The organism is Streptomyces sp. NPDC031100 (assembly GCF_055570785.1).
In genome coordinates this window covers 439,878-482,882 of record NZ_JBVIGN010000006.1, presented here as the reverse complement: position 1 = coordinate 482,882, position 43,005 = coordinate 439,878, and the positions used below count along the sequence as shown (strand labels likewise).

27 protein-coding genes (1 of these 27 cut by a window edge) are annotated in these 43,005 nt (G+C 72.4%); 20 read left to right on the top strand and 7 right to left on the bottom strand.

Annotation, left to right across the window (positions count from 1 at the left end; translation table 11 throughout):
- Nucleotides 1-151: 151 nt before the first annotated feature.
- The 6 genes from ACZ5DS_RS20280 to ACZ5DS_RS20255 all read left to right on the top strand — a co-directional run bounded on the left by ACZ5DS_RS20280 (nt 152) and on the right by ACZ5DS_RS20255 (nt 8,783).
- Nucleotides 152-1,720, top strand: coding sequence for a phytoene desaturase family protein (locus ACZ5DS_RS20280; protein WP_468240316.1), 1,569 nt, complete (start codon nt 152-154; stop codon nt 1,718-1,720).
- A gap of 246 nt (nt 1,721-1,966) precedes the next feature.
- On the top strand, nt 1,967-3,079 hold the full coding sequence (locus ACZ5DS_RS20275; protein WP_468240314.1) for an NAD(P)H-dependent flavin oxidoreductase: 1,113 nt from the start codon (nt 1,967-1,969) through the stop codon (nt 3,077-3,079).
- Nucleotides 3,076-4,626, top strand: a complete 1,551-nt coding sequence (locus tag ACZ5DS_RS20270) for an acyl-CoA synthetase (protein ID WP_468240311.1) — start codon at nt 3,076-3,078, stop codon at nt 4,624-4,626. The genes ACZ5DS_RS20275 and ACZ5DS_RS20270 overlap by 4 nt, the downstream gene beginning before the upstream one ends.
- Nucleotides 4,627-4,725: 99 nt before the next feature.
- Nucleotides 4,726-5,613 carry a C1 family peptidase gene (locus ACZ5DS_RS20265; RefSeq protein WP_468240308.1) on the top strand — a complete coding sequence of 296 codons (888 nt, stop codon included), beginning with the start codon at nt 4,726-4,728 and terminating at the stop codon, nt 5,611-5,613.
- A 64-nt stretch (nt 5,614-5,677) separates the two neighbouring features.
- Nucleotides 5,678-7,180: an acyl-CoA synthetase gene (locus ACZ5DS_RS20260; protein WP_468240306.1), complete on the top strand. Its 1,503-nt coding sequence runs from the start codon at nt 5,678-5,680 to the stop codon at nt 7,178-7,180.
- 82 nt (nt 7,181-7,262) lie between these two features.
- A complete protein-coding gene (locus ACZ5DS_RS20255) occupies nt 7,263-8,783 on the top strand; it encodes a purple acid phosphatase family protein (RefSeq protein ID WP_468240304.1) in 1,521 nt (506 codons plus the stop codon).
- Between the two features lie 693 nt (nt 8,784-9,476).
- On the opposite strand, the gene paaK is transcribed toward ACZ5DS_RS20255, so the two are convergent.
- Nucleotides 9,477-10,775 carry a phenylacetate--CoA ligase PaaK gene (gene paaK, locus ACZ5DS_RS20250; RefSeq protein WP_468240301.1) on the bottom strand — a complete coding sequence of 433 codons (1,299 nt, stop codon included), beginning with the start codon at nt 10,773-10,775 and terminating at the stop codon, nt 9,477-9,479.
- A gap of 232 nt (nt 10,776-11,007) precedes the next feature.
- On the opposite strand from paaK, the gene ACZ5DS_RS20245 reads away from it, so the two are divergent.
- Complete coding sequence (locus ACZ5DS_RS20245) at nt 11,008-11,856, top strand: alpha/beta fold hydrolase (protein WP_468240299.1); 849 nt, start codon at nt 11,008-11,010, stop codon at nt 11,854-11,856.
- 40 nt (nt 11,857-11,896) lie between these two features.
- Here ACZ5DS_RS20245 and ACZ5DS_RS20240 read toward each other — a convergent pair whose 3' ends face one another.
- Complete coding sequence (locus ACZ5DS_RS20240) at nt 11,897-13,510, bottom strand: acyl-CoA synthetase (protein WP_468240297.1); 1,614 nt, start codon at nt 13,508-13,510, stop codon at nt 11,897-11,899.
- A gap of 191 nt (nt 13,511-13,701) precedes the next feature.
- Here ACZ5DS_RS20240 and ACZ5DS_RS20235 point away from each other — a divergent pair, with 191 nt between their 5' ends.
- The 7 genes from ACZ5DS_RS20235 to ACZ5DS_RS20205 all read left to right on the top strand — a co-directional run bounded on the left by ACZ5DS_RS20235 (nt 13,702) and on the right by ACZ5DS_RS20205 (nt 19,675).
- On the top strand, nt 13,702-14,502 hold the full coding sequence (locus tag ACZ5DS_RS20235; protein ID WP_468240294.1) for a crotonase/enoyl-CoA hydratase family protein: 801 nt from the start codon (nt 13,702-13,704) through the stop codon (nt 14,500-14,502).
- A 15-nt stretch (nt 14,503-14,517) separates the two neighbouring features.
- Entirely contained in the window at nt 14,518-15,459 is a 942-nt protein-coding gene (locus tag ACZ5DS_RS20230) for a Zn-ribbon domain-containing OB-fold protein (protein ID WP_468240292.1), read from the top strand.
- The gene (locus ACZ5DS_RS20225; RefSeq protein WP_468240290.1) at nt 15,456-16,505 is read left to right on the top strand and encodes a thiolase domain-containing protein; all 1,050 of its coding nucleotides are present in this window, start codon (nt 15,456-15,458) and stop codon (nt 16,503-16,505) included. Before ACZ5DS_RS20230 ends, ACZ5DS_RS20225 begins: the two co-directional genes overlap by 4 nt.
- Complete coding sequence (locus ACZ5DS_RS20220; protein ID WP_468240288.1) at nt 16,502-17,668, top strand: thiolase domain-containing protein; 1,167 nt, start codon at nt 16,502-16,504, stop codon at nt 17,666-17,668. Before ACZ5DS_RS20225 ends, ACZ5DS_RS20220 begins: the two co-directional genes overlap by 4 nt.
- Nucleotides 17,669-17,750: 82 nt before the next feature.
- Complete coding sequence (locus tag ACZ5DS_RS20215; protein WP_468240285.1) at nt 17,751-17,993, top strand: DUF397 domain-containing protein; 243 nt, start codon at nt 17,751-17,753, stop codon at nt 17,991-17,993.
- A gap of 169 nt (nt 17,994-18,162) precedes the next feature.
- Nucleotides 18,163-19,065, top strand: a complete 903-nt coding sequence (locus ACZ5DS_RS20210) for a universal stress protein (protein WP_468240283.1) — start codon at nt 18,163-18,165, stop codon at nt 19,063-19,065.
- Between the two features lie 112 nt (nt 19,066-19,177).
- A complete protein-coding gene (locus tag ACZ5DS_RS20205; RefSeq protein ID WP_468240281.1) occupies nt 19,178-19,675 on the top strand; it encodes a hypothetical protein in 498 nt (165 codons plus the stop codon).
- A gap of 10 nt (nt 19,676-19,685) precedes the next feature.
- Here the strand turns inward: ACZ5DS_RS20205 and ACZ5DS_RS20200 are convergent, their stop codons facing one another.
- Nucleotides 19,686-21,656: an N-acetylmuramoyl-L-alanine amidase gene (locus ACZ5DS_RS20200; RefSeq protein ID WP_468240278.1), complete on the bottom strand. Its 1,971-nt coding sequence runs from the start codon at nt 21,654-21,656 to the stop codon at nt 19,686-19,688.
- 289 nt (nt 21,657-21,945) lie between these two features.
- Nucleotides 21,946-23,091: an aminoglycoside phosphotransferase family protein gene (locus ACZ5DS_RS20195; protein ID WP_468240276.1), complete on the bottom strand. Its 1,146-nt coding sequence runs from the start codon at nt 23,089-23,091 to the stop codon at nt 21,946-21,948.
- Between the two features lie 308 nt (nt 23,092-23,399).
- Between ACZ5DS_RS20195 and ACZ5DS_RS20190 the strand changes: the two genes are divergently transcribed.
- Nucleotides 23,400-24,890 (top strand): DNA-binding protein NsdB, encoded by a 1,491-nt coding sequence (locus ACZ5DS_RS20190; RefSeq protein WP_468240273.1) that lies wholly within the window; start codon nt 23,400-23,402, stop codon nt 24,888-24,890.
- 35 nt (nt 24,891-24,925) lie between these two features.
- On the opposite strand, the gene ACZ5DS_RS20185 is transcribed toward ACZ5DS_RS20190, so the two are convergent.
- Nucleotides 24,926-26,365, bottom strand: coding sequence for a PP2C family protein-serine/threonine phosphatase (locus tag ACZ5DS_RS20185; RefSeq protein WP_468240271.1), 1,440 nt, complete (start codon nt 26,363-26,365; stop codon nt 24,926-24,928).
- 347 nt (nt 26,366-26,712) lie between these two features.
- Between ACZ5DS_RS20185 and ACZ5DS_RS20180 the strand changes: the two genes are divergently transcribed.
- Together ACZ5DS_RS20180 and ACZ5DS_RS20175 are read left to right on the top strand one after the other, a co-directional pair.
- Nucleotides 26,713-27,126 carry an SsgA family sporulation/cell division regulator gene (locus tag ACZ5DS_RS20180; protein WP_468240268.1) on the top strand — a complete coding sequence of 138 codons (414 nt, stop codon included), beginning with the start codon at nt 26,713-26,715 and terminating at the stop codon, nt 27,124-27,126.
- Between the two features lie 139 nt (nt 27,127-27,265).
- Nucleotides 27,266-29,290, top strand: a complete 2,025-nt coding sequence (locus ACZ5DS_RS20175) for a phosphocholine-specific phospholipase C (protein ID WP_468240266.1) — start codon at nt 27,266-27,268, stop codon at nt 29,288-29,290.
- Here the strand turns inward: ACZ5DS_RS20175 and ACZ5DS_RS20170 are convergent.
- Together ACZ5DS_RS20170 and ACZ5DS_RS20165 are read right to left on the bottom strand one after the other, a co-directional pair.
- Nucleotides 29,280-30,305, bottom strand: coding sequence for a Gfo/Idh/MocA family protein (locus ACZ5DS_RS20170; protein WP_468240263.1), 1,026 nt, complete (start codon nt 30,303-30,305; stop codon nt 29,280-29,282). The two genes, ACZ5DS_RS20175 and ACZ5DS_RS20170, sit on opposite strands and share 11 nt — an antisense overlap.
- 71 nt (nt 30,306-30,376) lie before the next feature.
- Nucleotides 30,377-31,471, bottom strand: coding sequence for a baeRF3 domain-containing protein (locus ACZ5DS_RS20165; protein ID WP_468240261.1), 1,095 nt, complete (start codon nt 31,469-31,471; stop codon nt 30,377-30,379).
- Nucleotides 31,472-31,642: 171 nt separating this feature from the next.
- On the opposite strand from ACZ5DS_RS20165, the gene ACZ5DS_RS20160 reads away from it, so the two are divergent.
- The 3 genes from ACZ5DS_RS20160 to ACZ5DS_RS20150 all read left to right on the top strand — a co-directional run.
- Nucleotides 31,643-31,828, top strand: coding sequence for a hypothetical protein (locus ACZ5DS_RS20160; protein ID WP_468240259.1), 186 nt, complete (start codon nt 31,643-31,645; stop codon nt 31,826-31,828).
- A gap of 356 nt (nt 31,829-32,184) precedes the next feature.
- Complete coding sequence (locus ACZ5DS_RS20155) at nt 32,185-33,909, top strand: fatty acyl-AMP ligase (RefSeq protein WP_468240257.1); 1,725 nt, start codon at nt 32,185-32,187, stop codon at nt 33,907-33,909.
- A 152-nt stretch (nt 33,910-34,061) separates the two neighbouring features.
- Nucleotides 34,062-43,005: the 5' portion of an SDR family NAD(P)-dependent oxidoreductase gene (locus tag ACZ5DS_RS20150; protein ID WP_468240254.1), read on the top strand. The gene runs 4,691 nt beyond the window's last position; only the first 8,944 of its 13,635 coding nucleotides appear in the window; its start codon is at nt 34,062-34,064; the stop codon falls past the right edge of the window.

Sequence of the window (43,005 nt, the reverse complement as noted above, 5' to 3'; positions counted from 1 at the left end):
GGGCACCCCCATCGAGGGCGCTCCGGCGCCTTGCGATCGCACGCACCAGACGCCGCGCGCTGATCCGACCGGGGATATGACACAGGCTCTGAGCCCCGACCGAACCGGCACGCCTCTGGCCGCCGTAGATCATCACGTGTTACGAAGAGCCATGACTGCCAACGAGGGAACCCGGACCTACGACGCCGTCATCGTCGGCGGTGGCCACAACGGCCTGGTCGCCGCCGCCTACCTGGCCCGCGCCGGCCGCTCCGTGCTGGTGCTGGAACGGCTCGGCCACACCGGCGGCGCCGCCGTCTCCACCCGCCCGTTCGCCGGGGTGGACGCCCGGCTGTCGCGCTACTCCTACCTGGTCAGCCTGCTGCCCTCGAAGATCGTGCGCGACCTCGGTCTCGACTTCCGCGTCCGCGGGCGCACCATCTCCTCGTACACCCCCGTGGAGCGCGGCGGACGGCCCACCGGACTGCTCGTCGGTGGCGGGGAGCAGCGCACCCGGGAGGCCTTCGCCCGGCTGACCGGCGGCGAGCGCGAGTACGAGGCCTGGCAGCGCTTCTACGGCATGACCGGGCAGGTCGCCCAGCGTGTCTTCCCGACCCTCACCGAGCCCCTGCCCACCCGTGACGAACTGCGCCGCCGCGTGGATGACGACACCGCCTGGCGAGCGCTGTTCGAGGAGCCGATCGGCGTCGCCGTCGAGGCGAACTTCACCGACGACCTGGTCCGCGGCGTGGTCCTCACGGACGCGCTGATCGGCACCTTCGCCGACGCCCACGACGCGTCCCTCGCCCAGAACCGCTGCTTCCTCTACCACGTCATCGGCGGCGGCACCGGCGCCTGGGACGTTCCCGTCGGCGGCATGGGCGCGCTGACCGACGCCCTGGCCGCGGCCGCGCGCCACGCGGGCGCCGTCGTCGCCACCGGCCACGAAGCCGTACGCATCGACACGGACGGCCGCACCGCCGAGGTCACGTACCGCACCCCCGACGGCGAGGGCGTCGCCGCCGCCTGCCACGTCCTGGTGAACGCCTCCCCGCAGGCCCTCGCGGAACTCACCGGCGACGCACCGCCCACCCCCGCCGAGGGCGCCCAGCTCAAGGTGAACATGCTGCTCAAGCGGCTGCCGAAGCTGCGCGACCAGTCCGTCGACCCGCGCGAGGCATTCTCCGGCACCTTCCACATCGCCGAGGGATACGCCGACCTCGCCACCGCCTACGCCGAGGCCGCGGCCGGCGAACTGCCCGGCGCCCCGCCCTCCGAGATCTACTGCCACTCGCTCACCGACCCGACGATCCTCGGCCCCGACCTCGTCGAGCAGGGCTACCAGACCCTCACCCTCTTCGGACTGCACACGCCGGCCCGGCTCTTCGAACGGGACAACGACGCCGTATGCGAGGAACTGCTGAAGTCCACGCTCGCCCAACTCGACGCCCATCTCGCCGAGCCGCTCGCCGACTGCCTGGCCACCGACGCCGACGGCCGCCCCTGCATCGAGGCGAAGACCCCGCTCGACCTGGAGCGCGACCTGCGCCTGCCCGGCGGAAACATCTTCCACCGAGCTCTGTCCTGGCCGTACGCCCAGGAGGGCACCGGCCGCTGGGGCGTGGAGACCCGGCACGCCAACATCCTGCTGTGCGGGGCGGGCGCGGTGCGCGGGGGAGGGGTGAGCGGGGTGCCCGGGCACAACGCGGCGATGGCGGTGCTGGAGTCCGCCGACGACTGAGAGCCTGTGTCATACCCCGGCCGGGCGCGCGACGCCTGGCACGCACTCCCCCACTGCCTTAAGGGCGTGGGGGGACCCCCAGCCGCGTTGCCGAACCACCCACGTGGCTCCTCCCCCACGCTCGGCTTCGCTCGCGCGGGGGCACCCCAGCGGATGGACGTGCCCGGCTGACACGAGGGGCAAGAAATCTGACGGAGCATCAGAAAAGGCCTTCCGTCGTCCGGAGGACTGCGGCATTCTGCGCCCATGCAGACGGAGCTGAGCAGGAAACTGGGAGTCGAGCACGCCGTCTTCGGCTTCACGCCGTTCCCCGCCGTCGCCGCGGCCATCAGCCGGGCCGGCGGCTTCGGAGTGCTCGGCGCGGTCCGCTACACCGCCCCCGACGACCTCAAACGGGACCTCGACTGGATCGAGGCGCACACCCACGGCAGGCCCTACGGGCTGGACGTGGTGATGCCCGCGAAGAAGGTCGAGGGCGTCTCCGAGGCGGATGTCGAGGCGATGATCCCCGAGGGGCACCGGCAGTTCGTGCGGGACACCCTGGCCAAGCACGGGGTACCGGAGCTGGCCGAGGGCGAGGCGTCCGGGTGGCGGATCACCGGGTGGATGGAACAGGTCGCCCGCACCCAGCTCGACGTCGCCTTCGACTATCCGATCAGGCTGCTGGCCAACGCCCTCGGCTCCCCGCCCGCCGACGTCATCGCCCGCGCCCACGACCGAGGTGTCCTGGTCGCCGCGCTCGCGGGCAGCGCCCGGCACGCCCGCAAGCACCAGGAGGCGGGCATCGACATCGTCGTGGCCCAGGGCTACGAAGCCGGCGGCCACACCGGTGAGATCGCCTCCATGGTGCTGACCCCCGAAGTCGTCGAGGCCGTCGATCCGCTGCCCGTGCTGGCCGCCGGAGGCATCGGCAGCGGACAGCAGGTGGCGGCAGCCCTCACCCTCGGGGCCCAAGGTGTGTGGCTGGGCTCCATATGGCTGACCACCACAGAAGCGGACCTCCACTCGCCCGCCCTGACCCGCAAGCTCCTGGCCGCCGGGTCCGGCGACACCGTCCGCTCCCGCGCCCTCACCGGGAAGCCCGCACGCCAGCTGCGGACCGAGTGGACCGACGCCTGGGACGACCCGGCCGGGCCCGGCACCCTGCCCATGCCGCTGCAGGGCCTGCTGGTCGCCGAGGCGGTCTCCCGCATCCAGAAGTACGAGGTCGAACCGCTGCTCGGCACGCCCGTCGGCCAGATCGTCGGCCGCATGACCAGCGAGCGCAGCGTCCAGGCCGTCTTCGACGACCTCACCCGCGGCTTCGAGCAGGCCGTCGACCGCATCAACCGCATCGCCGGAAGGAGCGGCCCGCAGTGAGCACACCCCCCGCCGGCTTCTGGGCCCAGGCCGCCCAGGATCCCGACCGCACGGTCCTGATCGCCCCCGACGGCGAGCAGTGGACCGCCGGACGCCTGCACGCCGCCGCCAACCGGCTCGTCCACGGGCTGCGTGCCGCGGGCCTCGCGCGCGGCGACGCCTTCGCCGTCGTCCTGCCCAACGGCGTCGAGTTCTTCACCGCCCACCTGGCCGCGACCCAGGCCGGGTTCTACCTGGTGCCGGTCAACCACCACCTGGTCGGCCCCGAGATCGCCTGGATCGTCGCCGACTCCGGCGCCAAGGTGCTCATCGCCCACGAGCGCTTCGCCGCACCGGCCCGGCAGGCGGCCGACGAGGCAGGGCTGCCGGCCACCCACCGCTTCGCGGTCGGCTCGGTCGAGGGCTTCCGGCCGTACCCCGAACTCCTCGACGGACAGCCCGAGTCCGCACCCGCCGACCGCACGCTCGGCTGGGTCATGAACTACACCTCCGGTACGACCGGGCGCCCGCGCGGCATCCGCCGCCCGCTGCCCGGCAAGCCCCCCGAGGAGGCCTACCTGGGTGGCTTCCTCGGCATGTTCGGCATCAGGCCCTTCGACGACAACGTCCACCTCGTCTGCTCACCGCTCTACCACACGGCCGTCCTCCAGTTCGCCGGCGCGGCCCTGCACATCGGCCACCGCCTGGTGCTCATGGACAAGTGGACCCCCAAGGAGATGCTCCGCCTCATCGACACCCACAAGTGCACCCACACCCATATGGTCCCCACCCAGTTCCACCGCCTGCTGGCCCTCCCGGACGAGGTGAAGCAGCGGTACGACGTCTCGTCCATGCGGCACGCCATCCACGGCGCCGCCCCCTGCCCGGATCATGTGAAGCGGGCCATGATCGACTGGTGGGGCACCTGCGTGGAGGAGTACTACGCGGCCAGCGAGGGCGGCGGAGCCTTCGCCACCGCCGAGGACTGGCTGAAGAAGCCCGGCACGGTCGGCAAGGCCTGGCCCATCAGCGAACTAGCGGTCTTCGACGACGACGGCAACCCGCTTCCGCCCGGCCAACTGGGCACCGTCTACATGAAGATGAGCACCGGCGGGTTCTCGTACCACAAGGACGAGAACAAGACCCGCAAGAACCGCATCGGCGACTTCTTCACCGTGGGCGACCTCGGCTACCTGGACGAGGACGGCTACCTCTTCCTCCGGGACCGGAAGATCGACATGATCATCTCCGGCGGGGTCAACATCTACCCGGCCGAGATCGAGTCCGCGCTGCTCGCTCACCCCGCCGTGGCCGACGCCGCCGCCTTCGGCATCCCGCACGACGACTGGGGCGAGGAGGTCAAGGCCGTGGTCGAACCGGCCCCCGGGTACGAACCGGGGCCGGAGCTGACCGCCGCGCTGCTCGCGCACTGCTCCGGTCGGCTGGCCGGTTACAAACAACCGAAGAGCATCGACTTCATCGCCGAGATGCCCCGCGATCCCAACGGCAAGCTGTACAAACGGCGGCTTCGAGAGCCGTACTGGGAGGGGCGCACGCGATCGGTGTGACCGGCACCCAACGTGGCAGGTGAGTGATGATGTGATCGCACCTCGGACATGAGTGGGAGGCATATGCCACAGCAACCCGCTCGAGAACCGAGGTGAACCATGATCGACACAGCGCGCATCGCGGCCATGCAGGGCAAGGGCATGGGCTGGCTGCCGGACCCGCCCGACATCCGTGACTTCACGAAGAACACCAACGGTGTCCCGCAGCTCGTCGAGAGGACCGGTGTCCTCAAGGCGGCCGGCGGGCCGGTGCCACCCCAGGTGGACCTGCGGCAGAGGTGTTCTCCGATCGTGGACCAGGGCGCTCTCGGGTCCTGCACGGCCAACGCGGCCGCCGGGGTTCTGGAGTACTTCGAACTCCAGGCCAACGGCAAGTACTCACCCGCGTCGCGGCTGTTCATCTACAAGGCGACCCGCGACTACCTCCAGTGGGTCGGTGACACCGGCGCGTATCTGCGCTCGGCCATGGGCGCGCTGAGCCTGTTCGGAGCCCCGCCGGAGCGCTACTGGCCCTATGACATCGAGCAGTTCGACATGGAGCCCTCACCGTTCTGCTACTCGTTCGCCAGTAACTACCAGGCCCTCACGTACTACCGCCTGGACCCGCCGGACATCTCCCGGACGGATCTGCTCGCGGACATCAAGGCCCATGTCGCCTCCGGACTGCCCGCGATGTTCGGCTTCTCCGTCTACAACAGCATCTTCAGTGCGAGCGGCGGCGACATCCCCTTCCCCACCCCGAGCGAGGCGGTGATCGGAGGGCATGCCATCGTGGTGGTCGGCTACGACGACGACCGCATCGTCACCAACCCGTTCGACGGCAGCACCACCCAGGGAGCCATGATCATCCGAAACTCCTGGGGCGAGGGCTGGGGCGAGGGCGGATACGGCTACATGCCCTACCGCTACGTCCACGAGGGCTTGGCCGAGGACTTCTGGGTTCTCGTCAAGGCCGAGTTCCTGGAGACGGGCAACTTCGACGCCTGACCGTCTCCGGCCCGGCGCCCGGGGTGCTTGACCGGCAGGTGCCGCGAGCCGAGGATCATGTGTCATGACGCAGGGACACGGCAGCACGGTCGACGGGGTGCTGCGGCGCAGCGCCCGGCGCACCCCGGCGCGCGTGGCGCTGGAGTACGGCGAACGCACCTGGACGTACGAGGAACTCGACACCGCCGTCTCCCGCGCGGCGAGCCTCCTCCTGGCCGAGGGGCTCGCCCCCGGGGACCGGGTGGGCGCCTACGGCCACAACTCCGACGCCTACCTGATCGCTTTCCTCGCCTGCGCCCGGGCGGGCCTGGTCCATGTTCCGGTCAACCAGAACCTGGCGGGCGACGACCTGGCGTACATCGTCGGCCAGTCGGGCAGCAAGGTCGTGCTCTGCGACCCGAGTCTCTCCACGCAACTGCCTGACGGGGTAAGGGTGTTGCCCTTGCGCGACACCGACGGCTCCTTCCTCGCCCGGCTGGCTCACGCGCCGGCGTACGACGGGCCCGAACCGCGCACCGAGGACCTGGCGCAGCTGCTGTACACCTCCGGCACCACCGCCCTGCCCAAGGGGGCGATGATGAGCCACCGGGCGCTGGTGCACGAGTACCTGAGCGCGATCACCGCCCTCGACCTGAGCGCCGGCGATCGGCCCGTGCACGCGCTGCCGCTCTACCACTCGGCGCAGATGCACGTGTTCCTGCTGCCCTACCTCGCGGTCGGCGCCACCAACATCATCCTGGACGCGCCCGACGGAGACCGCCTCTTCGAGCTGATCGAAGCGGGCCGGGTGGACAGCGTGTTCGCGCCGCCCACCGTGTGGATCGGGCTCGCGGGCCGGCCCGACTTCGACGCCCGGGACCTCAGCAGCCTGCGGAAGGCCTACTACGGCGCGTCGATCATGCCCGTGCCGGTGCTCCAGCGGCTGCGCGCACGCCTGCCCGGCCTCGCCTTCTACAACTGCTTCGGGCAGAGCGAGATCGGCCCCCTGGCCACGGTGCTGGGGCCCGACGAGCACGAGGGCCGGCTGGACTCCTGCGGCCGCACCGTCCTGTTCGTGGACGCGCGCCTGGTGGACGACCAGGGCGAGGACGTGCCCGACGGCACGCCCGGCGAAATCGTCTACCGCTCACCGCAGTTGTGCGACGGCTACTGGGACAAGCCCGAGGAGACCGCCGAGGCCTTCCGCGACGGCTGGTTCCACTCCGGCGACCTGGCGGTGCGCGACGCGGACGGGTACTTCACGATCGTGGACCGGGTGAAGGACGTCATCAACTCCGGCGGTGTGCTGGTGGCATCCCGCCAGGTCGAGGACGCCCTCTACACCCACGAGTCCGTCGCCGAGGCCGCCGTGATCGGTCTGCCCGACGAGCGCTGGATCGAGGCCGTCACCGCGGTCGTCGTGCCACGCAGCGAAGTGACGGAGGAGCAACTCATCGCACATGTACGGGAGAAGCTCGCCTCCTTCAAGGCGCCCAAGCGGGTGGTGTTCGTGGACGCACTGCCGCGCAACGCCAGCGGGAAGATCCTCAAACGGGAGCTGCGGGACCGTTTCGGTCACGCCACGTGACGCCACAAAAAGTCTCGTTCCATACCTGGCCCGGCCGCCGGTACCACGGCCGCCGTTCACGGCCAGCGCGCACATACCAGGCATGCGTTGCTGCTTCTCCGCTCCGCTCGCCGCCCTCATGGCCCTGCCCCCTCCCTGCGAAGTGCTCCGCTCCGGCCGCCTGCTCGCCCCAGCCCTGCTACGGTCCGCCGCCGCACACACGACACGACCTAGTCACCCCTGCACCGTCGCGGCCGTCCACCTGGAACTGGTCACCCTGACCGAGGACCGCGCCGTCATCACCTGGCACACCGCCCTGCCCGGCACCGACGACGGCCTGGGCCGTATGCTGCCCGCCGTCACGGAGGGCGAGGTCGCCTACGGCACCCACCCCGCCCGCCTCCACCGCACCGCGGGCGAGGACCGGCCCACCGCACACCACCACGTGGAGCTCACCGGCCTGGAGCCGGGGCAGACGTACTACTACCAGGCCCGCTCCCGCGGCGTGGCCGCCACGCCCACGCCGCTGCACCTGGTGCGCGGCAACGCGGCGGGCACCTCCCGCCACGGCCTCGGCTCGCACGGCGGCCCGTACTCCTTCACCACGCCGCAGCCCCCGCCCGGCCGCCACGTGATGTCCCTCGCGCTCTGCAACGACCTGCACCTCGGCGAGACCACCGCCGGCCTCATGGCCGGCATCCCCCTCCTGCGCGGGGTGGCGCAGCAGCCGGGGCTCGCACCGTATCCGGAGATCATGAGCCGCGCCCTGGTCGAGGAGGCCCGCCGCCGCGGGGCGGACCTGCTGCTGGCCGCGGGCGACATCTCGGCCGGCGGCGCGCCGCGCGACCTGGCAGAGGCCAGGCGGATCCTGGACGGCTTCGGCGCCCACGGCCGGGACTACTTCGTCGTCCGGGGCAACCACGACCGGCCCCCATCCGAGCGGAGCGACCGCTCCGGGAAGGGCGGTGACGCGTTCCGCCGCGGATTCGGCGGGGAGGACGGGCGCGGGTACTTCGCCCAGGACGTGGGCGGTCTGCGGATCATCGGGCTGGACACGTACGAGAAGAAGGGCAACGGCGGTGACGCGGGCGGACTCGGCGCCGAGCAACTGTCGTGGTTCCGCAGCCGGTTGAGAGAGCAGCGGGAACAGCCCACCGTGGTCTTCGGCCACCATCCGCTGACCGTACGGGACGCCCTCTTCCCCGTGGGTGCCGGGCAGCGCCTGGGCCGCCGCCAGGCCCGCGCGATCCTCGACGCCTACGCCGCCGCCCCGGGCGTCTTCCTCCACCACGCCGGCCACACCCACCGCAACAAGCGCACCGTCGTAACCGTCGCCCCGCACGTGACCCTGCAGGAGGTCGGCGCCGCCAAGGAATATCCCGGCGGCTTCTGCCTGCTGCGGATCCACTCCGGCGGCTACGCCCTGAACTTCTACAAGGCGCGCGGCACCGAGGCCCTGGAGTGGGGCGAGCGCAGCCGGCGGCTGGCCGGGGGACTGTGGCCGCACCACGCGCTCGGCCGTTCGGTCGCCGACCGCAACAGCGTGGCCGCCCACGACCTGTCCGGAACCACCCGGCCGGTGCCGCCACCCGTGGTGCCCTGCCCGGCAGAGCACCGTGCCTGAGACGGGGGCCATGCCCCCGCCGGCTGCGCTCGGTGACATCCCTGCGTCGCACACCGGCCCGGCCACGGTCTGGAACCCGGCCAGGTGTACGCGGCCGTGCGTTCCGCCGACCGGCGCCGCCGCCCGGGGCCGAGGTGCGCTGGTCGTTGGTGCCCTGCGGGCAGGGCCGGGCAGTCCGTCCCGGGGGGACATCGACCGGCGTGACGTCCTGATCAAGGCCGAACTGCCCGGCCGGCTGGTCGCCGAGGTACAGATCCGCGACCGCGGGCGGGCGTTCTCGGCCTCCCGTCGGCTGCGGATCGGTCCGGCCGAACTCGCGGCGGGCAGCTCGATCACGGCGTCCGGCCGGTTCGGCCCGCCCTCCCCGGGCCGACTGCGCGCCGACGAGCGCCTCCACCCCGTGTACCTGGTCGACGCGCCGGGCCGGCACGGCCGCCCGGCAGGCAGCGGGCCGCAGACGCGCCGCGTGCAACCGGCCCTGGCCGCGCCGCCGGCAGCACTCGCCGTGCTGCTGCCGCCCGGCGGCGGCTGTTGGCCTTCCTCGCCCTCAACGGCGGCGCCACGCGCAGCGCCGCCGCCACCACGCCTACCGGCGTATGGCACAGGCCGAACTCGGCGTGGAGCCCTCGCCGATATTCACCACCATGCCTCCGAGGGAGCTCGACCTGCGGTGACGCGGCGGCACACCTGCCGTCACCCGCGCGGCCGCAGATCCACGATCCGGCGGATCTTGCCCACGGACCGCTCCAGGGACTCCGGCTCGACGATCTCCACGTCCACGGACACGCCGATGCCGTCCTTCACCGCCGAGGCGATGGAGAGGGCCGCCGCCTCGCGTGTCCCGGGCGTGGCGCCGGGGCGCGCCTCGGCGCGCACGGTGAGTGAGTCGAGCCGGCCCTCCCGGGTCAGCCGCAGCTGGAAGTGCGGCGCCACACCGGGGGTGCGCAGCACGATCTCCTCGATCTGGGTCGGGAACAGGTTCACCCCGCGCAGGATCACCATGTCGTCGCTGCGGCCGGTGATCTTCTCCATCCGCCGGAACACGCGGGCCGTGCCGGGCAGCAGCCGCGTCAGGTCCCGGGTCCGGTACCGGACGATCGGCATGGCCTCCTTGGTGAGCGAGGTGAACACCAGCTCGCCCCGCTCGCCCTCCGGCAGCACTTCACCCGTGATCGGGTCGACGATCTCCGGAAAGAAGTGGTCCTCCCACACATGGAGACCGTCCTTGGTCTCGACACACTCCTGGGCGACCCCGGGACCGATCACTTCCGAGAGACCGTAGATGTCGACCGCGTCGATCGCACACCGCTCCTCGATCTCCCGCCGCATCTGCTCGGTCCAGGGCTCGGCGCCGAAGATACCCACCCGCAGCGAGGTGCCTCGCGGATCCACGCCCTGCCGCTCGAACTCGTCCAGCAGCGTGAGCATGTACGACGGGGTGACCATGATGACGCCGGGTTCGAGGTCCCGGATCAGCTGGACCTGGCGGGCCGTCATACCGCCGGAGGCGGGGACGACCGTACAGCCCAGGCGTTCGGCACCATAGTGGGCGCCCAGACCCCCGGTGAACAGCCCATAGCCGTAGGCCACATGGATCGTGTCACCGGGCCGCCCGCCAGCCGCCCGGATCGAACGCGCCACCATGTCAGCCCACATCGAAAGGTCGTTTTCCGTGTAGCCGACCACCGTGGGCACCCCCGTGGTGCCGCTGGAGGCATGGAGCCGGCGAATACGTTCGCGGGGCACGGCGAACATGCCGTACGGGTAGTGCTCCCGCAGGTCGGCCTTGGTGGTGAAGGGGAAGTGCGCGAGGTCGGCGAGCGAACGGCAGTCCTCCGGGCGGACGCCGGCCTTGTCGAAGGACGCCCGGTAGAAGGGGACGTGCTCGTAGGCGTGCCGCAGCGAGCCACGCAGCCGCTCCAGCTGGAGCGCCCGCAACTCCTCGGGCCCGAGCCGCTCGCCCGCGTCCAGCAGGTCCGTCGCATCCGCCATCGGGACATCTCCCTCGTCAGCCGCATATTCCGGACGACCGATCATTCGGTCGAGCCTCCCGAGGTCAGTAATTCAGGCCAACCGGTTCCCGGCAAGGGGTCTGCGCGGATTTTCCCGGCGCCGGCTGCTGCGAGCCGGCCGGCCGGCGTGGCCGCGGGCCGCGGACCAGCCATCGCCCTCTGGGCGCGCAAAGGCGTTGCGGCCCGGCAGCCGGACTTGGATGATCACCCGCATGCCGACCTTCACCGCAGCCGACGGGACCCGGCTCGCCTACCATCTCCGGGGCGCGGGTGAACCCCTCGCTGTCCTGCCCGGTGGGCCCATGCGTGCCTCCGCCTACCTCGAAGACCTGGGCGGGCTCACCGCCCACCGCCGCCTGGCCCTGCTCGACCTGCGCGGCACCGGGGACTCCGCGGTACCGGTCGACCCGGCGACGTACCGCTGTGACCGGTTGGTGGACGACGTGGAGGTGTGGCGCGCCCACATGGGGCTGGACCACATGGATCTGCTCGCCCACTCGGCGGCCGGCTGCCTGGCGATGCTCTACGCGGCCCGCTACCCCCACCGGATACGGCGACTCGTGCTGATCACACCCAACCTCTCGGCCCTCGGTCTGCGGGCGACGCCCGAGGAGAGGCTGGCCGTGGCCGGGCTGCGGGCGGGCGAGCCGTGGTTCGCGGAGGCGTACCCCGCCTTCGAGGCATGGCTCACGGGCGACGGCGACTTCGACGAGGTCTTCATGCCGTTCTTCTACGGCCGCTGGGACGATGTCGCCCGAGCCCATGACGGCGCCACCGAGGAGCAGACCAACGACGAGGCGGGCGACCGGTACTTCGCCGAGGACGCCTTCACCCCGGACGCCACCCGGGCCGCGCTCGCCTCCCTGACCGCCCCGGTCCTGATGTATGCGGGCGGATCCGACGGCAACCCCCACCCCGATCTCGTCCGCCGCGCCGCCGAGGCCTTCCCGCACGCCGAGGTCACCGTCCAGCCCGGCGCCGGCCACTACCCGTGGCTGGACGACCCGGAGCACTTCGTCCGCCGCACCCTCGCCTTTCTCGACGGGGCAACGGGCGGGTGAGGAGAGTGACGGGTGCGCCCCTGCAGGTGCCGCCCGCGGCCTACCGGTCCGCCGCCACCGCCACCTCCCGCGCCCACCGGTAGTCCGCCTTGCCGCTCGGGGACCGCTGGATGGCGTCCGTGATCACCAGCTGGCGCGGGATCTTGTAGCCGGCCAGCCGGGCGCGGCAGTGGTCCTGGATGTCGGTCAGCGAGGGGCGCCGGGCTCCCTCGCGCAGCTGCACCACGGCCGCCACATGGTTGCCCCACGTGGCGTCCGGCACCCCGGCGACCAGCGCGTCGTAGACGTCCGGATGGGCCTTGAGCGCCTGCTCGACCTCCTCCGGATACACCTTCTCGCCGCCGGTGTTGATGCACTGCGAGCCCCGGCCGAGGACGGTGACCACGCCCTCCTCGTCCACGGTCGCCATGTCCCCGAGCAGCACCCAGCGCCGACCGTCCTTCTCGAAGAACGTCTCGGCCGTTTTCCGCGGATCGTTGTAGTAGCCGAGCGGCACATGGCCGCACTGCGCGACCCGGCCGATCTCGCCCACGGTCACCGGCTCGTAGGTCGCGGGATCCACCACCTGCGTACGCGAGTTGACCCGGATGCGGAAGCCGCGCTCGGGTCCCGAGTCCTCTGTCGCCGTACCGTTGAAGCCGGACTCGGAGGAGCCGAAGTTGTTCAGCAGCATGGCGTTCGGGACCAGCTCCCGGAACTGCCGGCGCACGGTCTCCGACATGATCGCGCCCGAGGAGGAGACACTGAACAGGGCCGAACAGTCCGTCCCCTTCATCGGCCCGGCGAGCGCGTCGATCAGCGGCCGCAGCATCGCGTCGCCGACCAGCGACACGCTGGTGACCTTCTCCTTCTCGATGGTCCGCAGTACTTCCTCCGGCACGAACTTGCGGTGCAGCACGACCCGTTGGCCGAAGTTGAAGCCGATGAACGCGGTGAGGGTGGACGTGCCGTGCATCAGCGGGGGAGTGGGGAAGAAGGTGATCCCGTCCCCGCCCGCCGTGACCCGCTCGGCCAGCTCCTCGGGCGTCTTCACCGGCTCCCCGGTCGGCGCCCCGCCGCCCAGGCCGGCGAAGAACAGGTCCTCCTGGCGCCACATCACCCCCTTGGGCATGCCGGTCGTGCCACCGGTGTAGATGATGAACTGCTCCTCGCCCGACCTGGCCGGAAAGCCCCGCTCGGGCGACCCGGACGCCTCCGCGTCGGCGAACGGGGCGGCGCCGGGCACCGGCGACGACGGATCGCCCACCCGCAGCAGATGCCGCAGCTTCGGCGCGCGCGGCAGGGCTGCCGCCACCCGGTCGCCGAACTCCCCGTCGAAGACCAGCGCGACCAGATCGGCGTCGCGGTAGAGGTAGACCAACTCCTCCTCTACGTAGCGGTAGTTGACATTGACCGGGACGATCCGCGCCTTGAGGCAGGCCAGGACCGTCTGCAGGTACTCCACCCCGTTGTACAGGTGGAGGCCCAGATGCTCCCCCGGCCGTATCCCGCTGTCGATCAGATGGTGGGCGATGCGGTTGGCGGCCGCGTCCAGCTCCCCGTACGTCAGGCGGCGCTCCGCGCCGGTGCCGGGATGGTCGAGGTACACGAGCGCCTCGCGGTCGGGGACCACGTCGACGACCGACTCGAACAGATCGGCAAGGTTGTACTCCACCGCTCCTCCTGACCCCGGGCAGTCCTACCTGGCATCTGTCGGTTCGCCGGTCATCAGAGCAAAGGGCGCGGCAACTGTGAAGGGTCCGCGCGAAGAAATCTGACTGCCTGTCAGAAAACCCTTGAAGTTCCCTTGAAGTGCCTCCCCGCCTACTGCAACCTGTTCTCGTTCTTACCGAGGGGAGATGGGCAATGGGTGGGACGGAACACCTCACCGTGCAGCGCGAAGGCGCCACACTGGTGCTCACGCTCAACAGGCCCGAAGCGAAGAACGCGCTCTCGCTTCCCATGCTCGTCGGCCTGTACGACGGCTGGATCGAGGCCGACGAGGACGACGCGATCCGCTCGATCGTGCTCACCGGGGCCCAGGGCGCCTTCTGCGCCGGCATGGACCTCAAGGCGCTGGCCGGGGGCGGCATGGCAGGGCAGCACTACCGCGACCGGCTCAAGGCCGATCCCGACCTGCACTGGAAGGCCATGCTGCGCCACCACCGCCCCCGCAAACCGGTGATCGCCGCCGTCGAGGGGTACTGCGTGGCCGGCGGCACCGAGATCCTCCAGGGCACCGACATCCGGGTCGCGGGCCGGTCCGCGACCTTCGGCCTGTTCGAGGTCAGGCGCGGTCTGTTCCCGATCGGGGGCTCGACCGTCCGGCTCCAGCGCCAGATCCCGCGCACCCACGCCCTGGAGATGCTGCTCACCGGGCGGCCGTACACCGCCTCCGAGGCCGCCGCCATCGGGCTGATCGGGCATGTCGTCCCCGACGGCACCGCGCTCGCCACAGCACTGGAGATCGCCGAGCAGATCAACGCCTGCGGACCGCTCGCCGTGGAGGCCGTCAAGGCGTCGGTGTACGAGACCGCCGAGCTGACCGAGACCGACGGACTGGCCGCCGAACTCGCCCGTGGCTGGCCGGTCTTCGACACCGCCGACGCCAAGGAGGGCGCCCGCGCCTTCGCGGAGAAGCGGCCCCCCGTCTACAAGCGCGCCTGACCCGAGGAGCCCCCGATGCCCGACGTCCTCAAAGCCCCTCTGGTGGTCGAGTTCCCCTTCACCCGGTCCCTCGGCCCCGTCCAGAGCGCCTTCCTCACCGGACTGCGCGAACGTGTGGTCCTCGGGGTGAAGACCGCCGACGGCCGCACCCTCGTCCCGCCCGTGGAGTACGACCCCGTCACCGCCGAGGAGATCCGCGACCTCGTCGAGGTCGCCCCCACGGGCACGGTCACCACCTGGGCCTGGAACCACGAGCCCCGGCGCGGCCAGCCCCTGACCACCCCCTTCGCCTGGGCCCTGGTCAGGCTCGACGGCGCCGACACCGCCCTGCTGCACGCCCTCGACGCACCCGGCCCCGACGCCGTCCGCACCGGCATGCGGGTGCGGATCCGGTGGGCCGGGGAGCGCACCGGCGCCATCACCGACATCGCGTGCTTCGAGCCGTACGACGGAGAACGCGGACAACCGGGCGGCCACACCGACGAGTTCGAGAACCCTCTCACCGGCATCGTCGCCCCCGCCCGGCTCGACTACACCTACTCGCCCGGCCGCGCCCAGTCCGCCTACATCAACGCCCTCTCCGCACAGCGAACCGTCGGCGAGCGCTGCCCCTCCTGCCGCAAGGTGTACGTCCCGCCGAGGGGTGCGTGCCCCACATGTGGCGTGGCCACATCGGAACAGGTCGAGGTGGGTCCCCGCGGCACAGTGACCACCTTCTGCATCGTCAACATCAAGGCGAAGAACCTCGACATCGAGGTGCCGTACGTCTACGCACATATCGCCCTCGACGGTGCCGACCTCGCCCTGCACGCCCGGATCGGCGGCATCCCCTACGACGAGGTGCGCATGGGCCTGAGGGTCGAGCCGGTGTGGACGCAAGGCGCGCGCTACCCCGATCACTACCGGCCCACCGGCGAGCCCGAGGCCGACTACGACACCTACAAGGAGCTGCTGTGACACGGGAGATCGCCGTCGTCGCCTTCGCCCAGACCGACCACCGGCGCTCCACCGAGGAGTCCTCCGAGGTCGAGATGCTCATGCCGGTCCTGCACGAGGTCCTCGACCAGACCGGGCTGAAGGCCTCCGACATCGGCTTCACCTGCTCCGGTTCCAGCGACTACCTCGCGGGCCGCGCCTTCTCCTTCACGCTCGCCCTCGACGGTGTGGGCGCCTGGCCGCCGATCTCCGAGTCCCACGTCGAGATGGACGGCGCCTGGGCGCTGTACGAGGCATGGACCAAGCTGCTGACCGGCGATGCCGACACCGCTTTGGTGTACTCCTACGGCAAGTCCTCTCCCGGCTCCGTACGAGACGTCCTCACCCGCCAGTTGGACCCGTACTACGTGGCCCCCCTCTGGCCCGACTCCGTGGCCCTGGCCGCCCTGCAGGCGCAGGCACTGATCGACGCCGGGGACACCGACGAGCCCGCGCTCGCCGCCGTCGGCGCCCGCAGCAGGGCCGACGCCGCCGCCAACCCCCGTGCGCAGCTGAAGGGCTCGGTGCCGCACGGCGACTACGTCGTACGCCCCCTGCGCACCGGCGACTGCCCGCCCGTCGGCGACGGCGCCGCCGCCGTGATCCTCGCGGCGGGGGAGCGGGCCCGTCAGCTGTGCGCGCGGCCCGCCTGGATCCGGGGCATCGACCACCGCATCGAGGCGCACTCCCTGGGCGTGCGCGACCTCACCGACTCGCCCTCCGCGCGGCTGGCCGCCGAAAAGGCCGGCGCCTTCGAACGACCCGTCGACACCGCCGAGTTGCACGCGCCGTTCACCGCACAGGAAGTCGTGCTCCGCAAGGCGCTCCGGCTCGGCGACGACGTCCGGGTCAACCCCTCCGGGGGCGCCCTCGCCGCCAACCCGGTCATGGCCGCCGGACTCATCCGCATCGGCGAGGCCGCCGCCCGCATCCACCGCGGCGCGTCCGACCGCGCCCTCGCCCACGCCACCTCCGGCCCCTGCCTGCAGCAGAACCTGGTCGCCGTCCTCGAAGGGGATCCACGATGAGCAAGGAGCCCGTGGCCGTCGTAGGAGTCGGCCAGACCAAGCACGTGGCGGCCCGCCGGGACGTGTCGATCGCCGGGCTGGTCCGGGAGGCCGCTCAACGCGCTCTCCAGGACGCCGAGTTGACCTGGGCGGACATCGACGCCGTCGTCATCGGCAAGGCGCCCGACTTCTTCGAGGGCGTGATGATGCCCGAGCTGTACCTCGCTGACGCCCTCGGCGCGGTCGGCAAACCCATGCTGCGGGTGCACACCGCCGGCTCGGTCGGCGGATCCACCGCCCTCGTCGCCGCGGGCCTGGTCGCGGCCCGCGTCCACGGCACGGTGCTCACCCTCGCCTTCGAAAAACAGTCCGAGTCCAACGCCATGTGGGGCCTGTCCCTGCCCATCCCCTTCCAGCAGCCCCTGCTCGCGGGCGCGGGCGGCTTCTTCGCCCCGCACGTACGCGCCTACATGCGGCGCAGCGGCGCCCCCGACACCGTCGGCTCCCTCGTCGCCTACAAGGACCGGCGCAACGCCCTGAAGAATCCCTACGCCCACCTCCACGAGCACGACATCACCCTGGAGAAGGTCCAGGCCTCGCCCATGCTGTGGGACCCGATCCGCTACTCGGAGACCTGCCCGTCCTCCGACGGCGCCTGCGCCATGGTGCTCACCGACCGCGCCGGAGCCGCCCGCGCGCCCCGCCCGCCCGCCTGGATGCTCGGCGGCGCCATGCGCAGCGAGCCGACCCTCTTCGCCGGGAAGGACTTCGTCTCCCCGCAGGCCGGCAAGGACTGCGCCGCCGACGTCTACCGGCAGGCCGGCATCGCCGACCCGCGCCGGGACATCGACGCCGTCGAGATGTACGTGCCGTTCTCCTGGTACGAGCCCATGTGGCTGGAGAACCTCGGCTTCGCCGAGGAGGGCGGGGGCTGGAAGCTCACCGAGTCCGGGGTGACCGAGCTGGACGGGGACCTGCCGGTCAACATGTCGGGCGGTGTGCTCTCCACCAATCCCATCGGCGCCTCCGGCATGATCCGCTTCGCCGAGGCCGCTCTCCAGGTGCGCGGCCAGGCCGGAGAACACCAGGTGGACGGTGCCCGGAAGGTGCTCGGGCACGCCTACGGCGGCGGTTCGCAGTTCTTCTCCATGTGGCTCGTGGGCGCCGAGCCCCCCGACTCCTGAAAGGTCCGCCCCACACGGCCTGTCCGCCGTCGCAACCGCTCGCTAGGCTGACCGCGGACGACGAACCGGGAGGAGCACGGACGTGGCCGAGAGCATCACCCAGCAGCCGCCGCTGGCGGGCTGGGACAAGCCGGAGCTGGATCTCAGCGGGGCCGATTGGCAGTCCAGCAGCCGAGGGCTGGGCGATGTCCAGATCGCCTTCGTCGAGGGATTCATCGCGATGCGCAACAGCGGCCGTCCGGAAAGCCCTTCCCTGATCTTCACCCCCGCCGAGTGGGGCGCCTTCGTCTCCGGAGCACGGGAGGGCGAGTTCGACCTGACCTGAGCGCCCGCTCCTCGGGACCGCCCGGCATTCCGATCCGGCATCGGGAGCCGATCCGGGGGTGTTCCGGGCGGATTTCCGGACACGCGACCGACAGCGCCCTGTCGGGGCCGACGCCTGAGCGAGGCTGGCCCCGGCAAGGGGAAGGTCGTGTTCCGGAGGTGAGGTAGGGATGAGCAACGCGCCGGTCATCGCCGCGGTCGACGGTTCCGAGGACAGCCTGCGCGCCCTGGAGTGGGCCCTGGACGCCGCCCGCCGCCGCGCGGCACCGCTGCGGGTGGTGCACGTACGGCAGTACGCCGCCTGGGGACAGGCCGACATCCTGGTCGCCGGTCCGCCCGACGCGGAGGGCGACCCGGTGCTCGACGAGGTGCGCGCGCAGCTGCGGGGCCGCGCCGACGCGTCCGCCGTGGAGTACGTCGCCCTGGAGGGCGTACCGGGCGCGGTGCTGCCCGAACTCGGCGCGGACGCCCAGCTGTTGGTCCTCGGCTCGCGGGGCCGTGGCGGCTTCGCCAGCCTGCTGCTCGGCTCCAACGGTCTGGCCGCCGCACGCGACGCCGACTGCCCGGTGGTCGTCGTACCCCGGCCCGGCCGTACGGTGCACGGGGACGGCCCGGCCGAGCCCGGGCCCCGCGTGGTCGTCGGCCTGCACGTCGACACCCCCGACGAGGCCACCCTCGACTTCGCCTTCGCCGAGGCGGCCCTGCGCGAGGCCCGCGTCGAGGTGATCGCCGCGTACCCGTGGCCGGTACAGACGTGGACCGCGCCCGGCCAGCTGGTGCCGCCCCCGATGGATCAGACCGCTGTCGAGGACGAGACCCGGGCCCTCGCCGAGGGCTTCCTCGCCCCGCACGGCAAGCGGCACCCCGAGATCCGCGCCGAGGTGCAGGCCCTGCCGGGCGACGCGGCCGGCCACCTCGTCGCCGCCTCCCGGGACGCGGACCTGGTCGTCGTGGGCCGCCACCGGCGCCGCCTGCTCGCCCCCGCCCGCATGATGGGCTCGGTCACCCAGGCGGTGCTGCTGCACGCGGCGAGCCCGGTCGCGGTCGTGCCACCGGCACCGCCCGAGGAGTGACGCCACCCGGGCCCCGGGGCCGGCACACCCTGTAGCCGGGCCGGGGACACCGGCATCCGCCGACCGGACGCCCGCACGTCGTCGATCCCGTGCGTGCACGTACCATGGCCGCATGTCGTTCCTCCGCCGCCGCAGCGCCACCCCCGCCGGACCCGATTTCGACGTGCTGGCCATGGACCCGGGCGACTGGCCGGGCAACCTCGGCGCGGGCCTGCTGCCCGCCCCCGACGGCACCTGCCAGGGCGTCTTCCTGCGCTACGACCTGTTCGGCGGCCGCGGCCCCGCCATGATCATCGGCAATCTCCCCGAGGGCTCCCCGGCCCGGGAGGTCGCCGAGGGCGAGATCCCCTTCGAGGTGGGCCAGCTGCTGCTGGCGCTGGAGAACGACGAGGAGGTCACCGTCGTCGGCACCGAGGACACCCCCGTCCTCCAGGGCGACAACCTCCTGATCGTGCGCCGTCTGAAGCTCTCCGAGAGCCGGATCTCCTGCGTCCAGTTCGACCGCAGCGACGGCATCCTCGTGACCATCGCCGCCTGGGACCGCCCCATCACCGACGACCTGTACGCCCTGCTGAAGCCGCTCCCGGCGGAGCTTTTCCAGCAGGGCTGACCAGGCCGAGCTACCGGTCGGCCCCCTCGAGGCGGACGTCCGAGGCGCGCACGAACGCCACCCGGTGGCCGTACTGGATCTCGTAGTACAGGTCCTTGCCGACCACGACCCGGTGCGAGTCGGTGGTGAAGGTGACCGCGTAGTAGTACTCGCCCGGCACCTCGTCACCGACCACGTACTTCTGTCCGGCCGGGATGGTGTACGGCAGCGGCACCACCGACTGCGCAGGCACCCCCGCCGGATAGGCCTCCTTCTCCGGGTAGGCCCGGCCGTACACCGGGACACTCGCCAGACCGTCCTTCGGGGTGACGACCAGACCGGATGCCCCGACCGCCGTGGGCTCCTCGTGCGGGTTCTCGAACCAGGCCTTCTGCCCCAGGTACCAGATCGCCGTCCAGTCGCCCCAGCGGTCGGCGACCGCGTACTGCTGGCCGGTGGACACCCGCGAGGACAGGTCGTTCACCCCGGTGGTCGGATCGGTCTTCAGGCCGATGTCCTTGATCAGCGGCGCGCTCACGTCGTGGTCGGAGTACAGCCGCACCTCGCCCGAGCCGTGCGCCGTGCAGGGCTCGCCCTTGGTGGTGCAGCCCGTGTACACCGGTTGGTTGGCGGCGTAGTCCGGCAGGATCGTCACCAGGTCGGAGTGCTTGCCGCCCGTGCGCCGGAGGGGGTGGCCCAGCAGCTGGAAGTAGTGCCGCCAGTCCCAGTACGGGCCCGGGTCCGTGTGCATGCCGGGGATGGTGGAGGTGGTCGGGCCGGGCACGGTGTCATGGCCCAGGATGTGCTGCCGGTCCAGCGGGATGCCGTACGTGCGGGCCAGATACCTCACCAGACGCGCCGAGGACCGGTACATCGCCTCCGTGTACCAGGCGTCCGGCGCCGCGAGGAAGCCCTCGTGCTCGATGCCGACGGACTTCGCGTTGACGTACCAGTTGCCCGCGTGCCAGGCCACATCCTTCGCCTTGACGTGCTGGGCGATCAGACCGTCCGTGGAGCGGATGGTGTAGTTCCAGGACACATAGGTCGGGTCCTGGATCAGGTTCAGCACCCCGTCCCAGGCGCCCTCCGTGTCGTGGATCACGATGTACTTGATGCTCTGGGACAGCGGACGGTCGCCGAGGTCGTGGTTGCCGTAGTCGTTGTCCCCGAACTCGGAGTACGGCGCCGGGATCCACTCGCAGGACACCGACTTGGGGCACTCCGTGTCGTCCGCCGCGACCGTGCGCAGACCCGTCCGGCTCAGCTGCGCGGTGTCGGCGACGAGGTGCGGCTGGGCGGCGAGGGCGACCAGCTGCCCGTCGTCCGTGGTGCGCTCCTCGCCGGTGCGCAGCACGTCGTACACATCGTTGGCATACGCTGCCGCGGTCGCCGTGTCGTCCGCCCCGGAGAAGCGGGCCACCGCGCCGTACCAGTCGGCCGGGTCGGCGCTCGCCGGCTCGCCCAGCTCCTTCTGGGCGGCGGCGAGCAGGGCGGCGCCCCCGGCGATGTTGGCGGCCGGGTCGGTGCGCAGCTCGTCCGCCGGGATCCCCGTCAGCTCGGCCGCCCTGGGCAGCGTCTTGAGGCGGGCCGGAAGCGCCGGCATCTCGGGCAGCTTGATCTCGGGGTGCAGGGCCGCGCGGGCACCGTCCCCGCGGGCGTCCTCGCTGCCTTCGGCGAGGTGCTCGGTGGTGGCGAGCGCGGTCCGGGCGTCGGTGAGATGCATCGGGCCGTAGCCACCGGTCACGCTGGGCGCCCCGGCGTGCGAGTCCCAGCGGGACTGGAGATAGGAGACGGCCAGCAGGACGCTCAGCGGCACGTGGTACTCGGCGGACGCGGAGGCGAAGGCGCGCTGCAGGCCGTCGGCGGAGGAGTCCGTGCCGCTGTCGGCCGGGGCCGCGCCCAGCAGCGGCAGCAGCAGGACCGCGGAGGCGAGTGTGCCGGCGGTCCGCCTCAGGTGTCTGTGACCGGGAGGGGATGTGGGGTCGGTGACGGATCCTCGCAAGGTGCGGCCTCCTGTGACGGGTGGGCGGCGGGCGTGCGGCTCCGAGCTGGACCAGTGGTACCGGCTTGCCGACGATCCGTCAATGATGCCCTCAGAGTGGTGATTTCCCACGTCATGAAGGGGTTCGGCGAGTTTCGCAGCGATGGGGAGCGGGCCTGCGGGGCGTCAGTGGCGTACACCAGTGGCCGCCCGCGCGACGGCCTGGAACGACGGGTCCCGCACGGGGCCGAACACACGAAGGTCCGCGATGCGCCGCCGCTCTGGGCGCACCGCGGAGCCGTCGTCCCCGTCAGCGAGTGCCGACCGCTGCGCGCACGGCCCGGCGGGCCAGCTGGCAGTCGTCGTGCAGCCGCCTGAGCAGCAGGCGCTGTTCCTCGCCGGACGGCGCAGCACCCGGGTGGGCCGTACCCGGTGCCGCCGGGGTCGCTTCGTGCATCGAACGCTGCACGGCCGTCTCGTACGTCCGGATCTCCCGGGTCAGCAGGAGCATCAGGTTCACCAGGAAGGCGTCCCGGGAGGCCGGGCCCGCCGACTGGGCGATCTGGCTGATCTGGCGCCGGGCCACCGGTGCGTCCCCGAGCACCAGCCACAGCGTCGCCAGGTCGTACCCCGGCAGATACCAGCCCGCGTGCTCCCAGTCCACCAGCACTGGACCGGCCGGTGAGAGCAGGATGTTCGAGAGCAGGGCGTCGCCGTGGCAGAACTGGCCCATCCCCTGGCGGCCCGCCGCGTGTGCGATGCCGTGCAGCAGCTTCTGCAGGTCGCCCATGTCCCGGTCGGTGAGCAGGCCCAGCTCGTGATACCGGGAGATACGAGCCGCGTAGTCCAGCGGGGCGTCGAAGGTGCCCGCCGGGGGCCGCCAGGCGTTCAGCCGGCAGATCGCGCCGAGCGCGGCCCGGATGTCCGGCCGGGGCGGGGCCTCCGTCGGATGCCGCTGGAGCGCCGCCACCCGGCCCGGCAAGCGCTCGATCACCAGTGTGCAGTTGTCCGGGTCCGCCGCGATCAGTCTCGGCACCCGCACGGGCGGGCGGTGCCGGACGAACGAGCGGTATGCGGCTATTTCGTGGCGGATCCGCTCCGCCCAGGCGGGCGACTGATCGAGGAGACACTTGGCCACGGCCGTGCTGCGTCCCGTCGTCCCGACCAGCAGGACGGAGCGTCCGCTGCGGCGCAGCACCTGCACCGGAGTGAACTCCGGACAGATCCGGTGCACCGAGGCGATCGCGGTGCGCAGCTGCGCACCCTGGGGGCCGGACAAGTCGAGTCTCCCGCTGAGCGGTTGGGAGCCGGGCTGTCCCGGAACGCGCCGCGGGCGGCCCACGCCCAGCACGGGTGCTCCCGGCCGCGCCGCCGGGTCCAGATACGGCGCGCCGCCCGCCGGGCGGGGACGCAGCGGCCGGGGCGGAGCGGACACGGAGGACGATGCTGCGTACATGGGAGATACAGATCCCTTCGTGTGCCTGCGGTGCCTGCCTGTACATCCATCCTCAAAACCCCTGTGCGAAGTGGATACGCAATGCGGGTGCTTTGAGTTCATACGCCCACCTGACCCGGACGCCCGGGTACACCCTGGGGAATGCACCCGTCACATCAAGGGCGACCGGGTCGGGGTGGCGCGTTCCTACCTGACACCCGATGCCCAGTGGCACACCATCTGGCGCACCCTGGCGAACCGTGGCGAATAGTCGCCCGGCAACCTCCACGGGGCTACTGTCAACTCAGCCGAGAACCTGGGGGCTTGACGTGAGCGGACAACCCAACACCCGCCTTTCGGACCTGTTCGGCCTGGCCGGCTGGTCCAAGGGCGAACTCGCGAGGCTGGTCAACAAACAGGCGGCGGCCATGGGCCACCCCCAGCTGTCGACCGACACCTCGCGGGTGCGGCGCTGGATCGACATGGGAGAGATCCCGCGCGATCCCGTGCCGCGGGTGCTGGCGGCCCTGTTCACCGAGCGTCTCGGCCGTGTCGTGACCATCGAGGACCTCGGTCTGGTACGGCACGGGCGTGCGGGGAAACGGCAGGGCGACGGGAATGCGGAACATCCCGACGGAGTGCCGTGGGCGCCCGAACGGACCGCCGCGGTCCTCACCGAATTCACGGGAATGGACCTCATGCTCAACCGACGCGGCTTGGTGGGCGCGGGTGCCGCGCTCGCCGCGGGATCCACACTCAGCAGCGCCATGAACGACTGGTTGCACACCGACCCCACCCTGAAGGCCGACGCCCCTGTCCTCGACGACCCCCTGCACGCCGACCCCGCTGGGTTCGACCGCTATGAGGCCGCCCCCATCGGGTCGCAGGAGATCGAGGAACTGGAGCGCTCGGTCGAGGTGTTCCGCGCCTGGGACGCCGCCCGTGGCGGCGGGCTGCAGCGCAAGGCGGTCGTGGGCCAGCTCAACGAGGTGGGCGGCATGCTCGCCTACCACCACCCACCCCATCTCCAGCGGCGCCTTTGGGGTGTCGCCGCCAACCTCGCCGTCCTCGCGGGCTGGATGTCGCACGACGTCGGCCTGGAGCCCACGGCCCAGAAGTACTTCGTCATCGCCGCCCACGCCGCCCGTGAGGGCGGTGACCGGCCGCGGGCCGGGGAGGCCCTGTCCCGGGCGGCCCGTCAGATGGTGCACCTCGGCCGGCCCGACGACGCGCTGGACCTGATGAAGCTCGCCCAGTCCGGCTCGGGGGAGCGCCTGCAGCCGCGTACGAAGGCCATGTTCCACACCATCGAGGCCTGGGCGCAGGCGTCGATGGGCAAGGGCCAGGCGATGCGCCGCACACTCGGACAGGCGGAGGACCTCTTCGTCTCCGACCGCCAGGACGTGGAAACGCCGGACTGGATGCAGACCTTCAAGGACGAGGATCTGTACGGCATGCAGGCCCTGGCCTATCGCACGCTCGCGGAGTTCGACCCGGGTGCGGCCGCGCACGCCCAGTACTACGCGGAGAAGGCCCTGGCCCTGCGCATCGACGGGCGCGAGCGGTCGAAGATCTTCGACCATCTGTCCATGGCCTCGGCCTGCTTCATCGCCGACGACCCGGAACAGGCCAACCGCTATGCACGGCTGGCTCTGATGTCGATGGGCTCGAACTCCTCCCGCCGCACCTGGGACCGGCTGCGCCAGATGTACCGGCTCACCGCCGAGTACGCCGGCTACCCGAAGATCCACGAGCTGCGGGAGGAGATCATGCTCGCGCTGCCGAAGCCGAAGGGCACGCGCAACAGCGCACAAGCGTAGGGAGCCTGTGCGCTGCGCTTTCCCAACAGGTCAGCTCATGCGGTGACCTTGGCGACGAGTACGCATGCTTCGTCCTCGCGCTGGGCTCCGCCGAACTCCTCCACGACCGTCCGCACACACTCCTGCGCGGTGCGCGCCGCGCCGAAGCGTGGGGCGAGGTCGAGCAACCGGTCCACTGCGGTAGTTCCGCTGTGCCCGGACACCAGCCCGTCGGTGTGCAGCAGGAGGAGGTCGCCGGGCTGAAGGATCTCGACGGCCTGCCCGTAGGCGGCGCCCGTGGTGGCGCCGAGCAGGACACCGTTCGGTGCGTTCAGCAGGCGCCCCGTTCCGCCGCGGTACAGCAGCGGGGCGGGGTGTCCTGCCTGTGCCCACACCAGCGTGCGGGTCTCGGGCCGGTAGTGGCAGCAGACGGCGCTGCCGAGGGCGGGTTGCACGGTGGCGTCGAGTAACTGGTTGAGCATGGCCAGGAGGTGCCCGGGCCGGGTGCCGGCCATCGCCATGCCGCGCACCGCGCCGAGCAGCATCGCCATGCCGGAGGTGACGGCGACCCCGTGCCCGGTGAGGTCGCCGACGCTGAGCAGGGTCGTGCCGTCCGACAGCTCCAGCGCGTCGTACCAGTTCCCGCCGATCAGGGCGCTCGTCGCGGCCGGCAGATAGTGGGCGGCGAGGTCGAGGGTCCCCGGCCCCTGGTGCGGGAGCCGCAGGGAGCCGCGCCATGGCGGCAGCACGGCTTCCTGCAGCTCGACCGCCAGCCGGTGCTCGGTCTGGGCCTGCCGCCGGTGGTGCTGGAGCGAGTCACGGGTCTCGCTCACGGTCCGCTGGCTTCGGCGCAGTTCGCTGACGTCGCGCAGCACGGCCCACATCGAGGTGGTGCTGCCGTCGGCCCCGAGCACGGGCTCGCCCATCATGTGCACGGTCCGCAGGGTGCCGTCGGGCCGCAGGATGCGGAACTCGCCGTCGATCGGCTTGGCGTCGACCAGGCAGTCCGTCACCATCGAGGTCAGTTTCGGCCGGTCCTCCTCGTGGACCAGGGAGGGCAGTTCGTCCAGAGTGAGGGCTGGGGCGTCCGGGTCGAGGCCCAGGATCTGGTACAGCTCCCCGGACCAGCTCGCCTCGTCCGTGAGCAGGTTCCACTCCGCGCTGCCGACCCGGCTGAGCAGCGAGCCCTGCGGGGCCCCGGCGGCCGGGGCCGGCCGGACGACCGGGACGTCGGCGGGCTCCGCGGCCGGGGCGGGCTCCGGGCCGTCCCGCAGCTGCGCCAAGTGGGCGTCCAGATCCTCGAGTTGGTGCAGTGCGAGGTCGTACAGAGCCCGCTGCCAGCGCTCCTCCGGGTCCTGTGAGCCGTCGCCCTGTGCGTCCCGGCGTACGGCGTCCACGTCACCCTTGAGCCGCCGCGCCTGCGTTATCAACGCCTCGACCGAGCCGCGCCCGGGCGGCTGGGCGGCTGAGCGGTCCGCGGAGACTGGGGACGGCATGACGCACTCCGAAGGGGGACGGTACGGCCAAGGGGGACGGAGGGACCGTTACGACTGTTGCACAGCCCGCGACGCCCCGTAAGGGATTTGGCAACACACGATACGGTGGTGCTTTCGGCATATGCCAGAGTCTTCCCGGCCTGTTCCGCGGGTACGAATGGCGTACGCGCGCGGGTTTTCAAGACGTAGGCCCGCTACGGGACTTGACCCACGCCAGGCGCTTTCGTGTCGCCTTCAGTCGTCTGTTCGACGCTCTGGTGTTCCATGATGACGCAGTCCGCTCGATGCGCACCAACTCTGTCCGGATTTGGCGTCCTGTGAAGGGCTCCGGATGACTCCTTAAAAGCATGGACACCACCATCGTGCAGCCCGCCCATGCCCGTCTGATCACCGCCGAGGACCGGGAGGTCCCGGTGTCGGCCGTCCTGCGCTACACGGCGGACGACCCGCTGGCCGTCTTCCTGGACTTCCCGCCCGAGGCCACCCTGGCGGGCGACGAGGTCACCTGGACCTTCGCGCGCTCCCTGCTGGACCAGGGTCTGCGCGCCCCCGCCGGGCACGGGGACGTCCAGATTTGGCCGCACGGCCGCACCCGGACCGTCCTCGAACTCCATTCGCCGTGCGGCCTCGCGCTGCTGCAGTTCCCCAGCTCGTCGCTGCGCCGTTTCCTGCTGAACACCTACAGCGTGGTGGCGGCCGGGCAGGAGGACGTCGCGGCGGTCGTGGAACGGGGCCTGAGCAGTCTGTTCGGCGGGGTGTGAGCGGATGCCGGGGCCGGGTTCCGGACTTTGACTTTTATTCATTCGCGCCTCACCGCGCTGCTATGGACCTCGACGATCACCGCGGGCACCCTGGCGCGCGGTGTGCCGCAGGGGCACTCCGGTGACGAGGACGGGGCCAATGACACCGATCAGCCGAAGAGGCTTCGTGGGGCTCGGCGCATCCGTGGCCGCGGGAGTGGCGCTGGGCGCCGGCACCCGCAGTGCCGCCGCTGCCGACGCCGCGGCGACCGGCACGATCAAGGACGTCCAGCACGTGGTCATCCTCATGCAGGAGAACCGCAGCTTCGACCACTACTTCGGGCGCCTGAAGGGCGTCCGCGGCTTCGACGACCGCAGCGGCATCACCCTGAGCGGCGGCCACCCGGTCTTCAACCAGCCGAACGGAACGGGCCGCCAGTACCCGTGGAAGCTCAGCGCGACCCCGGACGCGGGCGGCAAGGACGGCGAGACCCTGGCCCAGTGCAACGGCGACCTGCCGCACTCCTGGTCCTCCCAGCACTCCGCCTGGAACAAGGGCCGGATGGACAACTGGGTCGCGGGCGTCGGCAACGTCCGCTCGCTCGGCTACCTGGACCGCTCCGACATCCCCTTCCACTACGCGCTCGCCGACACCTACACGATCTGCGACGCCTACTTCTGCTCCACCCTCAGCGCGACCGGCCCCAACCGCACCTACCTGTGGAGCGGCAAGGTCGACTCCGCCAGCTACGACGGCGGCGACGAGTCCGGCCTGACCTGGCAGAACTACGCCGAGGCCCTGCAGGCCGCCGGAGTGACCTGGAAGGTCTACCAGAACGCGGCCGACAACTACGGCGACAACGGCTGCGCCTACTTCAGGAACTTCGCGAACGCCAAGGCGGGCGACCCGCTCCACGACCGGGGCATGTCCTCCGTCCCGAAGGTCACCGGCTCCACCCCGGACGACATCGCCGCCGCCATCAAGGCCGACGTCCTCGCGGGCACCCTGCCGCAGGTCTCCTGGGTGGTCCCCAACCAGGCCTTCTCCGAGCATCCGTACGCACCGCCCGGCGACGGCGCCCACTTCGTCAGCCTCGTCTACCAGGCCCTCGCCGCCGACCAGGACGTCTTCAACTCGACCGTCCTGTTCCTCAACTACGACGAGAACGACGGCTTCTTCGACCACGTCCCGCCCCCCACCCCGCCGTCCGGAACCGCCGGCGAGTTCCTGAACGGGGTGCCGTACGGCTTCGGGTTCCGCGTCCCGATGCTCGTCGTCTCGCCCTGGACGCGCGGCGGCTGGGTCTCCTCGGAGGTCTTCGAGCACACCTCGGTGCTGCGCTTCCTGGAGACTTGGACATCGGCCATCGGCAAGCCCGCCAAGTGCCCCAACATCAGCGACTGGCGGCGCAAGGTCAGCGGCGACCTGACCGGTGTCTTCGACTTCGCCAACCCGGTCTACGGCTCCGTCGCGCTGCCCGCGACGAGCGTCATCGGCATCGACACCTGCGGCCCGCTGCCCAACCCGGTGCCGACGAACAACGCCCTGCCCGCCCAGGAGCCCGGCACCCGCCCGGCCCGCGCGCTGCCGTACCAGCCGAACGGATTCCTGGACCACCTGGAGTTCGGGTCCGCCGGCCAGATCCTCGCCTGGTTCACCATGACCAACCAGGGCGGCCCGGCGGCCCGGGCGGCGCACTTCTCGATCCACCCCAACGCCTACCGCGACACCACGCCCTGGCCGTACACGGTCGACGCGGGCGGCACGGCCTCCGACTACTTCAACATCGGACTGGGGTTCGGCTCCGGCAAGTACGACCTGACCATGGTCGGCCCCAACCGGTTCCTGCGCCGCTTCCAGGGTGATGCCACCAAGGCGGGCAAGTCGGCCGAGGTGAGCACCCGTTACGCCGTGGAGCCCGGCACCGGCAAGCTGGCCGTCTACTTCAAGATGACCAACTCGGGCTCGTCGTCGGTGAAGTTCACCATCACCTCCAACCACTACCGCACCGACGGTCCCTGGACCTACACCGTCGCCGCGGGCGCCTCCACGGAGGACTTCTTCAACGCCGTCGCGTACCAGAACGGCTGGTACGACTTCACGGTGACCGTCGACTCCGACGCGACCTGGTCGCGCCGGTTCACCGGGCACCTGGAGACGGGCGCCGCGAGCGTCAGCGGCTGACGCCTGCGTACAGGTCCGGGCGCGGAGCGAGCTCGACGGCCACCCGGCCGCCGGTCTCCAGCGCCCGGACCCCCGCCTCGGCGACGACCGAGGCCGCGTAGCCGTCCCAGACGCTCGCGCCGGTGACCTCACCGCGCCGGGTGGCGTCGACCCACGCCTGCACCTCGCGGTCGTAGGCGTCGGCGAAGCGGACCAGGTAGTCCTGCGCCACCTCCTCGGCGGCGCTGCCCCGGGAGGTGACCACCATGGTGTGCTCATCACCGATCCGGGCGCTGCCCGCCTCGCACACGGCCTCGCAGCGCACCTGGTAGCCGAAGCCGCAGTTGACGAAGACCTCCACGTCGACGAGCGCGCCGCGCTCGGTCTCGAACAGCACGAACTGCGGATCGATCAGCCCCTCGGGCGCGCCCGCCGAGGACGCCGGACGCAGCACGGTGACCGACGTCAGCTCCTGCCCGAGCAGCCAGCGGGCCGCGTCGATCTCGTGCGAGACGGAGCTGTTGATCAGCATGGCGCTGGTGAAGCCGGGCGGGGAGGAGACGTTGCGGTGGGTGCAGTGCAGCATCAGCGGGCGGCCGAGGCTGCCGCCGTCCAGCAGCGACTTCAGCCCCCGGTACCCGGTGTCGTAGCGCCGCATGAAGCCGATCTGCGCCAGCCTGCGGCCGAGCCGCGCCTCCGCCTCCACCACCCGCAGCGCACCCGTGGAGTCCGGCACCATGGGTTTCTCGCACAGCACGGGCAGGCCCCGCTGGAACGCCGCGAGCAGCGCCTCCTCGTGCGCGGGGCCGGGGGAGGCGATCAGGGCGGCCTCCACGCCCGGTGCGTCCAGCGCGGCCACCGGGTCCGTGTGCACGGTGACGCCGTCCAGGCCGGCCACCGCCTCCTTCGCGCGGTCGAGATCGGGGTCGGCCACGGCCGCCACCCTGGCGCCGCTCACCACCTGGTCGAGGCGTCGTATGTGGTCGGCTCCCATGTGTCCGGCACCCAGTACCGCCACACCCAGCAGGTCACCCATGAGCGCGCTCCCTTACGCCGACGATCACGCCGTAGCGTACGCCGCGCAGGGAGCGCTGCCCGGGGAGTGCCTCAGTACCGCAGCACCCCCGCGATGCCGTTCGCGTCGCCCAGCGTGCCGTCCGGGACGAAGCGGACGTCGGCGCCGGTCTCCAGACACTGTTCGACGATCTCGTCCACGATGTCGTCGCGGGCGTCCAGGTCCCCCGGCTCGGCCGGGACGAGGTGGTCGCCCTGGTCGCGGACGGTCGTGCGGTAGTTCTCCTCGACGGCGAGGAGCCGGACACGGCCGTCCCGGGCGTTCTGCCACAGCTCGTCGACCCCGGCCGCGTAGGTCTTGTGCCCGCGTGCGGAGGTCAGGTCCCTCATGACGGACGTGGTGTCCTTGCGGGCCTCCTCCTCCAGGACCGGCTTGAGGGCCTGCCACACGGCCTCCGGGCCCGCGTGGGCGAGGCCTCCGCGCGGGACCTGCACGGCGGACTTGGCGACGCTGCCGACCTCGTCCAGCAGGGACAGTGCCGCCTGCTCGCCGGTGATGTACAGCGGGCGGGGCTGGTCGCGCAGGACCGTGCTCATGGCGGTGTCCGCCTCGCGCAGGAACTGGCGCGTGCCCTCGTCACTGAAGGTGCTCGGCTGGTCGCCGATCTGCATCTGCCGCTCGGCGTCGAAGTTCTCCCGGACGTGGATCAGCGGGAAGCCGCCCGAGTGGTCCTCGACGACCCGGTCGGGGCCGCCGCTCCACAGCGTGATGCGGTCGGCGGAGAGCGACAGCACCCAGAAGGGCCGCTCGGCGGCCTGGGCCGAGACCAGATTGCGGGTGAGGAAGGTGTCCGACAGCACCACCCGCTCGGGTACGGTGCGGGCCAGCGACCAGACCTGGTGCTCGCCCGGCGCCGCGAAGATCACCAGGCCGTCCTCGGCGTGTGCCAGGTCCACCTCCGCCAGGGCGCGGTCGAGCTGTGCCACGACCTCGTTGCGCCGCTCCCGGGTGACGGAGGGATCGGATTCCAGCCGCTTCCTGGCCTCGGCCACCACATTGCGCAGCCGGACCGGATCCTGGTCGTTCTCGGGTTCGCGGCGGTGCGTGGGCGTCAGCACGGACACTGCCGGGTAAGGGCGCGGGCGCCGCAGTTCGGCAAGGGTTGCGGGACTCAGTGCGTGCTCCATGACAGCACGATAGGGCGATTTCACCTGTCCGGCATTCGGGGTGATCGCCTGATATTTCCTCTCACTCCGTGGCGGCCCCGGAGGCCTGGCCCGGCCACCAGGGGACAAGTAACCCGTCAGTAGGTTCCGGGTTCGCATCTCTGCCGCCCCCGGCGTCAGGCGCTTCGTCGGGTGACCCGGAGCGGTAGCGGCGGCGCCTCGTTCTGCGCGTGCGCCGCTCAAGTGCGCGGCCCCACGTACGAGGACCCGGCCACCTCCTCCCGCGGCTATGCGATCAACTGCTCCGGGTTCCGCCGGCTCCTCGACGAAGAAGCGCTCGCCGGGGACTGCGTCACCCCGGCCGGCCGCAAGGCGTAGTGGCAGTCTGATCGCGGTGTGTGACGTATTCCACGAGAGGATGCGTCGACCGTGCGTGCACAGCTGATTCATGCGTTCGTCACGGATCGTCAGCCCAGCGAACTCACTTGGATACGAAGCGTTTACGTGTGCCCGGCGTTTCGATCAAACAGATCTTGCTATGGTCCTACTGATCGGTAGCAGACTGCTGCGGGGGATCACGAGGAGCCGTCCGACCCACGGCTCCCTGTGCGAGGGGTCGAGTCCAACGACCCGGCAACGAGGCCGGGTTGATGCCGAACTCCGTGCGTCCGAGCGACACGACGCCCGAACTCCCGTTTACTCGCCACCCATTCAGACAGGTGAAGACTCGTCCTATGGCACGTTCCCTGGTCGAACTGCTGACCACGCACGCCTCGAACCATCCGGAGCGCACCGCGTACCGCCATCTCGTCACCGGTGACAGCGACGGAGAGACCCAGGAACTCACCTACGACCGACTGGCCACCCGCTCCCGCGCCGTCGCCGCCTGGCTTCAGGAGCGCGGACTGGCCGGCTCGCGCGCCATGCTGCTGTTCCCGCCCGGCCTGGAGTTCATCTGCGCCTACCTGGGCTGCCTCTCGGCCGGTGTGGCCGCCGTACCGGGCGTGCCCCCGCAGGGCCGCGCGCAGAACCACCGTGCGCTGACCCGGATGAAGCGCCTGATGGCCGACGCCGACGCCAAGGTCATCCTGGGCGGCCGCGACGTGATGGCCGCGCTCGACGGCATGGCCGGGCACCTGCCCGAACTCGACGGGGTCGCCCGCCTCGCCACCGAGGACATCCCCGACGACGCGGCGGCCGCCTGGCGCGAGCCCCAACTCACCGCGGACTCCGTCGCGTTCCTCCAGTACACCTCCGGCTCCACCTCGGCCCCGCGCGGAGTCGTGGTCACCCACGGCAACCTGCTGGACAACCAGCGGGTGATCACCGAGCGCATGGGCCACACGCCCGAGGCGATCGCTGCCCACGACCAGGAGCTGTTCGTCAGCTGGCTGCCGGTCTACCACGACATGGGGCTCATCGGCCCGGTCCTGAACACGGTGTACCTCGGCGCCACCGCCACCCTGTTCTCGCCCCTGCACTTCCTCCAGCAGCCGGACCGCTGGCTCACCGCGGTCAGCCGCTACCGCCCGCACACCAGCGGTGCCCCCAACTTCGCCTACGAGCTGTGTCTGAAGCACGCCGGCCCGGACCTGCTCGACCGCCTCGACCTCAGCTCGTGGAAGGTCGCCTTCAACGGCGCCGAACCCGTGCGCGCGGCCACCCTGCGCCGCTTCGCCGACACCTTCGCCGCCGCCGGATTCCGCCGCGAGGCCCTGTACCCCTGCTACGGCCTGGCGGAGGCCACCCTGATGGTCACCGGCGGCACCGTGGACACTGCGCCGACGCTGCTCGCCGCCGCCGACGGCGCCCCGAACGCCGGCGAGGCCGACGCGGCCGCCGTCGGCTGCGGCCGCCCCGGCCCGGGCGTGACCGTGGCCGTCGTCCATCCCGAGGCTCAGGAGGAGCTGCCCGAGGGCGAGGTCGGTGAGATCTGGGTGGCCGGCGCGAGCGTCGCCAAGGGCTACTGGCGCAACGCCCTCGCCACCCGCGAGACCTTCCGCGCCCAGCTCCCGGGCCACGAGGGCCGCTTCCTGCGCACCGGCGACCTCGGCCTCCTGCGGGACGGCGAACTGTTCGTCACCGGTCGTCTGAAGGACCTCATCGTCATCGACGGCCGCAACCACTACCCGCAGGACCTGGAGCTGACCGCCGAACTGACCCACCCGGCCCTGCGCCCCGGCTGCACCGCCGCGTTCTCCGTGGACACCGGAGCGGACGGCGAACAGCCCGTCCTCGTCGCCGAGATCGCCCCGGACGACGCCGGCGAGTCCGAGAAGATCACCGACCTGATCCGCAGCGCGGTCGGCGAGGCCCACGGCCTGTCCGTGCGCGACGTCGTCCTGGTCCAGCCCGGCACCATCCCCAAGACCTCCAGCGGGAAGATCCAGCGCCGCGCCACCCGGACGGCGTACCTCGACGGCACCCTCTCCGTGGTGACCGCGCCCGCCGTGGCCTGACCCCGCCCGCCTCCGGCGCGCCCGCCCGCGCCGGAGGCCCGGTCGCCGCGTAGGGGACCCCCGCGGGCCGTACGCCCGCACCGCCGTACCCGCACCCGTCGTGCGGTACGGACCTCCAGCCTGAGCCCGAGTTCACGAGGACACCTGCCCAGATGCCTGCGAACGCGTTCCCGAAGCAGACCCCCGAGCCGTCCCTGACGACCTCCGAGGGCGTCCGGGCCTGGCTGACATCGGCCGTCGCCGAGGCGGCCGGCACCGACCCGGAGCTCATCGACCCGCACCGGCCGCTCGCCGAATTCGGCCTCGGCTCACGCCAGTTGGTGACCCTGGCCGCCGAACTCGGCACGCTGACCGGCCGCCCCCTCGAGCCCTCCCTCGTCTTCAACCACCCCACCATCGCCGCCGTCGCGGACGCCGTCTTCGAACAGCCCCGGACGCCGACGCCCCGTCCGATCGTGGTGCCGGCCGGCCCCGGCGACGACGTGGCGATCATCTCCATGGCGTGCCGCTTCCCCGGCGGCGCCGACGACCCCGAAGCCCTGTGGCGGCTGCTCGCCACCGGCGAGGACGCCATCTCCGAGGTACCGGCGGGCCGTTGGGACACGAGCGGCCTGTACGACCCCGACCCCGAGGCCACCGGCAAGGCCTACACCCTGCGCGGCGGCTTCCTCGACGGCGGCATCGACCGTTTCGACGCGTCCTTCTTCGGCATCTCCCCGCGCGAGGCCGCCGCCATGGACCCCCAGCAGCGGCTGCTCCTGCAGACCACCTGGGAGACGATCGAACGCGCCGGAATCCTCCCGGAGTCCCTGAACGGCAGCTCCACCGGCGTCTACGTCGGCCTCTACGACAGCGGCTACCTCGCCGCCGCCCCGCTCGCGCAGCTCGACGGGCACGTCGGCACCGGCTCGGCGGCCAGTGTGGCCTCCGGGCGCATCGCCTACACCCTCGGCCTGCAAGGGCCCGCGGTGACCGTCGACACCGCCTGCTCGTCCTCGCTGGTCGCCCTGCACCTGGCGGCACGAGCCCTGGTGAGCGGGGAGTGCGACCTCGCCCTGGCCGGCGGGGCCACACTGCTGGTCACCCCGCGCGGGCACGTCGAGTTCAGCAGGCTGCGCGGGCTGTCCCCGTCCGGGCGGTGCAGCCCGTTCTCCGCCGACGCCGACGGTGTCGTATGGGCCGAAGGCTGCGGTCTCGTCCTGCTCAAGCGGCTCGCGGACGCACGCCGGGACGGCGACCGGATCCTGGCCGTCGTCAAGGGCTCGGCGATCAACCAGGACGGCCGCAGCCAGGGCCTGAGCGCCCCCAACGGCCCGGCCCAGGAACGGGTGGTGCGCGCCGCCCTGGACGCGGCCGGGCTCACCCCGCACGACCTCGACCACGTCGAGGCCCACGGCACCGGCACCCGCCTCGGCGACCCGATCGAACTCCGCGCCCTGGCCAACGTGTTCGGCCCGGACCGCCCCGCCGACCACCCCCTCGGCATCGGCTCCCTGAAGTCCAACATCGGCCACACGCAGGCGGCCGCGGGCATCGGTGGCGTCATCAAGACCGTCCTCGCGCTCGGTCACGAGCACATACCCCGGTCCCTGCACGCCGAGCACCTCACCGACCACATCGACTGGACCGGCAGCGGCCTGCGCGTGCACAGCACCGCACAGGCCTGGCCGCGCACCGAGGGCCGGGTGCGCCGGGCCGGGGTCAGCGCGTTCGGGATCAGCGGCACCAACGCCCACGTGATCCTCGAAGAAGCGCCGGAACCCCCGGTCGCCGCCACCCCCGCGGAGCGGCCCGCCGCCACCCTCTTCCCCCTCTCCGCCCGCAGCCTCCCCGCGCTCCACGGCCAGGCCGCCCGGCTGCTCGACGCCCTCGAAGCACACCCGGAGCTGCCGCTCCCCGAGGTCGCCGCGACCCTCGCGCACCACCGCACCCACTTCGACCACCGGGCCGTCGTCCAGGCATCCGACGGGGCGCAGCTGCTCCACGGCCTGCGTGCCCTCGCCGACGGACACCCCGACGCCGACCTCACCACGGGCCGTCAGCAGACCGTCCCCGCCGGAAAGCTGGCCTTCGTCTTCCCCGGGCAGGGCAGCCAGTGGGCCGGGATGGCCCGCGATCTGCTGGACCGCGACCCCGTCTTCGCCGACGAGCTGGACCGCTGCGACGCGGCCCTGCGCCCGTTCACCGAGTGGTCCGTGACGGCCGTGCTGCGCGGCGACGCCGGCGCCCCGCCCCTGGACCGCGTGGACGTCGTCCAGCCCGCGCTGTTCGCCGTGATGGTGTCGCTGGCCGCCGTGTGGCGGGCCCGGGGCGTGCGCCCCGACGCCGTGATCGGGCACAGCCAGGGCGAGGTCGCCGCGGCCTGCGTGGCCGGCGCGCTCAGCCTCAATGACGCCGCCGCCGTGGTCGCCCTGCGCAGCCAGGCACTGACCGAGCTGTCCGGCACCGGCACCATGGCCGTGATCGCGCTGCCCCACACCGAGGTGCAGGCCCTCCTCGGCGAAGGCGTCTCGGTCGCCGCCGTCAACAGCGGCCGCGCCACCGTGGTCGCCGGTGCCGTCGAAGCGGTCGAAGCGCTGCTCACCGGCCTCGAAGCACGCCAGGTGTTCGTCCGCCGACTCGACGTCGACTACGCCTCCCACAGCGCTGAGGTCGAGCCGGTCCGCGACCGCATCCTCGACGAACTCGACGGCGTCGCCACGTACCCGACGGACATCGCCTGGTACTCCACGGTCACCGGTGAACCGGTCACCGAGGAACTGGAGGCCGGCTACTGGTACACCAACCTCCGCGAGGCCGTCCGCTTCGCGCCCGTCGTCGAGCGCATGCTCGCCGACGGCTACCGCCACTTCGTCGAACTCAGCCCGCATCCGGCCCTGCTGACCGCGCTGCGCACCATCGGCGAGGACACCGGCCACGACCTGACCGCCGTCGGCTCGCTGGGCCGCGACGAGGACGGCCCGGCCTGCCTGGACCGCGCCGCCGCCGAACTCCACGTCCACGGACGGCGGATCGACTGGCGCCGCCTGGTCCCGGACGGACCCGCCGCCGACCTGCCGACCTACGCCTGGGACCCGCAGCGCCACTGGATCGCACCGGAGACCGCCACCGGCGGCCCCGCCCTGTTCGACCGTGCCGCGCACCCGTTCCTCGGCATCCAGCTCCAGTCCGCCGACGAGACCCGCTGGACCTTCCGCAACGAGTGGTCCGCGGCCACCGCCGACTGGCTGCCCGACCACACCGTCTTCGGCCGCACCGTGGTCTCCGGCACCACCCTGATGGAGCTGTGCCGTGCCGCGCTCGCCGCGGCCCGCCCGGATGAGACGGCCGACGTCACCGACCTGCTCCTGCTCAGCCCTCTCGTCCTGCCCGGCTCCGGCACGGTCGAGGTCTCCGTCGACGTCGCCACCGCAGGCCCCGTACCCGAGATCACCGTGCACAGCCGCCCGCGCGGCCAGGACACCCCAGGCTGGACCCTGCACGCCACCGCCTCGGCCGCCCCATCGGCCCCGCTCACCGCAGCCCGTCCCCCCAAGTGGCCCGACACCGCCGAAGAGGCCTGGACCGCGCAGACGTACGACCGCCTGGCCGCCCTCGGCCTCGGCTACGGCCCCGCCTTCCAGGCCGTACGGTCGGCGGTCACGACCTGCGACGGAGAACTCCTCGCCCGCCTCTCACTGCCCTCCTCCGCCCGGGACGTGGCCGACCCGTACCCGGTACACCCGGCGCTGCTGGATGCCGCCCTCCATGTGACCGCCGCCCTCGGCCTGTCCGACGGACGCGCCCTGCTGCCCGTCGCCGTGGGCCGCTGCGCCCTGCCGTCCGGCGGCACGGGCGACCTGACCGCGCTGGTGCGGCGCACCGGAGGCTCCGCCACGGACCTCACCCTGGACATCACCCTGTGGGACGCCGACGGCCTGCCCGCCGGACGCCTGGAGGGCGTACGCCTGCGCGCCGCCGACCCGGCCGACCTCGACGCCGGCTCGGAGAACGCGCGGCATCTGTACGAGCCGGCCTGGACGGCCGTCACCGACGAGCCGCCCGCCGCTGAGGACCTCACCTGGACCGTCGTCGGCGACCCGGCCGACCCGCAGGCCGAGGCCGCCCTGCACGGCCTGGACCGCCGAGAGTCGGGCGCCGACGTCGTCGTACGCTTCTGGCCGCGCCCCGACGAACCGGTGTCCGGCGCCCACGAGTCGGCGGCCACCGCACTCACCGAGCTGCAGCGCCTCCTCGCGCTTCCCGAGGACGAGACGCCCACCCGCACCGTGTGGGTGACCCGCGGCGCGGTCGCCGCCGCCGACGGCGACCCGGTGCCCGGATACGCCCAGTCGGTGCTCTGGGGCCTGGCCCGCAGCGCCCGCGCCGAACACCCGGACCTCGGGCTGACCCTGCTCGACCTCGACGACACCGATCCCGCGTCCGCGCTCCGGGCGGCAGCCGTCGGCCTGGCCGACGAGCCCGAACTCGCCCTTCGCAAGGGGATGTTGTTCGCGCCCAGGCTGGTGCGGGCCAGGCCCGTGAACGCGCAGCAGCGCCAGGACGAGCAGCGCCGGGCGGAGGTCGTCCCCACGGACGGAACCGTCCTGATCACCGGTGGCCTCGGAGTCGTCGGCCGGCACATCGCCCGACTCCTCGCCGAACGGGGCGTCCCCCGGCTCCTGTTGACGGCCCGCCAGGGTGCCGAAGACCCCCGCGCGGCCGACACGGTCGCCGAACTGGCCGCGCTCGGCACCGTGGCCGAGGTCGTCGCGTGCGACGTGACCGACCCGGCCGCCGTCGCAGATGTCCTCGCCCGGGTCGGCGAGGAACTGCCCCTGCGCGGTGTCGTGCACTGCGCCGGGATCCTCGACGACGGGGTGGTGGCCGAGCTGACTCCCGAGCGGCTGGCGCGGGTGCTGCGGCCCAAGGTCGACGGGGCCCTCCATCTGCACCGGCTCACCGCCGGCGCCCCGCTGGACCTCTTCCTGCTCGTGTCGTCGGCCGCCGGTGTCGTCGGCAACGCGGGCCAGGGCAACTACGCGGCCGCCAACGTCTTCCTCGACCAACTCGCCCACCACCGGCGGGCCCTGGGCCTGCCCGGCAGCTCCGTCTCCTTCGGCGCCTGGGCCGGCGAGGGCCTGGCCGCCGCCCACGCCGACCTGGACCGCATGGCCCGGCTCGGCCACCGCGCCCTCACCCCGGACCAGGGCCGCGACCTCGTGGCCCTGGCCCTGCGGCACGGCGCCCCGCACCTGGTCGCCTGGGCCCTCGACCTGCCCCGCCTGCGCGCGTCGGACGCCGCGGGCACCGCCCTGTGGCGCTCGCTGCTGCCCGCGCCGCGCAGCACCGGGGGAGATGCCCTCGCCGACCGCCTGGCCAGGCTGCCCGAGCCCGAACGGGCCGAGCGCGTCCTGGCCCTGGTCCGGGACGAGGCCTCCCGCGCCCTCGGCCTGCGCTCGGCCGAGTCCGTGCGCCCCGACCAGCCGCTGCGCGACCTCGGCATGGACTCCGTCACGGCCGTCGAACTGCGCAACCGCATCGGCGCCCGGCTCGGCACCCGCCTGCCCGCCACCCTCCTCTTCGACCACCCCACCGCCGACCGGCTGGCCGCATACCTGCTGGCCAACGTGCTGGGACACGGGGCGCGCGAGGTCCAGCGGGCCCAGACGACCGTGCCCGCCACCGACGAACCGATCGCCATCGTCGCCATGGCCTGCCGGCTGCCCGGCGGGGTGAACGACCCGGACGGCCTGTGGCGGCTGGTCGCCGACGGCCGGGACGCGGTCGGACCGTTCCCCGCCGGACGCTGGGACGTGGAGGCGCTGTACGACCCCGACCCGGACGCCCTCGGCAAGTCCTACGCCCGCGAGGGCGGCTTCCTGGACGACATCGAGTCCTTCGACGCGGGCTTCTTCGGCATCACCCCGAAGGAGGCCGCCGCCATGGACCCCCAGCAGCGGCTGCTGCTGGAGACGGCCTGGGAGGCGCTGGAGCGCGCCGGTATCGTGCCCGCCCGGCTCGCCGGCAGCACCACCGGCGTGTACGTCGGCATGTTCGGCAGCGACTACCTGGCCGGCTCCCGCCTCGACCAGCTCGACGGCTACGTCGGCACCGGCTCGGCGCTCAGCGTCGCCTCCGGCCGGCTGGCCTACGCGCTCGGCCTGCACGGTCCGGCCCTGACCGTGGACACGGCGTGCTCGTCCTCGCTGGTGGCGACGCACCTGGCCGTCCGGGCGCTGCGCGCGGGTGAGTGCGACCTGGCGCTGGCCGGCGGGGTGACGCTGATGGTGACCCCGCAGACCTTCGTGGAGTTCAGCCGGCTGCGCGGCCTGTCCCCGACCGGCCGCTGCCGCTCCTTCTCCGACGACGCCGACGGCGCGATCTGGGCCGAGGGCGCGGGGATGCTCGTCCTCAAGCGGCTCAGCGACGCCGAGCGGGACGGCGACGAGGTGCTGGCCGTGCTGCGCGGCACGGCCGTCAACCAGGACGGCCGCAGCCAGGGCCTGTCCGCGCCCAACGGCCCGGCCCAGGAACAGGTGATCCGCCGCGCGCTGGAGCTGTCCGGGCTGGCGCCCGCCGACATCGACCACATCGAGGCGCACGGCACCGGCACCACCCTCGGCGACCCCATCGAGGCGAACGCCCTGACCGAGGTCTTCGCGGCCTCCCGCCCCCAGGACCGTCCGCTGTATCTGGGCTCGCTGAAGTCCAACATCGGCCATGTGCAGGCCGCTTCGGGCGTCGCCGGACTGATCAAGGTCGTGCAGTCGCTGCGCCACCAGACCCTGCCGCGCACCCTGCACGCCGACACGCCGAGCCGGCACATCGAGTGGGACGGCAGCGGACTCGCCCTGCTCCAGGAACCGGTCGCCTGGCCGGCGACGCCTCAGCGGGTGCGGCGGGCCGGGGTCAGCGCCTTCGGCATCAGCGGTACCAACGCCCACGTCATCGTGGAGGAGGCCCCGGCCAGGCCCGCTCAGGAGGCGGAACTCCCGGACGGCAAGCGCCTGTTCGTGCTCTCGGGGCGTAGTGAGGCAGGGCTGCGCGGCCAGGCGGGCCGGCTGGCCCGTCAGCTCACCGCCGACACCGCGCTCCCCGACGTCGCCCACACCCTGGCCCGCCACCGCAGCCACTTCGAGTGGCGTACGGCGGTCGTCGCGGGAGACCGGGAGGAACTGCTGTCCTCCCTCAAGGCCCTGGACAGCGGACGCAGGCCCGTGCCCGCGCCCCGCGAGGACCAGACCGGAAAGGTCGCGTTCGTCTTCGCCGGGCACGGCGGCCAGTGGACCGGCATGGGCCTGGGACTGGAGTCCCAGTCCGAGGCCTTCCGGGCCGAGCTGACCCGCATCGACGCCGCCGTCCAGCGGCACGTCGGCTGGTCGGTGCTCAACGTGCTGCGGGCACCGGAGGAGTTCTCCCCGCTCGACCGCACCGAATACCTCCAGCCGGTCCTGTTCGCCGTCAACGCGTCCCTGGCCGCGGCCTGGCGGGAACTCGGCGTCACCCCGGACGCCGTCGTCGGCCACAGCCTCGGCGAGATCGCCGCCGCGTACAGCGCGGGCGCCCTCACCCTGGACGAGGCCGTGACCGCCGTCACCGGGCGGGCCGCCGCGGTCGTCCCGCTCGTCGGGCACGGCGGCATGCTCGCCGTGGAACTGCCGCTCGCGGACGTCGAGGACCTGCTGACGCCCTACGCCGGCCGCCTGTTCGTCGGAGCCGTCAACAGCCCTGCTGCCACCGCCGTCTCCGGCGAGGCCGAGGCCCTCACGGAGCTGCGCCGCCACTTGGAAGAGCGCGGCGTCCCCACCCGCGTCCTGTCGACACCGTTCGCCTCGCACACCCCGCTCATGGAACCCCTGCGCGCCGAGCTGCTCGACCGCTTCTCCGGCATCCGGGGCACCCGCACACCGACCCCGCTGTACTCGTCCGTGCTCGCCGCACCCGTCCCCGGGGACGAGCTGGACGCCGGCTACTGGTGCGACAACCTGAGCCGGCCGGTCCGCTTCGCCGACACCATCCGGCGCATGCTGGACGACGGCTACCGCTACTTCGTGGAACTCAGCCCGCACCCCTCGCTCCTCTCGTCCATCGAGGCCGTCGCGGCCGAGGCAGGGATCGACGCGACCGGCATCGGCTCGCTGCGCCGTGGCCGGGACGCGCACGAGGTCCTGCTCGGCCGGCTGGGGGAGTTGTTCACGGCCGGACACACGCCCGACTGGACGGCGCTCTTCCCGCACGGCCGCCGCGCCGACCTGCCCACCTACGCCTTCGCCCGCGAACGGCACTGGCTCGCCCCCGTCCAGGCCACCGCCACCGGCGGCTCACCGCTCCTCGGCACCCACGTCCAGGCCAGCGACGAACCCGGCCGGGACCTCTTCCAGAGCGAGATCGCCCTCGACGACAGCCGCTTCGCCTACCTCACCGACCACCAGGTCACCGGCGAGGTGTGGCTGCCGGGCGCCGCCCTCCTCGACATGGTCCTGGAGGCGGCGACCGCCCTCGCGGACGGGGGCGAGGTGCACCTGGCCGACGTCCGGTTCGTCCAACCGCTGCGCCTGGACCCCGAGCGGCCCGTACGGCTCCAGCTCGTGCTGCGCCCCGCGGAGAACGGCTTCCGGGACTTCTCCCTCGCCTCGGCACCCGCCGGACAGCGACAGCCGCGCTGGGAGCGGCACGCGACCGGACGCCTCGCCCTCACCCCCGAACCGGCGGCCGACACCGGCACGGACCTGGCCGCCCTGCGCGAGCGCTGCACCGAACGCGTCGACCTGTCCGCCGTCTACGCCGGCCTCGCCGCCCTCGGCATCGACTACGGCCCCGCCTTCCGGGGCCTGGAGGAGGGCCACCGGGACGGCGGCACGACAGCGGTGGCCCGCCTGGCCGCCCGGCCCGCCGCCGGTCACCTCCTGCACCCCGCCACGCTCGACGCCTCCTTCCACACCGCCGCGCTGCCCGCGGCCGCCCCGCAGGGCAGGGCGTTCGTGCCCGCGGGCGCCGGACGCCTGCGGTTCACCGGCCTGCGCACCGCACCCGCCTGGGTGAGCTGCGACCTGCGCTCGGTCGACGGCGACACCGCCGTCCTCGACCTGCGCCTGTGGGACGAGAACGGCCAAC

Excerpts from the sequence above, each read along its gene's own strand:
- ACZ5DS_RS20155 (WP_468240257.1), top strand. The coding sequence starts at position 32,185 with ATGGCACGTTCCCTGGTCGAACTGCTGACCACGCACGCCTCGAACCAT.
- ACZ5DS_RS20210 (WP_468240283.1), top strand. The coding sequence starts at position 18,163 with ATGAGCAACGCGCCGGTCATCGCCGCGGTCGACGGTTCCGAGGACAGC.
- ACZ5DS_RS20170 (WP_468240263.1), bottom strand. The coding sequence starts at position 30,305 with ATGGGTGACCTGCTGGGTGTGGCGGTACTGGGTGCCGGACACATGGGA.
- ACZ5DS_RS20185 (WP_468240271.1), bottom strand. The coding sequence starts at position 26,365 with ATGCCGTCCCCAGTCTCCGCGGACCGCTCAGCCGCCCAGCCGCCCGGG.
- ACZ5DS_RS20195 (WP_468240276.1), bottom strand. The coding sequence starts at position 23,091 with ATGTACGCAGCATCGTCCTCCGTGTCCGCTCCGCCCCGGCCGCTGCGT.
- ACZ5DS_RS20235 (WP_468240294.1), top strand. The coding sequence starts at position 13,702 with ATGGGTGGGACGGAACACCTCACCGTGCAGCGCGAAGGCGCCACACTG.
- ACZ5DS_RS20245 (WP_468240299.1), top strand. The coding sequence starts at position 11,008 with ATGCCGACCTTCACCGCAGCCGACGGGACCCGGCTCGCCTACCATCTC.
- ACZ5DS_RS20230 (WP_468240292.1), top strand. The coding sequence starts at position 14,518 with ATGCCCGACGTCCTCAAAGCCCCTCTGGTGGTCGAGTTCCCCTTCACC.
- ACZ5DS_RS20220 (WP_468240288.1), top strand. The coding sequence starts at position 16,502 with ATGAGCAAGGAGCCCGTGGCCGTCGTAGGAGTCGGCCAGACCAAGCAC.
- ACZ5DS_RS20255 (WP_468240304.1), top strand. The coding sequence starts at position 7,263 with ATGCGTTGCTGCTTCTCCGCTCCGCTCGCCGCCCTCATGGCCCTGCCC.
- ACZ5DS_RS20260 (WP_468240306.1), top strand. The coding sequence starts at position 5,678 with ATGACGCAGGGACACGGCAGCACGGTCGACGGGGTGCTGCGGCGCAGC.
- ACZ5DS_RS20180 (WP_468240268.1), top strand. The coding sequence starts at position 26,713 with ATGGACACCACCATCGTGCAGCCCGCCCATGCCCGTCTGATCACCGCC.
- ACZ5DS_RS20175 (WP_468240266.1), top strand. The coding sequence starts at position 27,266 with ATGACACCGATCAGCCGAAGAGGCTTCGTGGGGCTCGGCGCATCCGTG.
- ACZ5DS_RS20205 (WP_468240281.1), top strand. The coding sequence starts at position 19,178 with ATGTCGTTCCTCCGCCGCCGCAGCGCCACCCCCGCCGGACCCGATTTC.
- ACZ5DS_RS20275 (WP_468240314.1), top strand. The coding sequence starts at position 1,967 with ATGCAGACGGAGCTGAGCAGGAAACTGGGAGTCGAGCACGCCGTCTTC.
- ACZ5DS_RS20280 (WP_468240316.1), top strand. The coding sequence starts at position 152 with ATGACTGCCAACGAGGGAACCCGGACCTACGACGCCGTCATCGTCGGC.
- paaK (WP_468240301.1), bottom strand. The coding sequence starts at position 10,775 with ATGGCGGATGCGACGGACCTGCTGGACGCGGGCGAGCGGCTCGGGCCC.
- ACZ5DS_RS20265 (WP_468240308.1), top strand. The coding sequence starts at position 4,726 with ATGATCGACACAGCGCGCATCGCGGCCATGCAGGGCAAGGGCATGGGC.
- ACZ5DS_RS20165 (WP_468240261.1), bottom strand. The coding sequence starts at position 31,471 with ATGGAGCACGCACTGAGTCCCGCAACCCTTGCCGAACTGCGGCGCCCG.